Annotated in this window: 53 protein-coding genes and 7 pseudogenes (1 of these 60 only partly in view); 16 read left to right on the top strand and 44 right to left on the bottom strand. The window is 59.6% G+C overall.

What is annotated here, in order from left to right; genetic code table 11:
• A protein-coding gene (gene peaA / locus PSH84_RS16305) for a quinohemoprotein amine dehydrogenase subunit alpha (protein ID WP_305470580.1) crosses the window boundary here: on the bottom strand, positions 1 to 136 show its beginning. It extends 1,445 nt beyond the left edge of the window; 136 of the gene's 1,581 nt are visible here — the first part of the coding sequence; its start codon is at positions 134 to 136; the stop codon falls past the left edge of the window.
• 478 nt (positions 137 to 614) lie between these two features.
• Here peaA and PSH84_RS16300 point away from each other — a divergent pair, with 478 nt between their 5' ends.
• Positions 615 to 2,105, top strand: a complete 1,491-nt coding sequence (locus tag PSH84_RS16300) for an aldehyde dehydrogenase family protein (RefSeq protein ID WP_305470579.1) — start codon at positions 615 to 617, stop codon at positions 2,103 to 2,105.
• A gap of 117 nt (positions 2,106 to 2,222) precedes the next feature.
• On the opposite strand, the gene qhpG is transcribed toward PSH84_RS16300, so the two are convergent.
• The 6 genes from qhpG to PSH84_RS16270 all read right to left on the bottom strand — a co-directional run bounded on the left by qhpG (position 2,223) and on the right by PSH84_RS16270 (position 9,582).
• Positions 2,223 to 3,518, bottom strand: coding sequence for a flavin-dependent monooxygenase QhpG (gene qhpG, locus PSH84_RS16295; RefSeq protein ID WP_305470578.1), 1,296 nt, complete (start codon positions 3,516 to 3,518; stop codon positions 2,223 to 2,225).
• A complete protein-coding gene (qhpE, locus tag PSH84_RS16290; protein ID WP_305470577.1) occupies positions 3,515 to 4,192 on the bottom strand; it encodes a subtilisin-like serine protease QhpE in 678 nt (225 codons plus the stop codon). The genes qhpG and qhpE overlap by 4 nt, the downstream gene beginning before the upstream one ends.
• On the bottom strand, positions 4,182 to 5,900 hold the full coding sequence (locus PSH84_RS16285; RefSeq protein ID WP_305470576.1) for an ABC transporter ATP-binding protein: 1,719 nt from the start codon (positions 5,898 to 5,900) through the stop codon (positions 4,182 to 4,184). Before PSH84_RS16285 ends, qhpE begins: the two co-directional genes overlap by 11 nt.
• Entirely contained in the window at positions 5,900 to 7,804 is a 1,905-nt protein-coding gene (locus PSH84_RS16280; protein ID WP_305470575.1) for a sigma-54-dependent Fis family transcriptional regulator, read from the bottom strand. Before PSH84_RS16280 ends, PSH84_RS16285 begins: the two co-directional genes overlap by 1 nt.
• A 127-nt stretch (positions 7,805 to 7,931) precedes the next feature.
• On the bottom strand, positions 7,932 to 8,561 hold the full coding sequence (locus PSH84_RS16275) for a LysE family translocator (protein WP_305470574.1): 630 nt from the start codon (positions 8,559 to 8,561) through the stop codon (positions 7,932 to 7,934).
• Positions 8,562 to 8,625: 64 nt separating this feature from the next.
• Positions 8,626 to 9,582: an aromatic alcohol reductase gene (locus PSH84_RS16270; RefSeq protein ID WP_305470573.1), complete on the bottom strand. Its 957-nt coding sequence runs from the start codon at positions 9,580 to 9,582 to the stop codon at positions 8,626 to 8,628.
• Positions 9,583 to 9,678: 96 nt separating this feature from the next.
• Between PSH84_RS16270 and PSH84_RS16265 the strand changes: the two genes are divergently transcribed.
• Positions 9,679 to 10,137 carry a winged helix-turn-helix transcriptional regulator gene (locus PSH84_RS16265; protein ID WP_305470572.1) on the top strand — a complete coding sequence of 153 codons (459 nt, stop codon included), beginning with the start codon at positions 9,679 to 9,681 and terminating at the stop codon, positions 10,135 to 10,137.
• A gap of 127 nt (positions 10,138 to 10,264) precedes the next feature.
• Here the strand turns inward: PSH84_RS16265 and PSH84_RS16260 are convergent, their stop codons facing one another.
• Positions 10,265 to 11,431, bottom strand: coding sequence for an MFS transporter (locus PSH84_RS16260; RefSeq protein WP_305470571.1), 1,167 nt, complete (start codon positions 11,429 to 11,431; stop codon positions 10,265 to 10,267).
• Between the two features lie 95 nt (positions 11,432 to 11,526).
• Here PSH84_RS16260 and PSH84_RS16255 point away from each other — a divergent pair.
• Together PSH84_RS16255 and PSH84_RS16250 are read left to right on the top strand one after the other, a co-directional pair.
• Positions 11,527 to 12,422, top strand: a pseudogene (locus PSH84_RS16255) (LysR family transcriptional regulator).
• Between the two features lie 84 nt (positions 12,423 to 12,506).
• Positions 12,507 to 12,824: a hypothetical protein gene (locus tag PSH84_RS16250; protein ID WP_305470569.1), complete on the top strand. Its 318-nt coding sequence runs from the start codon at positions 12,507 to 12,509 to the stop codon at positions 12,822 to 12,824.
• A gap of 99 nt (positions 12,825 to 12,923) precedes the next feature.
• Here the strand turns inward: PSH84_RS16250 and PSH84_RS16245 are convergent, their stop codons facing one another.
• Entirely contained in the window at positions 12,924 to 14,357 is a 1,434-nt protein-coding gene (locus PSH84_RS16245) for an HD domain-containing phosphohydrolase (RefSeq protein ID WP_305470568.1), read from the bottom strand.
• Positions 14,358 to 14,471: 114 nt separating this feature from the next.
• Between PSH84_RS16245 and PSH84_RS16240 the strand changes: the two genes are divergently transcribed.
• The 3 genes from PSH84_RS16240 (at position 14,472) to PSH84_RS16230 (ending at position 16,959) form a co-directional block, all read left to right on the top strand.
• On the top strand, positions 14,472 to 15,233 hold the full coding sequence (locus PSH84_RS16240) for an alpha/beta hydrolase (protein WP_122568297.1): 762 nt from the start codon (positions 14,472 to 14,474) through the stop codon (positions 15,231 to 15,233).
• 165 nt (positions 15,234 to 15,398) lie between these two features.
• On the top strand, positions 15,399 to 16,691 hold the full coding sequence (locus PSH84_RS16235; protein ID WP_305481369.1) for a GMC family oxidoreductase: 1,293 nt from the start codon (positions 15,399 to 15,401) through the stop codon (positions 16,689 to 16,691).
• Positions 16,576 to 16,959: a GMC oxidoreductase gene (locus PSH84_RS16230; RefSeq protein WP_305483176.1), complete on the top strand. Its 384-nt coding sequence runs from the start codon at positions 16,576 to 16,578 to the stop codon at positions 16,957 to 16,959. Before PSH84_RS16235 ends, PSH84_RS16230 begins: the two co-directional genes overlap by 116 nt.
• Positions 16,960 to 17,002: 43 nt before the next feature.
• Here the strand turns inward: PSH84_RS16230 and PSH84_RS16225 are convergent, their stop codons facing one another.
• The gene (locus PSH84_RS16225; RefSeq protein ID WP_305481368.1) at positions 17,003 to 17,926 is read right to left on the bottom strand and encodes a LysR substrate-binding domain-containing protein; all 924 of its coding nucleotides are present in this window, start codon (positions 17,924 to 17,926) and stop codon (positions 17,003 to 17,005) included.
• Positions 17,927 to 18,043: 117 nt separating this feature from the next.
• On the opposite strand from PSH84_RS16225, the gene PSH84_RS16220 reads away from it, so the two are divergent.
• Positions 18,044 to 18,817 (top strand): SDR family oxidoreductase, encoded by a 774-nt coding sequence (locus tag PSH84_RS16220; RefSeq protein ID WP_305470566.1) that lies wholly within the window; start codon positions 18,044 to 18,046, stop codon positions 18,815 to 18,817.
• A 144-nt stretch (positions 18,818 to 18,961) separates the two neighbouring features.
• On the opposite strand, the gene PSH84_RS16215 is transcribed toward PSH84_RS16220, so the two are convergent.
• Entirely contained in the window at positions 18,962 to 19,729 is a 768-nt protein-coding gene (locus PSH84_RS16215; protein WP_305481367.1) for an EAL domain-containing protein, read from the bottom strand.
• A gap of 198 nt (positions 19,730 to 19,927) precedes the next feature.
• On the opposite strand from PSH84_RS16215, the gene PSH84_RS16210 reads away from it, so the two are divergent.
• A complete protein-coding gene (locus PSH84_RS16210; RefSeq protein ID WP_305470565.1) occupies positions 19,928 to 20,668 on the top strand; it encodes an NAD-dependent epimerase/dehydratase family protein in 741 nt (246 codons plus the stop codon).
• A 64-nt stretch (positions 20,669 to 20,732) separates the two neighbouring features.
• On the opposite strand, the pseudogene PSH84_RS16205 reads toward PSH84_RS16210, so the two are convergent.
• Positions 20,733 to 20,864 (bottom strand): annotated as a pseudogene (locus tag PSH84_RS16205) (LysE family translocator); the annotation flags it as partial.
• A gap of 106 nt (positions 20,865 to 20,970) precedes the next feature.
• Positions 20,971 to 21,876 carry a LysR family transcriptional regulator gene (locus PSH84_RS16200; RefSeq protein WP_305481366.1) on the bottom strand — a complete coding sequence of 302 codons (906 nt, stop codon included), beginning with the start codon at positions 21,874 to 21,876 and terminating at the stop codon, positions 20,971 to 20,973.
• A 111-nt stretch (positions 21,877 to 21,987) separates the two neighbouring features.
• Between PSH84_RS16200 and PSH84_RS16195 the strand changes: the two genes are divergently transcribed.
• The gene (locus tag PSH84_RS16195; protein ID WP_305470564.1) at positions 21,988 to 22,839 is read left to right on the top strand and encodes an NmrA family NAD(P)-binding protein; all 852 of its coding nucleotides are present in this window, start codon (positions 21,988 to 21,990) and stop codon (positions 22,837 to 22,839) included.
• Positions 22,840 to 22,983: 144 nt separating this feature from the next.
• Here PSH84_RS16195 and PSH84_RS16190 read toward each other — a convergent pair whose 3' ends face one another.
• The 12 genes and pseudogenes from PSH84_RS16190 to PSH84_RS16135 form a co-directional block, all read right to left on the bottom strand.
• Positions 22,984 to 23,283, bottom strand: coding sequence for a hypothetical protein (locus PSH84_RS16190; RefSeq protein ID WP_122568290.1), 300 nt, complete (start codon positions 23,281 to 23,283; stop codon positions 22,984 to 22,986).
• Positions 23,284 to 23,387: 104 nt separating this feature from the next.
• On the bottom strand, positions 23,388 to 24,608 hold the full coding sequence (arsJ, locus tag PSH84_RS16185) for an organoarsenical effux MFS transporter ArsJ (RefSeq protein ID WP_305470563.1): 1,221 nt from the start codon (positions 24,606 to 24,608) through the stop codon (positions 23,388 to 23,390).
• 9 nt (positions 24,609 to 24,617) lie between these two features.
• Positions 24,618 to 25,622, bottom strand: coding sequence for an ArsJ-associated glyceraldehyde-3-phosphate dehydrogenase (locus PSH84_RS16180; RefSeq protein WP_122568288.1), 1,005 nt, complete (start codon positions 25,620 to 25,622; stop codon positions 24,618 to 24,620).
• Between the two features lie 45 nt (positions 25,623 to 25,667).
• Positions 25,668 to 26,384 (bottom strand): arsenical resistance protein ArsH, encoded by a 717-nt coding sequence (arsH, locus tag PSH84_RS16175; protein ID WP_305470562.1) that lies wholly within the window; start codon positions 26,382 to 26,384, stop codon positions 25,668 to 25,670.
• A 66-nt stretch (positions 26,385 to 26,450) separates the two neighbouring features.
• The gene (locus PSH84_RS16170) at positions 26,451 to 26,921 is read right to left on the bottom strand and encodes an arsenate reductase ArsC (RefSeq protein WP_305470561.1); all 471 of its coding nucleotides are present in this window, start codon (positions 26,919 to 26,921) and stop codon (positions 26,451 to 26,453) included.
• 27 nt (positions 26,922 to 26,948) lie between these two features.
• A complete protein-coding gene (locus PSH84_RS16165) occupies positions 26,949 to 27,320 on the bottom strand; it encodes a metalloregulator ArsR/SmtB family transcription factor (protein ID WP_122568285.1) in 372 nt (123 codons plus the stop codon).
• Between the two features lie 8 nt (positions 27,321 to 27,328).
• Positions 27,329 to 27,418 (bottom strand): annotated as a pseudogene (locus PSH84_RS16160) (arsenate reductase ArsC); the annotation flags it as partial.
• A 329-nt stretch (positions 27,419 to 27,747) separates the two neighbouring features.
• Positions 27,748 to 28,818: a flavin-containing monooxygenase gene (locus PSH84_RS16155; protein WP_305470560.1), complete on the bottom strand. Its 1,071-nt coding sequence runs from the start codon at positions 28,816 to 28,818 to the stop codon at positions 27,748 to 27,750.
• 37 nt (positions 28,819 to 28,855) lie between these two features.
• Positions 28,856 to 29,206, bottom strand: coding sequence for an ArsR/SmtB family transcription factor (locus PSH84_RS16150; protein WP_122568283.1), 351 nt, complete (start codon positions 29,204 to 29,206; stop codon positions 28,856 to 28,858).
• A gap of 223 nt (positions 29,207 to 29,429) precedes the next feature.
• Positions 29,430 to 30,359: a catechol 1,2-dioxygenase gene (gene catA / locus PSH84_RS16145; RefSeq protein ID WP_305470559.1), complete on the bottom strand. Its 930-nt coding sequence runs from the start codon at positions 30,357 to 30,359 to the stop codon at positions 29,430 to 29,432.
• A 41-nt stretch (positions 30,360 to 30,400) separates the two neighbouring features.
• Entirely contained in the window at positions 30,401 to 30,691 is a 291-nt protein-coding gene (catC, locus tag PSH84_RS16140) for a muconolactone Delta-isomerase (protein WP_122568281.1), read from the bottom strand.
• Between the two features lie 12 nt (positions 30,692 to 30,703).
• Positions 30,704 to 31,831: a muconate cycloisomerase family protein gene (locus PSH84_RS16135; RefSeq protein WP_122568280.1), complete on the bottom strand. Its 1,128-nt coding sequence runs from the start codon at positions 31,829 to 31,831 to the stop codon at positions 30,704 to 30,706.
• A gap of 114 nt (positions 31,832 to 31,945) precedes the next feature.
• Between PSH84_RS16135 and PSH84_RS16130 the strand changes: the two genes are divergently transcribed.
• Positions 31,946 to 32,821, top strand: coding sequence for a LysR family transcriptional regulator (locus tag PSH84_RS16130; protein ID WP_122568279.1), 876 nt, complete (start codon positions 31,946 to 31,948; stop codon positions 32,819 to 32,821).
• Between the two features lie 165 nt (positions 32,822 to 32,986).
• Here PSH84_RS16130 and PSH84_RS16125 read toward each other — a convergent pair.
• The 10 genes and pseudogenes from PSH84_RS16125 to PSH84_RS16080 form a co-directional block, all read right to left on the bottom strand.
• A pseudogene (locus PSH84_RS16125) lies at positions 32,987 to 33,449 on the bottom strand (flavin reductase).
• Between the two features lie 46 nt (positions 33,450 to 33,495).
• Complete coding sequence (locus PSH84_RS16120; protein ID WP_122568278.1) at positions 33,496 to 34,455, bottom strand: PDR/VanB family oxidoreductase; 960 nt, start codon at positions 34,453 to 34,455, stop codon at positions 33,496 to 33,498.
• A 51-nt stretch (positions 34,456 to 34,506) separates the two neighbouring features.
• Positions 34,507 to 35,247, bottom strand: coding sequence for an SDR family NAD(P)-dependent oxidoreductase (locus PSH84_RS16115; RefSeq protein WP_122568277.1), 741 nt, complete (start codon positions 35,245 to 35,247; stop codon positions 34,507 to 34,509).
• Positions 35,248 to 35,258: 11 nt separating this feature from the next.
• On the bottom strand, positions 35,259 to 35,735 hold the full coding sequence (locus tag PSH84_RS16110; protein ID WP_122568276.1) for an aromatic-ring-hydroxylating dioxygenase subunit beta: 477 nt from the start codon (positions 35,733 to 35,735) through the stop codon (positions 35,259 to 35,261).
• 15 nt (positions 35,736 to 35,750) lie between these two features.
• On the bottom strand, positions 35,751 to 37,025 hold the full coding sequence (locus tag PSH84_RS16105; protein WP_122568275.1) for an aromatic ring-hydroxylating oxygenase subunit alpha: 1,275 nt from the start codon (positions 37,023 to 37,025) through the stop codon (positions 35,751 to 35,753).
• Positions 37,026 to 37,044: 19 nt separating this feature from the next.
• On the bottom strand, positions 37,045 to 37,407 hold the full coding sequence (locus tag PSH84_RS16100; protein ID WP_122568274.1) for an IacB protein: 363 nt from the start codon (positions 37,405 to 37,407) through the stop codon (positions 37,045 to 37,047).
• A gap of 16 nt (positions 37,408 to 37,423) precedes the next feature.
• Positions 37,424 to 38,597, bottom strand: a pseudogene (gene iacA, locus PSH84_RS16095) (indole-3-acetate monooxygenase).
• Positions 38,598 to 39,073: 476 nt separating this feature from the next.
• Positions 39,074 to 39,697, bottom strand: a complete 624-nt coding sequence (locus PSH84_RS16090) for an NIPSNAP family protein (protein WP_305470558.1) — start codon at positions 39,695 to 39,697, stop codon at positions 39,074 to 39,076.
• A gap of 93 nt (positions 39,698 to 39,790) precedes the next feature.
• A complete protein-coding gene (locus PSH84_RS16085) occupies positions 39,791 to 40,321 on the bottom strand; it encodes a nuclear transport factor 2 family protein (protein ID WP_305471180.1) in 531 nt (176 codons plus the stop codon).
• 7 nt (positions 40,322 to 40,328) lie between these two features.
• Positions 40,329 to 41,453 (bottom strand): amidase, encoded by a 1,125-nt coding sequence (locus PSH84_RS16080; RefSeq protein ID WP_305481365.1) that lies wholly within the window; start codon positions 41,451 to 41,453, stop codon positions 40,329 to 40,331.
• A gap of 204 nt (positions 41,454 to 41,657) precedes the next feature.
• Between PSH84_RS16080 and PSH84_RS16075 the strand changes: the two genes are divergently transcribed.
• Both PSH84_RS16075 and PSH84_RS16070 read left to right on the top strand, forming a co-directional pair.
• Positions 41,658 to 42,134, top strand: a complete 477-nt coding sequence (locus PSH84_RS16075; RefSeq protein ID WP_305470556.1) for a MarR family winged helix-turn-helix transcriptional regulator — start codon at positions 41,658 to 41,660, stop codon at positions 42,132 to 42,134.
• A gap of 139 nt (positions 42,135 to 42,273) precedes the next feature.
• Positions 42,274 to 43,758, top strand: a complete 1,485-nt coding sequence (locus tag PSH84_RS16070; protein ID WP_305470555.1) for an aldehyde dehydrogenase family protein — start codon at positions 42,274 to 42,276, stop codon at positions 43,756 to 43,758.
• 140 nt (positions 43,759 to 43,898) lie between these two features.
• Here PSH84_RS16070 and PSH84_RS16065 read toward each other — a convergent pair whose 3' ends face one another.
• The gene (locus PSH84_RS16065) at positions 43,899 to 44,363 is read right to left on the bottom strand and encodes a nuclear transport factor 2 family protein (protein ID WP_122568268.1); all 465 of its coding nucleotides are present in this window, start codon (positions 44,361 to 44,363) and stop codon (positions 43,899 to 43,901) included.
• 213 nt (positions 44,364 to 44,576) lie between these two features.
• Positions 44,577 to 45,476 (bottom strand): transcriptional regulator FeaR, encoded by a 900-nt coding sequence (gene feaR, locus PSH84_RS16060; protein ID WP_122568267.1) that lies wholly within the window; start codon positions 45,474 to 45,476, stop codon positions 44,577 to 44,579.
• 237 nt (positions 45,477 to 45,713) lie between these two features.
• Here feaR and PSH84_RS29030 point away from each other — a divergent pair.
• The 3 genes and pseudogenes from PSH84_RS29030 to PSH84_RS16050 all read left to right on the top strand — a co-directional run.
• Positions 45,714 to 46,949, top strand: a pseudogene (locus PSH84_RS29030) (methyl-accepting chemotaxis protein); the annotation flags it as partial.
• Between the two features lie 150 nt (positions 46,950 to 47,099).
• Positions 47,100 to 47,855 carry a methyl-accepting chemotaxis protein gene (locus PSH84_RS29025; RefSeq protein WP_439653601.1) on the top strand — a complete coding sequence of 252 codons (756 nt, stop codon included), beginning with the start codon at positions 47,100 to 47,102 and terminating at the stop codon, positions 47,853 to 47,855.
• A 152-nt stretch (positions 47,856 to 48,007) separates the two neighbouring features.
• Positions 48,008 to 48,508, top strand: a complete 501-nt coding sequence (locus PSH84_RS16050) for a hypothetical protein (protein ID WP_305481364.1) — start codon at positions 48,008 to 48,010, stop codon at positions 48,506 to 48,508.
• Between the two features lie 3 nt (positions 48,509 to 48,511).
• Here PSH84_RS16050 and PSH84_RS16045 read toward each other — a convergent pair whose 3' ends face one another.
• From PSH84_RS16045 to PSH84_RS16015, 7 genes and pseudogenes are all read right to left on the bottom strand, one after another.
• A complete protein-coding gene (locus tag PSH84_RS16045; RefSeq protein WP_240998513.1) occupies positions 48,512 to 49,723 on the bottom strand; it encodes an MFS transporter in 1,212 nt (403 codons plus the stop codon).
• 40 nt (positions 49,724 to 49,763) lie between these two features.
• On the bottom strand, positions 49,764 to 51,071 hold the full coding sequence (locus PSH84_RS16040; RefSeq protein ID WP_122568264.1) for an NAD(P)/FAD-dependent oxidoreductase: 1,308 nt from the start codon (positions 51,069 to 51,071) through the stop codon (positions 49,764 to 49,766).
• A 208-nt stretch (positions 51,072 to 51,279) separates the two neighbouring features.
• The gene (locus tag PSH84_RS16035) at positions 51,280 to 52,476 is read right to left on the bottom strand and encodes a multidrug effflux MFS transporter (protein WP_305470553.1); all 1,197 of its coding nucleotides are present in this window, start codon (positions 52,474 to 52,476) and stop codon (positions 51,280 to 51,282) included.
• Positions 52,473 to 52,721 carry an alpha/beta fold hydrolase gene (locus tag PSH84_RS16030; RefSeq protein WP_436278744.1) on the bottom strand — a complete coding sequence of 83 codons (249 nt, stop codon included), beginning with the start codon at positions 52,719 to 52,721 and terminating at the stop codon, positions 52,473 to 52,475. The genes PSH84_RS16035 and PSH84_RS16030 overlap by 4 nt, the downstream gene beginning before the upstream one ends.
• A gap of 31 nt (positions 52,722 to 52,752) precedes the next feature.
• Positions 52,753 to 54,045, bottom strand: coding sequence for an NAD(P)/FAD-dependent oxidoreductase (locus tag PSH84_RS16025; protein WP_122568262.1), 1,293 nt, complete (start codon positions 54,043 to 54,045; stop codon positions 52,753 to 52,755).
• A gap of 58 nt (positions 54,046 to 54,103) precedes the next feature.
• Positions 54,104 to 54,526, bottom strand: coding sequence for a RidA family protein (locus tag PSH84_RS16020; protein ID WP_092169062.1), 423 nt, complete (start codon positions 54,524 to 54,526; stop codon positions 54,104 to 54,106).
• Positions 54,527 to 54,559: 33 nt separating this feature from the next.
• A pseudogene (locus tag PSH84_RS16015) lies at positions 54,560 to 55,701 on the bottom strand (ornithine cyclodeaminase family protein).
• Positions 55,702 to 55,704 lie beyond the last annotated feature (3 nt).

Raw genomic sequence — 55,704 nt, 5'->3', positions numbered from 1 at the left:
TGTGACAGCCCTGACAGGTTTCCTTGAGGATGGTCTGGGCGTCGCGAGCTGCCAGGCTATAAGGCGAGTGCAGCGCCACGCAGGCCGCCACGGCCAGCAGACTGACACTCAGGCCTGATCGGAGTTTTCTCTTCATCAACGTCGAACCTCGCACGGTGCTTTCTTATTGTTGTGGCTTATCGTTTTTATGGTTTCTGCCGTCGGCGGCAACCCGCTGGCGGAGGCAAGAGAAACGTCTGCGATGAGCAATACACGGAGCGTGCCAGCTTAACGGCAACCTTATTAATCAATTAGTTACGGAATTATCCTGGCTTTTCAGCATGTCAGAAGGAGATCGCCTGCGTCTAATATCGCGACAGCTGTTTCAGTCTGAGACAAGCATAGATGCCCCCGGCTGGAACACTCATAGCCAACGACGATGTTTAGGTACAAACGGGCATTGCACGTCGTCTCATGTGGTGTCGCGATTTGCGACAAAACCCTGGGTGCCTACGTTCCCCTTTCATCACTAACCCCCCACCAACAAAGGGCTATCCGCCCGTTCCCGATACTTGGCACAGCCATTGCCAACCTTGGAGAAATCCCCGTTCTCACGCACAACAAGAGGTCTCATCATGCCCCTGCCTTATCTGCTTCCCGCCACCTCGGCCTTTGTCCAGCGCGCCCCACGCATGCTCATCGGCGGCGATTGGGTCGAGGCCGCCGACGGCCAGACCATGCCCCTGCACAATCCGGCCACCGGCGAAGAGCTGTGCGTGGTGCCACGGGCTACACCCGAGGATGTCGACCGCGCAGTGCTCGCCGCCCGTCAGGCCTTCGACGATTCGGCCTGGACCCGCACCCGCCCTCGGGAGCGGCAAAACCTGTTGTGGAAACTCGCCGACCTGATGCAGCGCGACGCCGAACTGCTGGCGCAACTCGAATGCCTGAACAACGGTAAAAGTGCGGCAGTGGCTCAAGTGATGGACGTGCAACTGGCCATCGACTTCCTGCGCTACATGGCCGGTTGGGCCACCAAGATCGAAGGCTCCAGCGTTGACGTGTCGCTGCCGCTGATGCCCAACGATCAATTCCACAGTTTCATTCGCCGTGAAGCGGTGGGCGTGGTGGGGGCCATCGTCGCCTGGAACTTCCCCCTGCTGCTGGCTTGCTGGAAACTCGGCCCGGCCCTGGCCACCGGTTGCACCGTCGTGCTTAAACCTGCCGATGAAACGCCATTGACCGCGCTGAAACTCGCCGAACTGGTGCTGGAAGCCGGGTACCCCGAGGGCGTGTTCAACGTGGTCACCGGCACCGGTATCACGGCGGGCTCCGCCCTGACTCATAACCCGTTGGTGGACAAGTTGACGTTCACCGGTTCCACCGCCGTGGGCAAGCAGATCGGCAAAATCGCCATGGAATCCATGACCCGGGTGACCCTGGAACTGGGCGGCAAATCGCCGACCATCGTCATGGCCGACGCCGACCTGAAGACCGCGGCTGCGGGTGCCGCCAGTGCGATCTTCTTCAACCAAGGCCAGGTCTGTTGCGCCGGCTCCCGGCTGTATGTGCAGCGCAAGCATTTCGACAATGTGGTGGCGGACATCGCTGACATCGCCAATGCCATGAAGCTCGGCAATGGCCTGGACCCGAGTGTCGAAATGGGCCCGTTGATCTCCGCGCGTCAACAGGAACGAGTTTATGGTTACATCGAAAGAGGTCGGGAAAGCGGCGCGACCATCGCCTGCGGCGGTGAGCAATTCGGGCCGGGGTTCTTCGTCAAACCCACGGTGATTGTTGATGTCGACCAGCGGCATTCATTGGTCCAGGAGGAAATCTTCGGCCCGGTGCTGGTGGCGATTCCGTTCGATGACGAGGCCGACGCCTTGCGCATGGCCAATGACAGCCCTTATGGTCTTGGGGCGAGCATCTGGTCGAATGATTTGGCGGCGGTGCACCGGATGATCCCACGGATCAAGTCGGGTTCGGTATGGGTCAACTGCCATAGCGCCTTGGACCCGGCGTTGCCGTTTGGCGGCTACAAGATGTCGGGGGTCGGGCGTGAGATGGGTTACGCGGCGATCGAGCATTACACCGAGTTGAAGTCGGTGTTGATCAAGTTGTGATTGGCGGCGTTCTTTAGACCGCTATCGCGAGCAAGCTCGCTCCCACATTGGAATTGTGCTCGACGCAACTGTGGGAGCGAGCTTGCTCGCGATAGGCCAGCCCAGGCACCCCAAATATCAGGGCTTGAACCCCTGCCCCAATAACCAACCCCGAACCATCCTTCCCTGCTCCACCGTCAGCCCCTCCAACACTCGCTCGGCCGGCTCGCTGCGCAACCGTCGCACCAACGGTGCCAGCTCCACCCCGTGCACATGCCAGATCCCCAGCGGCTGATCCGCCGTGATCACCACCTCGGCCTCATCCACAAATCCGTCCCTGAGCACCGGCGCAGGCTCAATCTTCAGCGCGGAGAAATCCGCCTCGGCGTGGGCGACCTCAGCATCCGGCCACTGCCGCCGCGCCTGCCAGAAAGGCCGATCCGGCCAACGCTGCTCATCGGCATAAAAATCCCGGCCAATACGCGCAAACCGCAAAAACAACTGATCTACCCGCTGCTGATGAAAACGTCGTGCCAGCCACTTTCGCTCGGGTTTGCGCAACAGCGTGTTGATCACCGTTGGCGCCTGCAACGCCGAGGACAATGACTGAAAAATACCATTCCCCGACAGCGGATCCACCGCCATGGCCGCGTCGCCCACCCGAATCCAGTGATCGCCACAGACGCGCGGAGACAAAATCGCCGTGCTGCTGCGGGCATGCAGGTGCAAATTGGTTTGCGGCTCGCTCCCGAAAAATGCCCGGGACAACGCCGAATCCTGGCGGCGCTGACGGCAGTAATCGAGTAACAGCGCCTTACCCGGCAGCTCGGCACTGGCCACGTCCACCGTCCATTGCCAATAGCACTGGCCATCAGCCCGGCGCGCCATCCAGGCCCACCCGTCCTCAAGGCTTTCCACAGCGCTGGCGGTGCTACCCGCCACACCTTGCCAGCGATTGAGCAAACTGACCGTCTCTGGCCCACGAAGGCCTTTACCAAGGGCTGGTGCCTGACGTCCGCGGGCCTCCACCAGAAAATCCGCGACCAGTGCTTGGCGCCCTTGCAGTTCGATTCGATGCCCCGAAGCCTGCGACTGCACCTTCAACACTCGGCCTTCGATCAACTCGACACCGGCCAGGCGCAAATCCTCGCGCAAGCCTCGATCGAAGCTCGGGCGGTCCAGTAAAAATTCGATGTTCTGCGCATGCTGCTGACCGTTCCAGGACACCTGCCGTTGGGAAGGCAGCGCCGCATCCGCCAACGCTTGATGCAGCCCCGCACCACGCAAGGCATCCAGTACCCGCATGGAAACTCCTTCCAACGCCGCGAAGCGCCGCCACTCACTGACCAGCGTTACGGGGTACCCGAGCCGCCGCAGCCCCAGGGCCACCGCCGCCCCCGCAGGCCCCGCGCCAAGAATCACAATTGGTCTCATGCGCCGACACGCCGTTCCGGGCCGTGATAACGGGCGTTTTTTTGCAGCCACTGGACAATCTGGTCGTTGCTGGCCTCGGGATGTTCAATGAGGAAACCCGCAATGTGCCCGCTCAATGCCGCACAGCCGAGGCTCGCGCCGGACTGTGCCGGGTAGGAGCCGTGAACACACGCGGCGAAATCCGCCTGGGCGCTGTTGAGCCACGACCATTGCTGCTCGGTGCAACGGGCATCGCCGGTGACCCTCAGCACCTGCGGATAATTCGCCGGAAACACCCCTTCGCCCTGGGCCGGACTGGACGCACACAGCAGAATGCCTTGCGCCACCGCGGCTGCGCAGGCTTCACGCAACAGGCTGCGATCCTGCCGCACGCCGAGGCTCAGATTGATTAGCCGCACGTCCTGCGCCACCAGCCAATCGATGGCGGTAGCGATCTGCAAGGCGCTGGTGACACCACGTCGATCGAACACTTGGGCGACGCAAAAAACCGCCGTCGGCGCCCGCTGGCCGATGGCCGCGATCACCGCGCTGCCATGGCCCAGCGGATCGTCGCCTAAATCGCTTTCTGCCAGTCCATCTTCCAGCAGCGAGAACCGTCGACCGGCAATCACCTGTGCCCGTTGCGCCGCCGAATGACCACTGTCCACCACCCCAATCCGCGGTTCAGGTTTCATGCTGCACCATTTTTGACGTGAGCACGCCATCCAGCAGTTCGAAGTGCAGATCGGCATCGGCCAGGGTCGAGGGGCGATGGCTGATCAGAATCCGCGTGCGCCCGGCGAACAACCGGTCGATGGCATCGATCACTTCGCGCTCGGTGACTTCGTCGACCGCCGAGGTTGCTTCGTCCAGCACCAGGATCAAGGGATCCTGCAACAGCGCTCTGGCGATGGCGATGCGCTGTTTCTGTCCGCCGGACAACTGCTGGCCACGCTCGCCCAAAGGGCTGTCGAGACCTTCGGGCAGAGACTCGATCAGGCTATCGAGCTGCGCCAACCGCGCTACTTCGGCAATGGCTTGGCGACTGGCGTCCGGCACGGCGTAGGCCAGATTGTCGGCGAGGCTGCCGCGAAACAGCACGATGTCCTGGCTGACCACGGCAATCCGCCGACGCAGCTGGAACAGGTCCAGTTCCCGCAGGTCGACCTCCCCCAGCAATACTCGTCCAGACTGCGGATCGTGGTGCCGCTGCAGCAGGTCGATCAGGGTCGATTTACCGACACCGGAGCCGCCGCTCAGGGCGACTTTCAAACCGTAAGGAATTCGCGCCTCGACGCCACACAGGGTGGTTGGACGACCGGGATGGCTGAAGTGCACGTTGTCGAAACGCAGTTCGCCAGAAGTAGGCATCGGCTGCGGCTTGATTGGGGTGAGTACGGTCGGTTCTTCACCGCGCAGCTCCATGACTCGGCCGAGGCTGACGGTCATCCGCTGAATCGCGACGTAGAGCCCAAGCAGGCTCTGGACCGGGCCGACCGCCATGCCCAGATAAGTCGAAAACGCGATCAGCGCACCCAGTTGCCAGGTCCCTTGCACCACCCAGTAACCGCCAATCAAAAACGCACAAGCCCGCGACAACGACGTCAGTGTGCCGGGCACCGCCTGGGTGAAAAACTCGGTGACTTGCAGGCGCAGAAGCTGGCTCATATACCCCTGGCCCAACGCCTCCAGCCGTCGCGCTTCGCGCTGTTGCTGACCAGCGGACTGGATGAATTTCATCACCGGCAAGGTCTCGACCATGAACGAGGACATGTCCGCCGAACGCTCGCGCAACTGCCGCACATCGCGCTCGACCTTGCGCCGCATCCAGCGTAGCCAGAGCACGTCTAGTGGGATCAGCACCAAGGCCAGCAGTGAGAGTTCCCACGACAGGGTCACCAACATCGCCACGGCGACCACCAGGCCGATCACGCTCGACACCGCAGAGAACAGCGAATCCACGGCAAAACGCTGGATCTCCGCGACATCGCCATCCAGACGCGACATCAAATCGCCGATTCGCCGCTGGCCGTAGAAACCCGGCGAGAGCATCTGCAAATGCCGATAAAGGTCATCGCGCAACGCAAACAGAATCCGTCCGGACAATCGCGTGTGCAGATACCGATTGATGCCTGACAGCGCCGTGCCCAACAACCCGGCGACAATCATCAACCCGGCGATCAGCACCAGCATCGCAAAATTGCGCGCCAACAGGCCGTCGTCAATCAGCAGCTTGGTTAGCCAGGGTTGCACCAATACCAGTGACGAGGCGCAGACCGACAGTCCAAGCAACCCGGCAATCGCCAACCGGTGCGGGCGCACGAAGTTGTAGAGCCAGCGCAACGCCGCTTGCAAGGCCGCGGGGCTCCGGCTGTCGATCAGCCGAACGATCAAGCGCAGCATCACGAGCGCAACTGTTTTAGCTTGCGATACAGGGTCGCGCGGCTGATGCCCAGGGCATCGGCGGCGGCCGAAACGTTACCTTGGTGCGTGTCCAGGGACTGACGAATCAGCTCCAGTTCATGTTCACGAATACTGCCGCTCTGAGGGCGTTCGCCGGCGGTCAGTTCGTCGAGCATACTGTCGGGCAGATGATCGAGGGTGAGCACGGTATCCCCCGGTTCACGCATGGCCAGGGCGGTGCGCAAAACCATTTCCAGTTGGCGAATGTTGCCCGGCCAGTGATAGCCGCCCAGCAAGCGGATCAAATCGTCATGCAAGACTGTCGTCGGCGCGTCGAGTTTGGCCAGCAAACGCTCGACCAGGCCATTGAAATCGTCGCGCTCGCGCAGGGCCGGAAGCATCACGCTGATGCCGTTGACCCGGTAGAACAAATCCTCGCGAAAGTGTTTGTCTTCCACCAGACGCTTGAGGTCGCGGTGCGTGGCACAGATCAGTGCGATGTCGATGTCTTGCTCTTCTCCGGCACCCAGCGGCGCGACTTTGCGGTCCTGCAATACCCGGAGTAAACGGGCCTGCAAGGCCAGCGGCATGTCGCCGATTTCATCGAGAAACAACGTACCGCCATGGGCCTGCTGCAGACGCCCGACCATGCCGCCCCGGCGCGAACCGGTAAAGGCGCCTTCGCGATAGCCAAACAGCTCCGACTCGATCAGGCCTTCGGGGATAGCCGCGCAGTTCACCGCGATGAAAGGTTTGTCGCAGCGCGTTCCAGCCATATGCAGCGCGCGGGCAATGACTTCCTTGCCGGTGCCCGTTTCGCCTAGCAGCAGCACCGGCAATTCATTGGCCAGGCCTTGGCGGGCCATGCGCAGCGCCCGGGCGTAACGGACATTGTTGCCGGCCAGGGACTCAAGATCGGGTTGCGGTTTAGCGGTTTTAGCGGGGGTGCGCGGTGGGAGGCTGACGTTGATCGAGCGCTGCGGCGCGCGCAGGGCTTTGTAGAAAAACTCACCTTTGGCGGTTTGCACACTGCCGATGCCGCCCTGATGCAGACGCGATAGTAGTTGCACGCCATCGACGCCCAAAAACTCTTCACAGCGTCGACCCACCAGCGCCGAACGCTCGGCGTGGAGCAACTGACACGCCTGGGCGTTGGCCGCGAGAACCTGCCCGCCGAGACTCACCGCGAGCAAGCCCTGCCAAGGGGATTCGAGATACTGCCGGCGGCTGTGGAAAGCGAGGACGATCTGATCCGGGTAACAGGTGTTGAACAGGCGACTTTCGATCTGGCTGACGGCCATGGCCAGCAACGCAGTGCTGTCCTGAACCCGGCCGAGCGGACCTTCGCGGGTCAGGTCAAGGACACCAAGGATGTCGCCCTGCGGGCAATAAATCGGCACCGACGTGCAGGAGAAATCGGTCAGGCGATCGAGGTAATGTTCGCCGCAATCAATCATCGTCGGCCGGGCTTCCACCAACGCGGTACCCAGCGCATTGGTGCCGCGCGCCGCTTCGCTCCAGCAAGCGCCCAGTGTGATGTCTTGCAGGTCGCTACCTTTGAAACGGTCGGCGCGCCCTTCGGCTGCCAGGATGGTGGCGTCGGAATTGGCGAGGATGATGAGCCCTTCCTTGCCCTGGCGTTCGGCCAGGTAATCGATGGCCGGCATCGCGGCATCGATCAACAACCGATTACTCTCCAGCAGCACTTCAAGGCTTGCGTTCGATTCCAGCGCCAGCTCTTGCTTGGCATTGAAATGCACGCCATGGCTGAGACTACGCCGCCACGAAGCATCGATTTCCGCGCGCAATACGCCATCGGGGACGGTGCCTTCGAGGTGCAGTTTTTCCCGAGCCAGCCGGGCTTCGCGATGAAGTTTGGGATGAGTTGTTTTTATCAGCGTCATCAAGCGCTCCGAATCGGTCCGCCCTGCGCCCTTCCATGTTCAGCGCCCTGTCGCCATCTTTACGTTAACGTCAGGGGATTGGCAAGTGCCTTACGGCATTTGCGCTTCATCCTTGGCGCGGTGAGGCTCAAGCCGGATTGGAAACCGCCAACTTGAGCCCAAACGCGACAAAAACGCCACCTGTGAGTCGATCCAGCGCCTTCAAGGCTGCCGGGCGCTTCAGGAAATTGCTCAGTGGCACCGTCGCCGCCACCAGAATGCCGAACCAGGCCAGCGTCAACAGCACGTGTAACGCCGCAAGGAAGAAGGAGTAACTGGCCACGCTCACGCCACTGGGGACAAACTGCGGGAGGAACGTGATGTAGAAGACACCTATCTTGGGGTTCAGCAGATTAGTCAATAAACCGCGAACAAAGGCGTCACGCGCAGAGGCAGCCACGTTCTCGCTCCCCTGCCCTTGCAGCGTTGTCCGAGGTCGCAGCAGCAGTTTGACACCCAGCCAGACGAGATAAGCGGCGCCGACAATTTTCAGCGCAAGGTAAGCCCACTCCGAAGCTTGCAACAGGGCACCGAGCCCCAGTGACACCGCGGCGCCCCACACCAGACACCCGAGCACGATACCGATAGACGCCATCGCCGCCGAACGTCGCCCCCCGGTCGCTGTAGCGCGAAGCACCATGGCGGTGTCCACGCCGGGAGTAACCGTGAGCACTGACGCAGCAGCGATGAAGGCAAGCAGCAGGGAGAAGTCGCTCATGTGGATGTCCATGGCAGTCGGCAGCCGTACGGTTATCCACTCTAGTGAGCCACTTGGCGTTTGGTCAAACGTTCTGCGTAGCCCGTCGGCCGAGGTTATTCCGAGCCCACTGCTCGGCGGTGGTGACTTGAATCGACTGCCGCTCGTTGAACGTGCCAACTTTCGGCCACGCCACGCCTCTGCCTTGGGCGAACACAGCGCGGTACTTTTTGATGTGATGAGTGGGGTCTTTTTCCAGCTCCTGGATCAGGTACGGAACAGTCCACACGTTACGTTTGAATGGACGCCCCAAAACACGTTCAAGGAGGCCCGCAACCTGCCCATACGTCACAGTGTCGCCAGAAAGGTAGACGATTTGATTGCGCAAGCGAGGTTCGAAAAAAACGATTTCCGCCGTCAGCGTACCGATGTCGTCGGGTGTCGTGAGCGTCACGCTGTTCTCAAGACTGCCCAGGGCGTTCACTGTGTCGTTTTCGAAGTCAACCACCTCAAATACCGGCTCGAACAGGAAGCTGGTGAACATACCCGTCGAAATGATGACCCATTCAGTTTTGTCTTGGGCGCGAAGCAGCTCGCGCACATCGAGCTGGGCATCGAACAGATCCTGGGGACTGCCCCGACCAATCACCTCGAAATCGACGCCAAACTGCCATGGGAAGTAGCGCTTCACACCGGACTTGAGCGCTGCCGTAGCCAACTTCATCGGGGTTTCTCGCCCCGCAACCATGCCTGCGCAGCCTATTACGGTATCGAATCGCGAGAAGACCTCAGCGAGCTGATCGATTGAATCACTCACCAGGTCTGCCGCGACCATGTGGATGCCCAGGCTACGAAGCTCATCGATTTCTGCCTTTTTCTCAGGCACCTGAGTGTTAATGGTCGAATCCCTGAGCAGGACGCTGATTTTGGAGCCGGGCGCACGCGTTGCCACCCGCGCAAGATTGCGCAAGACAGGAAGGCCAAGTTCACCGGCGCCTAGAACGAGAATGGATTGGGGGGAAAGCTGGGTCACTTCGGTCATGATGTCTCCTGAGACCTGTTACCTGTAGGATGAGCAAATGCTTGCACGATTCAGCAGCGCTCGTAAGAAGGCACACGTGTGATACCAGGGGGAGAAATGACCGATCATGAAACTCTTAGTCAGGCAGAAGCCATCTGCCAAACGCTTAGAGAAGATGATGATGGCGTCAGACGGGAAGTCCTCGCTCACGCGGGTAGCCGCTGGTCATTGGGCATTCTTCATGCCTTGGGCGTGTACGGTAAGATGCGCCATGCCGAGATAAAAAGGCAGATGACGGGTGTGACTCAGCGAATGTTGACGAAGACGCTACGGTCCCTGGAGCGTGATGGTCTCCTGATTCGGCGAGAGTTTGGTGAAATTCCGCCCCGCGTTGAATACGAGCTGACGCCACTGGGCATGGAGTTGTTGATCCGTATGTCCCCTATTTGGACCTGGGTCGTCGAAAACGTCGACGACTTCCGCAAGGCGCGATGCACTTTCGACAGTCAGGAGGGTAAAAAACCTTCATGGCAAATCCCCACGTCAATGCCAAGAGATCCAGAAGCGCCTGATTAATCGTTAGCGGTACAAGAGCGTCTTGAAGCGTCCGTCCAGCTCACCGTGCGTCAGTCAGGCCCGCATCCATTGATGCGGGCGCAGTCGATCAACCTCATTCGCAGCCCCACTTGCATTCGCGCCACCGTCACAACGCCGCAGCCACAACCACTCTGGAACGCCAGGCAAAAGCCAGCACCATCAGCAACCCCAAGCCAGCCATTGCCGCTCCGGCCAGGGCAATCGCCGGGTAACCCAACCCCGCGTTGATCACCGCGCCGCCCAGCGCCGCGCCAATCGCGTTGCCAAAGTTGAAGGCCCCTATGTTCACTGCCGAGGCCAGATTAGGCGCGTCCTTGGCGGCTTCCATCACGCGCATTTGCAATGGAGGTACCAAGGCAAAACTGGCGATCCCCCAGATCAAGATGGCCACCGCAGCCGGTAGCGGCCAGCGCATCAATACGGTGAACGCCAGCAAGACGAGAATCAACACGCTCAGCGAAACGATCAGGGTGTGGTCTATCGAGCGATCCGCCGCCTTGCCGCCCCACATATTGCCCAGCGTCAGCCCCACCCCGAACAGCACCAGCATGGCCGTGATGAAAGTGGCGGAGGCATGCGTCTCACTGCTCAGGATCGGGACGATATAAGTGAAAACGGTGAACATCGCACCTGAGCCGACGACGGTCAGGGCCAGCGCCCCCAACACCGGTCCACGGCCCAGTACCCGAATTTCGGCCAACACACCGATGCTTTGCGGCGTCGGCACGTTGGGCAGGGCGAACCACAACGCGGCCATGGCCACTACCCCCAGGCCGGTAATCCCCCAGAATGCGCTGCGCCAGCCGAACAGTTCGCCAAACCAGGCGGCCAGCGGCACGCCGCCGATGGTCGCCAGGGTCAGGCCCATGAACATGGCCGCGACCGCCCCGGCCCGTTTCTGCGGGGCGACCACGCTGGCGGCGACGATGGCGCCAACGCCAAAGAACGCACCGTGATTCAGTGAGGTCACCACCCTGGCGACCATAAGGCTGTAGTAATCGGTCGCCAGCGCTGACATCAGATTACCCAGTGTGAAAATCGCCATGAGTCCGATCAACAGATAGCGCCGGGGAATCCTGCCGGTGGTCAGGGTCATCAGCGGCGCGCCGAGCAGTACGCCAAGAGCGTAAGCACTGACCAACAGGCCTGCGGCTGGAATGGAAACGCCGAGATCCGCAGCGATGCCCGGCAACATGCCCATGGGGGCGAACTCGGTGACGCCGATGCCAAAGGCACCCATGGCGAGTGCGACAAGTGGTGGATTGATACGCATTGGAAGGCTCCTTATCTATGCCGCAGATGCTACGATCCAGCCTTTCCTGGCGGTAGATAGCATTTCTGGCAATCACCTTTGCGCAAGGAGCACAAATGGACTTCAACGGCAGATCCGGTGAAATGACTATGTTCGCCACGGTAGCGCAGGAAGGCAGCTTGTCGGCCGCCGCGCGTGCACTGGGGCTGACCCCCTCGGCGGTCAGTCGGGTCATCGCGCGTACCGAACAACGTCTTGGCACCCGCCTGCTGTTGCGTACCACTCGATCGATCACCCTCACCGCCGAGGGCGAGGCTTACCTTCGCGGCGCCCGGCGTATCCTGGCTGACATGGCCGAGGTCGAAGAAGCTGTCGCCGACCAGGGCGTGCCCAAGGGCCGGTTGCGGGTCAGTGCCGCCCCTTGGTCATGGGCGGCAGACCATCGTTCCTCTGGTGGCCGCCTTCAGCGCCCGTTACCCGAACATTGTCGTCGACCTCACCCTCGGCGACGAAGTCGTCGACATTCTCGGCGGCCAGGCCGACGTGGCGGTACGCTTTGGCCATTTGCCCGACAGCCCACTGACCGCGCGCAGGATTGGCGACACCGGCCAGGTGGTGGTGGCCTCGCCCGAGTATCTAGAGCGCCATGGCACACCCCCTGGAACCGGAAGACCTGCTACGGCACAACTGCCTGCGCTTCAATTTCCGTCGCGCCGAACCCAACTGGCCGTTCACTCGCGACGGCAGAGCGTTTTCCCTGAAGGTCAGCGGCAACATCGAATGCAGCAGTGGTGAGGCGCTGGCACAACTCGCACGGGTAGGCGCGGGCATCGCGCGTATCGGCGATTTCACCGTCGCCGAGGACCTGCAGCGCGGCGACCTGATACCGCTGCTGGAAGAATGGAACCCCGGAGACCGGGAGCCGATTCATGCGGTGTTCGTAGGTGGCTCGGCGATGCCGGCGCGGGTGCGAGTGTTCGTGGACTTTCTGCTGGAGCAGCATCGGATGTGAGGGTTGTTAGCCGAGCGTGGCTTCAGACTATAAAACCGCGGCTAACTATCGTGGACTTAAGCACAGGAAACCGGGAAACATTCAATGGACACTTCCACGCTGCAATCACTCAAGCTTGGAATCATTTCAGCCACCGGCCTCTCGAGGGATGCTTTGCATATCTATGTAGGTCTGGCATTGCTGATCGCTGCCAGCTACACCACTCGAAAATCCCTGGGTGCCTTCAGCAGTTGGCTGGTGGTATTGGCGGGGGCGAGCCTCATCGAGCTATCTGATCTGATGGATGATAAGGCAAGCCTGGGATATTGGCGGTGGGGCGCGAGTCTCCATGACATTGCAAATACACTGTTCTGGCCAACGGTGCTGGTCGTGGTCTATCGCTTCAGGTTGATTAAATTCTGACCAGCCCGCTAGTCCACAAGCTCGATGTAATTGGATTCGCCACCTCCCACCGCGCCCGACAACCATGCCTGGGCGCCAAAAAACTTATTCGACTCAACCTCAAATCAACCCCAGCGTCAGGGCTTTGAGGGTCGCCGCCGCACGGGTGGTGCATTGAAGTTTTCGGAACACGTTCTCCACATGGGTGCGGACCGTGCTCGGACTGATGCCTAGCTGACGCGCCACTTCCTTGTTGCTTCCTCCTGTGCTGATACACCGTAGAATTTCGGTTTCACGCTCGGAAAGCAGACCACCGCTTGGCCTGCAGGCAGTTGTCATCGTGTCCCCGCGCGCCGCCGCGATGACCGCCTGACAGGCTCGTCGATCAAAGCGCCCCTGGTCCGCCTCGTCCAGTAACAAGCGGGCGGCATCGTCCTGACTGAAGGCTGGCCGCCACGGCCGCTCGCTCAGCAACGCTTGCCAAGCCAGGGCCGCGGCCAGCAAGCGATGTTCGCTTTGCAGCGCGTCACCATGGAGACTGCGGAAGTAACCACTGCCATCCAGTCGCTCGTAGGCATGGGCCGCTATCTGGCCCGACACTGCCAGCGCCGGTATCTGGCTACAGGCCCGCGACGTCCAGTAAGGCACCAACCGCACTTGCTCAAGATCGCCTTCCAATAACGCACCCGGGGCATTCCAGACTCGATTGGGCACTGCTGCGCGGCCAAGGCCATGGATCAGCGCCGCTTGGCCGAGATGGTCTACGGATGCCTCTGGCAACCCCGAAAGCCTGGCGGCCTCTTGGACTAATTCCGAAGAACGTCGCGAATACCCCGACAGCCATGGCAGCTTGAGATCGATCACATCGCTGACAAGGGTCAGTGGCACCGATGGTGCGGTGTGCCGCGACGCAGCAACATGTGGCGTGCGCAGTTGAGCGAGCCAATCTTCGGCGTGTTGCAGCATTTGGGCGGCGAGCGCTGCTGGATAGCGTCGATCACGCTTGCTGGCGATCCATTGCAATGCCACTTCCAGACCGTGACTGCGGGACAGGATTTCCAGATCACCGGCGAGCAACACTTGGTAAACCACTTCCGGCACCTGCGGATGACGCAGGCCGGACGGCCGTCCCTCGCCGTCGTATTGCTCAAACACATGACGCAGCCCGTGTTCGACTTCGGTGCTCAAGCCCAAGGTATGAGCGATATCACCGGACACCTCACAATGAATCTGCGCCAGCGGCGTGGACCTGCGCATCGCTCGCTGGCCCGCCGCGCTAAGGGTTTGCGTCAGCATCGCGTTGCGGCCCTCGACGTCATCGCCCAGCAGTCGGGTGAAGCCCTCGGCATTGGCGGTGCAGCCTGACCAGCGCAACAAGGCCACCTGGCGTCCGATCTCGGTGTGCTCGCCAGCGCCATTGCACGCCTGCGCGAGCATCTGCACCAATCGGGCGGTGCGGCGCGACTGATCGAACGGCTGGCCCATGCTCAGGTCGCCCACCATGGACAACGCCAGGATGGCGTCTTCCAATTCGATACAGTCACCTGCTGACATGTCGTTTCCTCCGGGTATCCGATTGAACATTGTTGATGGCCTCGGATAAATGACCGATACCTCAGCCGCCGAGTATCGCTGAAACTGCGCTCACCCCATACAGGAGATCGCATCATGTTCAAACCCAAGGCCCTTGCCCTCACACTCGCCATGACCTGTTCATTGTTCGGCGGCGCGGTCCATGCCGCAGCGCAGCAACCCTCTGTTGTCATCGTCCATGGCGCTTTCGCCGACGGATCCGACTGGGGCAAGGTCGTCCCGCTGCTGCAGGCGGAAGGCATCAAGGTCACCGTGGTGCAAAATCCGTTGACCTCGCTGGCGGACGATGTCGCCGCCACGCAGCGTGTGCTGAACAACCAGGAGAACGACGTCGTATTGGTCGGCCACTCCTGGGGCGGTACTGTCATCAGCGAGGCTGGCACCGACAAGAAAGTACGCAGCCTGGTGTACGTCGCCGCGTTCGCTCCGGATGCCGGTCAAGCCAGTAAAGACTTGGGCAAGGACTACCCTGCCCCGTCCGGCGTGAAAGACATCGCCGCCGACAAAAACGGTTTCCTGTACATGACCACCGAGGGCATGGCCACCGGTTTTGCCCAGGATCTTTCCCCAGAGCAAACCGCGGTAATGGCGGCGACGCAAGGGCCGATCCGGGCCTCGGCCTTCGATGACAAAACCAGCGTCGCCGCCTGGAAAGGCAAGCCAACCTGGTACGTTGTGGCCAAGGAAGACCGGATGATCCAGCCTGATCTGCAGCGCGCTTTTGCCAAGAAGATCGGTGCCAAGGTCACCGAAATCGAAGCCAGCCACGTGCCACAACAATCTCGTCCGGCAGATGTCGCAAAAGTCATCATCCAGGCGGTCCAGAAGAGCCAGTGATTCCAGGCCCCTTCTGCGCCGGGATCGAGGGAAGCGCTGCTGCATCTGAATGGATTGCCACCGGTTTCAGGACAGGGTGGCCGGAAGCTCGGATGCAACGCACTTCCCTCGCAGCAGTCATCGCATCAGGCGAGCAATACCACACCGTCCAAGGAAACCCGCTCAATGCCCATGAATTCCGAGCAGCAAAAGCACCATTATGATTTTATCGTCTGTGGAGCAGGCACCGCCGGCTCCGTCGTGGCGGGACGGCTGGCCGAAAATCCCGAGGTTGAAGTATTACTCATCGAGGCCGGAGGCAGCGATGATCACCCCCACGTGCTGGAGCCGGGGAACTGGCCCCTGAACCTTGGCACCGAGCGCGATTGGAACTTCGTGGGTGCCGCAAACCCTCATCTCAACGACAGGAAAATCCCGCTGAATATGGGCCGCGGATTGGGCGGTGGGTCCAGCGTCAATGTCATGTTGTGGGCCCGCGGCCATAAAAACGATTGGGAAGATTTCGCAGCGCTCAGTGGTGATCCTGCGTGGAACTACGCGTCGGTCCTGAAGATTTATCAACGCGTGGAAGACTATCGGGGCACCGGCGATCCGGTGCGTCGCGGCAGGGGCGGACCGGTTCATGTCGCGCCTGTGCGAGACGCCCAACCGATTGCCAACGCCATGATCAGTGCGGCTGCCGGCATGGGTATACCGGCTTTCGAGAACCCGAACGGCGCCATGATGGAAGGCCGCGGAGGTGCGGCCTTGAACGACCTCATCGTCAAGGACGGCCGGCGTAATTCCATTTACCGCGCCTACGTCGCTCCACGCTCTGGTCAGCCCAACCTCACGGTCCTGACTGATACGCTTGTCAGTCGCGTGCTCTTCAGGGACCAACGCGCCATCGGCGTACAAACCATAAAAAATGGGCAGATCGAGTGCTTTTACGCCGATCACGAAGTCATTCTTTCGTTGGGGGCGGTCAACACGCCCAAGGTCCTGATGCAATCAGGCGTGGGACCGGAGGAGGAATTGCAGCGCCATGGTATTCCGGTCCTCCAGCATCTCCCCGGCGTCGGCGCCAATCATCAAGATCACGTGTCCTTTGCGGTTATTTTCGAATACGCGACGCCACAACCGGTGGGTTACGGCGGCTCGGAGGCGACGCTGTACTGGAGCAGCGAAAGTGCTTTGCATCTCCCGGACATGTTCCACTGCCAGGTCGAATTTCCAGTACCCAGCGCAGAGACCGCCTCACTTGGCGTGCCTGCACATGGCTGGACAATGTTCGCCGGCCTTGCCCACCCGGAAAGTCGCGGATGGGTCAAGCTCAGCGGCCCGAATGTGACGGATGCCCCCCATCATTCAACCCAACACGCTGTCGCATCCCACCGACCGGCGCAACGCGCTGGAGAACATCCGTTTTGTCCAGGAACTGGGCGCGCAGGCCCCCTTCAAGGGCTTGGTGAAACGTGAAAGCCTGCCTGGAAACCTGGACACCCAGTCGCTCGAACACTACGCGCGCAACGCTGCCGTCACTTACTGGCACCAATGCGGTACGGCAAAAATGGGCCAGGACGCGATGTCCGTGGTTGATGGTCAATTGCGCGTCCACGGAATCCAGGGCCTGCGCATTGCCGATGCGTCCATCATGCCCCATGTCACGAGCGGCAATACGATGGCCCCGTGCGTCGTGATCGGCGAGCGGGCCGTGGAGGCTATACGGGCCACTTACGACCTATGAGCTTCATGCATGCGCCCGTGACTCCGTTCGTGCGAACAAGCTGCTAAGGGCTGTTTCCTGCTGCCAAGGGTTGAATGTTGGCACGGGCCAAGTCGGTAAACGCCTTGAGCGCCGCCGAAGGGTTACGCCGGTTCGGGTAATACAAACACAAGTTGTCTCGAGCGGGTGTCCAATCCTCCAGCACCCGCTCAAACTCTCCGTTCTCGATTTCGGCTTGAACGTCCTGTTCCATGAAAAAACCGAGGGCCACGGCGGCCCCAACTACCGCCTTGGCAAGGCCAGGCTCGTCCAGCGTGAATTGCCCGTTAACATCCAGCCTGATGACCTCCCCGTCGCGTTCCAGATGCCAAGGAAAAATGGCACCGTTGGGCAGGCGGATCCGCAAGCAGTGATGAGTGAGTAGATCGGCTGGCGTCCGAGGTTGGCCGTGCACCTCGAAGTACGCTGGCGAGCCCACGATGGCATAACGTTGCGGTCGGCCCAGCGGGACGACAATCATGTCGCTGGGTACCAGATTGGCAGACCGCACACCGAGGTCGAAGCCGTCAGCGACGATATCCACCAAGCGCCCTTCGGTAACCAGATCGATGTGCACCTTAGGGTAACGCCGCGAAAACTCCAGAATCAGCGGCATCAGGGTCGTACGCGCGGCACTGGCAAAGGCATTGATGCGCAAGACTCCCGAAGGTCCGACATTCTGCGAGCGCACCGCCTCGAGCGCCGCGCGAACATCCTGTAGCGCCGGCCCGACTTGCTCCATGTACAGCCTGCCGGCCTCGGTGAGCGACACGCTGCGTGTGGTGCGGTTGAACAGCCGCGTTTCAAGGTTCGACTCCACCTTGGCGATGGTATTGCTCAACGCAGTCGTCGAAACACTCAAGTCGATAGCGGCTTGTCGAAACGAGGCCCGGCGCGCCACGGCCGTCACCGCCTCCAACTCGTTAAGCCCTACACGAAGATCCGGCATTTGATTGTCCTGATTATCGGGATTAGTCATTACGTTTATGCCAGTTGAGCAAACTATCCCGTGGACGGCAAGATCATTGGGTGTCATCAACTCACCGTCAGAGATGGAAATTACGCCATGAATCTTGATTTGAAAGGCAAGCGCATTCTGGTTACCGGCGGCACCAAGGGTGTCGGCAAAGCGGTGGTTGAGCTGCTGCTCGACGAAGGCGCAAAAGTGCTGACCTCGGCTCGCCAGGCAAACATCGAAATGCCGCCAGACTTATGCATTCCGGCTGACCTGTCGACTCGGGAAGGTTGTGAGACCTTGGTGGCCGCGACCAAGCGAATATTGGGCGACGTCGACATCATCATCCACGTACTGGGTGGCTCATCGGCGCCGGGTGGCGGCTTTGCTGCACTGGACGAGGAGCACTGGCAACGCGAGCTCGATCTGAACCTGTTTCCAGCCGTGCGCATCGACCGTGCCTTGTTGCCGAACATGCTCGAACGCAACGAGGGCGTCATCATCCACGTGACATCCATTCAGAACCGGCTGCCGCTGCCTGAAGCAACGACCGCTTACGCGGCTGCCAAGGCCGCGCTTTCGACCTACAGCAAAAGCCTGTCGAAGGAGGTCTCGCCAAAAGGCGTGCGTGTTATTCGAGTATCGCCGGGCTGGGTTGAAACCGAGGCGTCGGTTGCCTTCGCCGAGCGCCTGGCGAAAGAAGCAGGCACCGACTACGAAGGCGGCAAGCAGATGATCATGAACGCGTTAGGCGGTATTCCACTCGGCCGCCCTTCGAAACCTGCAGAAGTGGCGAACCTCATTGCCTTCCTGGCTTCGCCTCGCGCAGCATCCATCACGGGCAGCGAATTTGTTATTGATGGCGGCACCATTCCAACGGCTTGATGAGAGGTGTGGGGCGTTTCGGCTGTCCGCCCCAAAAGCCCCGATAACACCATCGTCGTTTACGTTTTCATTTACTGGGGCGTCCATCTAATCAATCCACCCATCAGGAAACATGATTGAAAGGCTTGGACACATCAACCCAAGTCAAAACACCCCAGCTGGGAGATGACCAACCTCGGGCCTTGCATACAAATACCCCTGCATCAGCTCGATCCCCATGCCTAGAAGCGTCGAGCTTTCTTCACGGGTCTCGACACCTTCGGCGATGACCAGGATACCCAAGCGCCTGGCGACCAGGATGATGCCTTCGACGATCGCTTGTTTGACCGTGTCTCGATCGATGCCTCGGGTCAGTGCCATGTCAATCTTCAGTACCTGGGGTTGGAACATGGCCAGCAGGTTAAGACCCGAATAGCCCGCGCCAAAGTCGTCGACGGCGGTAACGAAACCCTGGCGCTCGTACTCCACGAAAATCGATTTGAGGTGTTCAGGGTCGACCACCTTCTCGCCTTCGGTCACTTCGAACATGAGCCTTTCTGGCGGGAAATGGGTCAAGCGCGCCGCTTCCAGGGTGGCCCGGATGCACGTCTCTGGCCGGTATACGGCGTTGGGCAGGAAATTAATGCTCAGCAAGCAATCGGGAATATCCAGCAGGCCCAGCCTTGCGGCTTCCTCGATGGCTTTCACCCGGCAGGCCTGGTCGAATCGGTAGCGGTTGCTGTCGTTCACGAGCCCCAGGATGTAGCCCGCCGACTCGCCATTGATACCTCTGACCAACGCCTCATAAGCAAACGCAGCGTGTGTCCGAACGTTGAAAATAGGCTGGAAGGCCATGGTGAATTCAAACCCCAGCGCATCATGGTTGCGGCATTCGGCGCAGCCGAGCGATTGGAACGGAGGGCGTTTCGTCATGAGCAATATTCCGTGGCGGTGGTGATACATTCCTGCGGTTACAAGGAACTGTAGCCGACACCACCTGAGTCGGCACAGGCCGAAGTTTTTGAAGCGTTATCGGCCGGTCCCCCACCGTTCACCTTGATCGGTGCGACATGTATCGGGCACTGCTGATCTCAAATGCTCAATGCAGCTTAACGGTAAGGACACATACACATGAGCGCACGAAAAATTTTAGTCACAGGTGCGGCGGGTCGGATTGGCACCGCTTTTTGGACAGCGCAAGCCGATAGATTGGATTTGCGTCTTGCTGATATAGATGTGCAGACATTTCCGAAATCCGCACAAAGTTTCTCTCTCGATGTCAGGGATCAGTCAAGCTGCCTTGAGGCCTGCGAAGGCATCGATACCGTGATTCATCTAGCTGCCGACCCGAGTCCAGACGCTAACTTCATGAGTTCTCTCCTGCCTGTAAATATCGTTGGCACCTACAACATGTTGTTCGCCGCGAAGGCACAAGGTTGCAGGCGGTTCATATTTGCGAGCAGTGCCCAAGCCATTGAGGGTTACCCGAAGGACGTCCAAGTACATGAACATATGTTGCCCAGGCCAGGAAATCTTTATGGGGTTAGCAAAGCATTTGGGGAGGCTCTCGCATCGATGTATGCGAACGATGGTCAAATGACAACCCTTGCAGTGCGCATTGCAAACGTAGCCCAGTTTCAGCAGGGAGAGACCCACAGCCACAGGGATGTAGCTGCGTTTATCAGCATGAGGGATGTCGTAGCGCTACTTAGAAGTTGCGTGGATGCAGAGCTGAGCGGGTTCCATGTGATTCATGGCGTATCAGACAATAGATACAAGCGCCTTTCCATCGATAAGACCCGAGAAGTTGTTGGTTACGCACCCACTGACGACGGGTTTGAGATTTTAGAGGGACATGCTCTCCCTGATTGATTGGCACTCGTTTGCTGCGGCCCATTTGTAGTCAGAACTCATTCTGATGAGCAAAGGCGTGCTTTCAGGTATGGACAGGCAGAGCCAACCCGAAAAGTACAAAAAAACCACCGCAGACTTTATTGAATCGCCGCCCGGTTCGGGCTAACCAAGGCCTGACCTGGTGCGCAGCGCTGGTCACCAGTGAAAGCACGACAGCAAAGCCGAGCATAATTTACGTCGTAGTAATTCAACCGGCGCTGGGGGAGATGACCGGGTGAAAAGCCGGATCGAAGACTATGTTGAGTATTTTGAAGGCTTTCTCATCGACTAAGAGCTGCTACAAACTCAAGAAATGCCCGCACCTTGGCTGGCGGCAAATGCCGTGAGGGGTACAACGCGTAGAGAGGAAAATATTCATCGGGCCAATCCGCAAAGAGCTCAATGAGCCGTCCCTCACGCAACGCGGCCTCTACACCTAACTCCAATACCTGGGCCACAGCCTGCCCTTCCTCGCAGATTCGGTGCATCGTGCCTACGTCATTGACCATTAGCCTTCCGTGCGTTTTGACGCTCACACGCTCGTGGCCTCGATGGAATTCCCAAATGAACGGTTTGCCCGTCTGAGGATCTCGAAAATCGACACACACATGCTCCGAGCTCTCAAGCTCTGAGGGATGCAGTGGACGACCGTGTTTTTTCAGATAAGCCGGAGAAGCAACAGTGAGCACGCGTGTTTGCAGCAACTGTCTGCCAATTAGCGAGGAAGAAGGTTGCTCGCCAAAGCGCACAGCAAGATCAACTCCGTCGGCCACCAGGTCCCCCATCTGTTCTCGAGTCACGAGATCCAGCTCAATAGCGGGGTAGGCCGCCATGAAACTTCCGAGGGCCGGGGCCAAGATCAGTCTGGAAAAAAACGGGTCAACATTAACGCGAAGCCGTCCCCGCACTGCGGTTGCACTGCCAGATGCCATCGTTGCTGCTTCCTCCAATGCGGCGAGTAGTGGCGCTATTTCTTCATACAGTCGACGCCCTTCATCTGTGAGCTTTACCGATCGAGTGGTTCGGTCAAATAAACGGATCCCCAACCTCGTTTCGAGACGAGCGACAGCCCTACTGACCCCGGACTGGGTCATGTCCAGCGCATTGGCAGCTTTAACGAAACTCCCGCTATCAACTACGGCAGAGAGCACACCCATACCGTTGACCAAACGCCCGTCGAAACTCATTAATGATTCTCCGTCATTGAATCAATGACACTCATGATATCGAAGAAAACTCGCAAGCAACGCAATAATTCGCCCATAGCGACAACGGGTCGCTCTTAAAGAAGAACTCATATGTATACGGTAATGGGTGTTACAGGTCAGGTAGGTGCAGAAGTGGCTCGCAATCTGCTGGCTGCCAATAAGCGCGTCAGAGTCGTGGTACGTGACGCTGAAAAAGGCAAAGCATGGGCTGCCAAAGGGTGCGAGGTTGCGGTTGCAGACGCTAATGATGTGAGTCCGCTGGCTGCCGCGTTCAGTGACAGCACCGGCGTATTCATTCTGCTGCCTCCCAACTTCGATCCTTCCGAAGGTTTTCCAGAAGCACGCTACATCATCGAGAACCTGCGCGCCGCGCTGGAAACAGCGAAACCTGAGAAAGTGGTGTGCATCTCCACGATTGGCGCTCAAGCACATCAGCCTAACTTGCTGAACCAGCTTCAAATCCTAGAACAGCGTTTTGACACGCTGGACCTGCCGATCACGTTTTTGCGTCCAGCCTGGTTCATGGAAAACAGTCTTTGGGACATTGAGCCCGCCAAGAGCAATGGCGTGATCCCAAGCTTCCTTCAGCCATTGGACAAGCCAGTTCCTATGATCGCGACGGCTGACGTCGGCAAAGTAAGCGCTGAATTGCTGCAGGAAAGCTGGCACGGCAAGCGAATCGTGGAGCTGGAATCCGAGCAACAGGTTACGCCCAATGACATCGCGGCGACGTTGTCAGAGCTGCTGGACAAGTCGGTGAAAATGGAAGCGGTACCCAGCGATACCTGGGAAGCGCTGTTCCGCTCTCAAGGCATGAAAAACCCTCATCCGCGCATTCAGATGCTCCATGGTTTCAATGAAGGCTGGATTCGCTTTGAAGGCATCCCACGCAAGGGACGTGTTGAATTGAAAGAGGTTCTGGCGGCGCTTCTGTCCCGCTGATAGCTTTTGGGTGCGACGCGATGTTGCCTCGTACCCAATGCCATCCTGGAAAACATGAGCCAGGAGCTGGCCTTGCCGCTTGCGTAACGGGCGGCAAGTTAATCCAGAGTCCAATATATGACTCCTATCAGAGCCGCAGAGCGACTATTGATGAGTGTCTGCCTCTTCAGCCGGATAAAACTCGCCCTCCTTTCCCATCTTTTTCAGCCGTTCGCGCGCGATCAGCTCAACGCTGGCCACTGCGGCCTGATCGTCAGGGTCGACCAACTGCAAGCACAGGCGTCGGACATTCTGATCGTGGGTGCCCTCGCTGAGCATTTCGTGGGTGAAGACTTGTTCGCCACGCCATAGGCATAGCTGGGTATGAGTCCCGCCGAGCCATATCTCGTTGATTGATCTAAGGTCAGTGGTAGCCAATTGATCCACGGTGATTGTCTTATCCATTGCGCTGTACCTTAACAATGACTAGATACAGGTAGACTTACAGGCACAGCGGGCGTTCCCAGGCCGCCAACGTTTTTCCTTGCCGCTGCCCCATCAGAATGCCTTCAAATCGCCTGGGCATGCCTTGGTAATGCGATGGAAATCAGGGCGGCCAGCAATACGAACACGCTCGAGATCCACAAGCATGCCTCCAGACCGTACAGCTGATAAACCCAGCCGGAGAGCACGGTGCCGATCAGTCGTCCCATGGCGTTGGACATGTAGTAGAAACCCACGTCCAGGGATACGCCGTCTTCGTTGGCATAGGACACGATCAGGTAGCTGTGCAGGGACGAATTCACTGCGAACAACGCGCCAAAGACCATGAGGCCGCCTAGCAGTACCGTCTGTGGTGACCACCCGCTGTCGAGCCCAAGCGCAATCAAGGCTGGTAGGCCCGCCAGGGCAAGTGCCCACACAAAAGCTGCACGACCATCCGGTACAGGCCCCCTTTTCTTGCCGGTGATATTGGGTGCGAAGGACTGCACAATACCGTAGCCAATCACCCAGGCCGCCAGGAAGCCGCCCACCTTCCAGAAATCCCAGCCGAACACGCTGCTCAGGTACACCGGCAAGGCCACCACGAACCAGACATCCCGGGCGCCGAACAGGAACATTCGCGCCGCCGAAAGGATGTTGACTGCCCGGCTTTTGGACAAGATATCGCGAAACTTGGGTTTGGCTTTTGCCTTGCCCAGGTCCTTCTTCAACAAAATCACGCTGCTGATCCAGATCAGCGCCAGGACGCCCGCCATGGCCAGCAAGGCGCCTTTGAAGCCGATCAGGGCCAGCAAGGCTCCACCCAGAAAGAAGCCGACGCCCTTGAGTGCGTTCTTCGAGCCGGTGAGGACAGCCACCCACTGATAGAGCGTGCCTTGCTGCCCATTGGGCACCAGCAGCTTGATCGAGCTTTTGGCGCTCATTTTGTTCAGGTCTTTGGCAATCCCAGAGAGCGCCTGGGCGCCCATTACCCAGGGGATGGTCAGCCAGGCAACCGGAACCGTGAGCATCAGCAGCGCTGCGACCTGGATGCCCAGCCCGATGTTCATGGTCCGGTTAAGACCCAGTCGAGCGCCGAGATAACCACCCACCAGGTTGGTGATCACCCCAAAGATTTCGTAGAACAGAAACAACGCGGCGATTTGCAGTGGGCTGTAGCCCAAGGCGTGAAAGTGCAGCACCACCAACATGCGCAGGGCGCCGTCGGTGAGGGTGAAGGCCCAGTAGTTGCCCGTCACGAGCAGGTACTGCCGAACTTCCGGTGCGAGGGCTGACAAGGCTTTCATGACCGCTCCTCAGACTGCCAGACCGACCAGCCTGGCCAATTCGACGGCGCGGTTGGCATAACCCCATTCGTTGTCGTACCAGGCATAGAGTTTGACCTGGGTGCCATTGATGACCATGGTCGACAGCGCATCGATGATCGATGAGCGCGGGTCGGTACGGTAATCGATGGACACCAACGGACGCTCCTCAAAACCGAGGATATCTTTCAGCTCGTTCTCGGAAGCGTCCTTGAGGAACTGATTCACTTCTTCGACAGTGGTGGCCCGCTCGACTTCGAAGACACAGTCGGTCAGCGAAGCGTTGGCCAGCGGCACGCGCACGGCGTGACCATTCAGGCGTCCACGCAGCTCCGGGAAGATTTCGGCGATGGCAGTGGCCGAGCCCGTGCTGGTCGGAATCAGGCTCATACCCGAAGCACGTGCACGACGTAGATCCTTGTGCGGCTGATCGAGGATGCTCTGGGTGTTGGTCAGGTCATGGATGGTGGTGATCGAGCCGTGACGAATGCCCAGCTTTTCGTGGATGACTTTCACAACGGGGGCCAAACAGTTGGTGGTGCACGAAGCCGCGGTAACGATACGGTGCTGCGCAGGATCGAACAGGTGCTGGTTGACGCCCATGACAACGTTCAACGCGCCCGGCTCTTTCACCGGAGCGCAGACCACTACACGCCTGACGCCCTGATCCAGGTAGGCCTGCAACACCGCCACGGTTTTCATCTTGCCGCTGGCCTCGATCACCAGATCGCAGCCCGACCAATCTGTCTCGGCAATCGCCTTGTTGGCCGTTACTTTGATCCGTTTACCGTCGATGACGACGTTGTCGCCGTCAGCGCTGGCTTCGTTGTTCCAACGGCCATGCACCGAGTCGAAGTTGATCAAGTGCGCATGGGTCAACGCGTCGCCCGCCGGGTCGTTGATCTGCACGAATTCGAACTCAGGCCAATTCCAGGCTGCCCGCAGAGCAAGGCGACCGATCCGACCAAAACCATTGATGCCAATTTTAATAGTCATGTTGTTGTGCTCTGTCTCTGTTGTCAGTGGGCGTTCGATTGGGTGTCAAATCGACCGCTGGTTAACACGCTTCATCAGTTCTTCTGCCGACTCCTTGCGCTCGGAATAACGATCCACCAGATAGTCCTGACGGTCGCGAAGCAATAGCGTGAATTTCACCAACTCTTCCATCACATCCACGACACGGTCGTAGAACGCCGAAGGTTTCATCCGCCCGTTATCGTCGAATTCCATATAGGCCTTCGGCACGGACGATTGGTTGGGGATGGTGAACATACGCATCCAACGTCCCAGCACTCGCAACTGATTGACCACGTTGAACGACTGCGAGCCGCCGCACACTTGCATCACCGCAAGGGTCTTGCCCTGAGTGGGTCGAACCGCGCCCATGGCCAGTGGCACCCAGTCGATCTGCGCCTTGAACACAGCGCTGATGTTTCCGTGACGCTCTGGAGAGCACCAGACCTGTCCCTCGGACCACAGCACCCAGTCACGCAGCTCCTTCACGCGAGGATGGTCGTCGGGTGCGTCATCTGGCAGTGGCAAACCTGACGGATTGAAAATCCGCGTCTCGGCGCCGAAGTGCTCCAGCAGTCGAGCGGCCTCCTCCACCAACAGACGACTGAAGGAGCGCTCACGAGTGGACCCGTACAGCAGCAAAATGCGTGGCTTGTGGATGGAGATTTTTTCGATGCCGAGCTTGTCTGTCGACGGTAGATCGATCAGCTCAGTATTGAGTTGGGGGATGTGGTTATCGTACATAGTCATTGTCCTGCGCAATGGCGCTCTTGGAGTCTTCGAACCAGCGGCGTTTCATTGCTCCTGTTGTTACAGCGTGCCAATGAGAGCCAGCTCTGCCTTGAGCTGCTCGGAACTCAGTTGAGAAAGCGGTAGAGCCAGGAAGGCTTGGATGCGGGTTCTGATTTGTTCCAGGGTGACTTCAAACGCCGCCTCTATCTCTTCTTGAGTTCCGTGGTATTGCGAAGGATCAGCCAACCCCCAATGGGCCTTGGTGGCTGGCCCGAAAAATACAGGACATGCCTCCCCGGCGGCCTTGTCGCACACCGTGATGACGAAATCAGGTGCCAAGCTCATATGGGCATCACTGGGCTTGCTGAACAGCCCGAGCGTCGAGATACCGGCCTTTTCCAAGGTTTTGAGACTCAGCGGATGCACTTCGCCTTTGGGTTGACTGCCTGCGCTGTAGGCTTTCATGCCGTCAGCTGCCAAGTGATTGAAGACCGCTTCACAAAGGATGCTGCGGCAGCTGTTGGCAGTGCAGAGAAAAAGGATTTTCATCGAGCGGTCTCGTAGTCGAGGACGGAATCAAGCGACCTTGTTTTCACAGCACACGGCTGCACGTTCAGGACGGTCACCCATTGCATCAAGGCGTTTGGCATCAGGGCTTAACCAATGCTTGTTGCTTTCGAACGTAGTGGTCAGCACTTGATGAACCCAATCGGGGAGATTGGGGTGCAGCCGGTAATAAACCCATTGGCCTTGCCGACGATCCGAAAGCAGACCGCATGTGCGCAACTGCGCCAGGTGCCTGGAGATTTTTGGCTGACTCTCGTTCAACGCGCAGGTCAGTTCGCAAACACAAAGCTCCCCTTCTCGAGTGATGAGCAGCATGGTGCGGACACGGGTTTCATCAGCCAGGCATTTAAAAACAGTGGTGGGTGTCAGATGGTCAGCCATGTCGATTCTCAGCGTTTGGTTCTCACCAAGACGAACATCTTGATGCGCTCATGAATTTCATGAGGCGTGTGGCGAAATGCGTCGGGCTTGGACTGCGTGCGGTCAGCGTTGACGGTACAAACGAACAGAACTCGGGTTTTGCTGGTCATCGTGAAGATCTCAGCTCACATATGGTTTTCCGAATATATGTTTTTATGCATACATGGTAAAGCCCTGCGACAAAGAAAACGCTGTAAAAATCGACTCCTGCCAATAACGCCACTCTTAAGCCCAGTACTTACGGGGCTAACAGAATATTTATCAGCAGAAAGCCCCATGCGCATCTGGATAGTCGAATATATGAATTTTGTAATAAGTATGTCATACACTTGAGGGTAGCCTCGGCTCCGATCCAACCAACCTGGAGCTTGAAAATCGATAACCGGCATCAAGCGAACACCGGGGCCGATGCATTGTCGATAAAGCGCATCAAGCCAGGAATGATGTGAGAAGCATCGGGTCCGACACCTCTAAGGGTGGCCGAGGCGAAGTTACGCTGCTTCGGTAATCCCACAAAATACAAACCCGGCACGTGCTCCGCCTGCCCGTTACGTTGTCTCAAGCGTTCATTGCCCGCCACGTGCAGACCCGCCAAAAAACCAAGGGTCGGACGAAATCCGGTCGCGAAAACCAGACTGTCCACTTCGGTGTGCTGCCCATCAGCCCAGATCACCCCCGTTGACGTTACCTCCGTGAACATCGGTTTACGCTCAAAAAGCCCATGCTTCATGGCTCGACGATAGGTGCCGTCATCCAGCACAGGGGTACTTTGATCATTCAGCCAACGAGTCTTCTCAAGTCCTGTCCACTTGAGCCAAGCATGAAAATCCATACCGAGGACCTTTTGCGGAAAAAACCGAATCGATTCCCGTGTCGCCAATACAACGCGACTGACTTGAGCCAACTCATGGGCAATTTGTACGGCAGAGTTGGCCGCACCGATGACCACGACGCGTTGATCACTGAAGCCCTCGGCATTTCGGTAATCCGCACTGTGTAAACGTTGCCCGCGAAAACTCTCCAGCCCTGGAATGTCAGGGGTGAACGGCTGATTGAATCCGCCCGTGCAAACGATCAATGCTTTTGAGCGCAAACACTGGCCATCAGATGCCTGAAGCAAAAACAGCCCATCGTCTCTACGCACGTTCTGGACGCGCGTGTTCTGGCGAATGGGTAGCTGGAAAGCGTTCGCGTACTGCTCCAGATAACGTACGACTTCATCGCGTAACGGGTAATGCTTGGCTTGCGCCGGAAAAGGCATTCCAGGTAACGATGAGTAAGCAGCAGGGGAAAAAAGTCTCAAGCTGTCGTAATAATTGCGCCAGTTTCCACCTGGCTGGCTCTCGGCATCCAGAATAAGAAACCTGAGATTCTGCTGCCGCAGATGCCAACCGCACGCGAGCCCAGCCTGGCCCGCACCAATAACGATGACATCCATGGACTCGTTAATTATGTTCATATATGCACATCCATACATATATACAGATAAATAAAAACTACTTTGGTGCACCAGGGCAGCAAAATGGAGTCAGACTTTTCATGTGCTGGAGAATGGCTTCGAGCCGTGTCACCACTGCCGGTCCATCCACCTCGTAGAACATTTGCCGACTGACCTTGGTGGCACGGACGATGCCCGCCTCTAATAGCACTTGTAGATGTCGGGACACCACTGAACGTTCTTGAGGCAGCCCTTCTGCAATCTCGGCGATATCCGCTCGCCCCAGTTGCATGACTCGCTTGAGCACAGCTACCCGCGACGGCTCGCACAGAGCTTTGAAAAAGGATCCATCGAGCGAGTCGATAGCAGCATCAATTGCACGGGTACGTGCGGAGGTTGGGTTTGTCATACGGAGGACTATATGTGCAGACTCATGCACACGTCAACTTGTTGGTCTCCCGTCGGTACGCCCTCCACCAGGCCGGCCAAGGCCCCCCTGGCCAGGCCCAAGGCGCTCGATTGCTGCCGAGCTGCAGGCGATGCTGTACTCGGTCCAAGCGTGAGCACAACACAAATCAAGCGGGCTTGCTCGCGATTGCGAGCAAGCCCGTGCACACATTTGTTTATCGCGTTCAATCCTGGAGTGCGCGAACGCGCTGCATGCGTTGCTGCTCTGCCGGCGCAGCGGCCACCTGCAGTTCAAAGTCAAAATCAATCTGCGCAAACCGCCCCTCCACGCCAAACTCCCGCGCCAGTTGCTGATCGTCACTGAAGCGGATCTCTGCAATCAACTCATCGCGCGTCGCATAGGCAAAGTCATCGTGCAGATACGGGTCGTCCGATAGATTGATTTGCGTGGTCAGGTGCCGATAACCCGGTGCCGAAATGAAGAAGTGAATATGCGCCGGCCGTTGCCCATGGCGCCCCAATTGGTCGAGCAACTGCTGGGTCGGCCCGGTCGGTGGGCAGCCATATCCCGACGGTACAATGCTGCGAAAGCGGTAGTTGCCCTGGGCATCGGTCTCGATGCGCCGACGCAGGTTGAACTCCGATTGCGTTGTATCGAACCAGGAATAGGTACCGGCGGTATTGGCCTGCCACACATCGACGATCGCCCCCGCCACGGGTTTACCATCGGTGTCGCGTACCTGGCCGCGCATGAACAGCGGTACCGCAGGATCCAAGCCATCATCCAGGCGTGCTTCGTGCTTGGACAACGGCGCACCGGCCACGTACAACGGACCTTCGATGGTGCGCGGCGTGCCGCCGGTCTTGCCCGCTTCTTCGTCGGCGGCGTCCATCAGCATATCCAGGTAATGCTCAAGGCCCAGGCCGGCGACGAGCAAGCCAGCCTCCTGGTTCTTGCCCAGCTCGTTCAGGTAGTTGACTGCCTTCCAGAACTCCACCGGGGTTACGTCCAGGTCTTCGATAATGTTCACGGTGTCGCGCAGGATCCGGTAGATCAAGGCCTTGGTGCGCGGGTTACCGCCGTCGTTGAGATTGCCGCTGACTTCTTCGAGAAAATGCTGGGCGTGGGCAGTCTGGGAAATTCGAACGGGCATGGTGTACTCCTCATCTTGTCGTTATTAGGTAGAAAGCAGGCTTAGCTGTCGTCTTCATGGATCGACGACGGATGCCGACACAGGGCGTTCACTTCGATGGCCATGTAGGGAAAAAGCGGCAGCTGCATTAGCAAGTCATGCAGATCCTGAACGCTATCGACATCGAACACGCTGTAGTTGGCATAGTGCCCGGCAATGCGCCACAGGTGACGCCATTTGCCCTCTTGCTGCAGCCGTTGCGCCAAGGCTTTTTCTTCGGCCTTGAGGCTGGCGGCACGTTCGGGGTTCATGTCGACGGGCAGGTTCACGGTCATTTTTACGTGAAACAACATGGCAGGCGCCTCTTAGTGTTTGTCACGACGAAAGAACGCCAGGCGCTCTTCATCGATGGCCAGGCCCAGGCCCGGAGCGGTGGAGACATGCAGCTGAAAATCGCGATACACCAACGGCTCGCTGAGAATGTCTTCGGTGAGCAACAGCGGGCCGAACAGTTCGGTGTCCCAGGCCAGCTTGTTCAGGGTGAGGAACGCATGGGCGGAGGCCAGGGTGCCGATACCACCTTCAAGCATGGTGCCGCCGTACAAAGCGATGCCGGCTGCTTCGGCGATCGCCGCCGTGCGCAATACCGCTCGCGGGCCGCCGTTCTTGGCAATCTTGAGGGCAAACACCGAAGCCGCACCTTCGCGCGCCAGGTTGAAAGCGTCCTCGACACATTCGATGGATTCATCCGCCATGATCGGCGCCGGACTCGACAGGTTCAGCCGCGCCATACCGCCACGGTTGTTGCGCGAGATCGGTTGCTCGATCAGGTCGATACCGTTGTCGCCCAGCACCTTGCACGCTCGCAGCGCCACGGCCTCATCCCAGGCCTGATTGACGTCAACGCGCACACTGGCGCGCTCACCCAACGCCTTTTTGATCGCGATCACATGGGCCAGGTCGCGCCCAACATCACCGGCACCGATCTTCAATTTGAAAATTCGGTGCCGGCGCAGGTCGAGCATCTTCTCGGCCTCGGCGATATCTTGCTCTGTGTTGCCGCTGGCCAAGGTCCAGGCCACCGGCAAGGCGTCACGCACACGGCCGCCGAGCAGTTCGCTGACCGGCAGGCCCAGGCGCTTGCCCTGCGCATCGAGCAAGGCGCTTTCGATACCGGACTTGGCAAAGGTATTGCCGCGAACGCTGCGCTCCAAGCGCAACATGGCCGCGTTGATATTGCTGGCGTCCTGGCCGATCAACAGCGGCGCGAAGTGGCGGTCGATGTTGATCTTGATACTGTCGGGGCTCTCGTTGCCGTAGCTCAGGCCGCCGATGGTGGTGGACTCACCGATGCCCTCGATGCCGTCGGCGCAACGCACGCGGATGATCACCAGGGTCTGGTTTTGCATCGTGTGCATCGCCAGCTTGTGCGGGCGAATGGTGGGAAGGTCGACGATAATCGTCTCGATCGACTCGATGGCGCAAATCGGCATGGTAATACCCGTTGGGTTCTTTATAGGTTTTAACCGATTCTGCGCCGCCTCTTTCCAGGCTTCCAATATAGAATTAGTCTTGATTAATACTCTGTAGGTATGAATGGAGCCATCATGGAACTGCGTCATCTGCGTTATTTCCAGGTGCTGGGCGAAACCCTCAACTTCACCCGCGCCGCCGAACGCCTGCACATCGCCCAGCCCCCGTTGAGCCGGCAGATCCAGCAATTGGAAGAGGAACTGGGGGTGATCCTGCTGGAACGTGGCCGGCCGCTGCGCCTGACCGAAGCCGGGCGGTACTTCTATGAACACGCCAATGTGTTGCTCGAACAGTTGAACAAGGTCTGTGACAGCACGCGGCGCATCGGCCAGGGCGAAAAAACCTGGCTGGGCATCGGCTTCGCCCCATCGACCTTGTATGGCGTGCTGCCGGAACTGATCCGACGGCTGCGCACCCATGAGGCGCTCGAACTGGAATTGGGCCTGTCGGAGATGACCACCTTGCAGCAGGTCCAAGCGTTGAAGGCCGGGCGCATCGATGTGGGCTTCGGGCGCATTCGCATCGACGACCCGGCGATCGTCCAGCGCGTACTGGTGGAGGATCGGCTGGTGGCGGTATTGCCCGCCGGTCACCCGTTGCTCGCTGCGCCCGCCACCCTCGCCCAACTCGCCGCCGAGCCGTTTGTGCTGTACCCCGGCAACCCACGCCCCAGTTATGCCGACCATGTGATCGCGTTGTTCGACGCTCACGGTTTGAGCCTCAAGGTGGCGCAGTGGACCAACGAGTTGCAGACCGCTATCGGCCTGGTCGGCGCTGGAATGGGCGTGACGCTGGTGCCGGCCTCCGTGCAACTGCTGCATCGCGCGGACATCGGCTATACGCCAGTTGTGGAAGCCACTGCGACCTCGCCGATTATTCTCAGCCGAAGGGTAAATGATAAGTCGCCGGGGCTCAGTCATTGTTTGCAGTTGGTGGAGGAATTGATCTGAATTCTTGTAGCCGACGTACAGTTGCGCCAGACGATTCCACACCGGCCCTGTCACACAACTCAAAACGGGCCGATGGGGAATCCGTCCGCCAGCACGCTGAGCGAGAGCTGGCCGCCGACGCACCGAAGAAGCAGCCGCCCGTCCGGGCAGCACACGTAGTGAGACTCAGCAAGCCTTCGATGCTTCGCCCAGACGATGGTAGGCCCGGTTGAAGTACACCAGGCCCTCGTCCGCGCCGCTCTGGCGAATGGTCTGGATCTCGCAGTAAAAAATACTGTGGGAGCCCACCTCGTGGACCTGCACGATGCGGCAGTCGAAATTCACCAGCGCATCAAGCATCACCGGGCGCGCCACTTTCCAGGGTGGTCCACTCTGTGACGGCGAAGCGTTCATCCATCGTCAGCGTGCGGTCGGCGAAAGCGCCGGAGAGTTGCTGATGATCACCGCACAGCGTGTTCACGCACACCGCGCCGTTACGCTTGAAATGCTCGTTGGAATGGGAAGAACGGTTCATGCACACCAACAACGTGGGCGGCGAATCGGTCACGCTGCATACCGCTGAGGCGGTGAAACCGAACCGGCCCGCCACACCATCGGTGGTGATGACCGACACGGCGCCGCCGAGCATGGCCATTGCATTGCGAAAATTGCTTACGTCTACCATGGTCGACTCCTCAGATATCCAACACGAGTTTTTTGGATTTTGCGCGCGAGCAACACACCAGGATCTGGTCGTTGCCGGCCTTCTCATCGTCAGTGAGGTACACATCGCGATGGTCCGGTTCGCCTTCGAGCACATCGCACAGGCAGGTCCCGCACACACCCTGCTCGCAGGAAATCTCGATCTTGATCCCCACCTGTGCCAGCGCGGCGAGAATGCTCTGCCCTTCGGCCACCTGCACGGTCTTGCCACTGCGCGCGGCGACCACTTCAAAGCTGCCGCCTGAGCTGTCCACCTCCACCTGGAAATACTCCTTGTGGATATGCGCCTCGGTGTAGCCGCGATCACGTGCCCCCTGGATCACCCAGTCCATGAAACCGGCGGGACCGCAGGTATACAGATGCACGCCCGCCTCGCCCTGGCCCAGCACCTTGTCCAGATCAAGCCGCTGTTCGGCACCTTCGTTGTCGAAATGGGTGAACACATTCGCCGCAAACGGCGCGCCGGCCAGCTCAGCGAGAAACGCACTTCGACCTCGTTCACGCCCGCAGTAATGCAGTTCGAAGGCCTTGCCTGCCGCGTGCAGGCTGTAGGCCATGGCGATCATCGGCGTGATGCCGATGCCGCCGCCCAGCAGCAGCGAACGGTACGCATCGGCGGCCAGTGGGAACAGATTTCGCGGTGCACTGATCTGCAACTGGCGACCTTCGAGCAGGTACTCATGCACACCCACCGAACCGCCGCGCGAGGCCGGGTCCTTGAGTACGCCGAGGCGGTACATACGCGGGTCGGCCGGGTTGCCGCACAGCGAGTACTGTCGCACCAGCCCCGGGCCGATGTGGAGATCGACGTGCGCGCCGGCATCGAATACCGGCAGCGGCGCACCGTCACGACGGATCAGGTCGAGGACGACCACGCCGTCCCCTTGCAGCTCGCGCTTGCGCACGACTACGTCCAACAGTTCTTCAATCATGGCCGTTATTCCATGGAATTCGCAAAGGCCGCCGTGGCGGCTCGGTAATAGTCAGCGCATGAACAGGCCGCCATTCACGTCCCAGGTCGCCCCGGTGGTGAAATAGGCCTCGGGCCGCGCCAGTTGCACAATCAAGTCAGCCAGAAAATCCGCATCGCCCAGGCGCTGCACCGGAATATTCGCCAGCAGCCCCGCCAGACGCTCCGGCGGTATCGCCGCACGCACCGCCGTCGAATCGATCGGCCCTGGGGCGATGGCGTTCACCGTCACCCCGTGTGCGGCAAATTCCTTGGCGAAGATTTTGGTCAGCGTCACGATGCCGCCCTTGCTCGCGGCGTAATGCGCGCCGGTTGCGGTGCCGCCGTTCTGCCCGGCCAGGGACGCCATGTTGATGATGCGCCCGTAGCCGGTTTCGGCCATGTACGCACCCAGCACCTGGCAGCCCAAGAACACGCTGCGCAGGTTCAGGCCCACCACGGCGTCGAACTCCTCGGGGCTGATCTGCATCAGCGGCGTGGTCTTGGTCACCGCGGCGTTATTGACCACCACGTGCAGCGCGCCGAAGCGCTCCAGCACCTGGGCCAGACCGTTTTCGAAATCAGCCTTGCAGCCTGCGTCCAGTTGCAGCGCGAGGGTGTGCTCACCACCGGGGTCCAACTGAGTGGCGCAGGCCTGGGCGGCCTCAAGCTTGATGTCGGTGACCACCACCCGATACCCGGCCCGCAGCAGGCCGGCACAGAAATGCTGCCCCAGGCCCTGCCCTGCCCCCGTTACCAATGCGATCTGGCTCATGTCGGCGCTCCTTAAAGGATGTAGCCGATACCGGCGAGGGCATCGTCACTGTTGATCAGGCTGACCACTTTGCGGTGGATCTTGAAACCGCGCTCACAACGGATCAGGTCGTAGGTCAAGTCGGCGCTGTAGAACTTCAGGCTTTCCTTGCGGAACTCACGCACGTTCTGCGCACAGCGCACGGTGACGTAATGACCGTCATCGCTCAGCACCCGGAAGCGCGACTGCATGCGCACCGTGCGCGGTTGCGGGCTGGTGGAGATCGACTCGCCACCGATCAAACGCTGTACCCGCAGCTCACGCATATGATGGTCGTCGTAGGCGTAATTGAGGGTGTTCTCAAAGTCGGTTTCCCTGGGGTCGATGGGAATGATGTAGGTGCCTTTTTCGGTCCACATCTTCAACCAGCTGTCGTATTCACCGTGGTCGAGCATGTCGCCTTCCTGCCAGATGAAAGCGGTCACTTCTTGCAGCAATTGCAGGTTCATAAGGTTCTCCACGGGTCAGGCCGACATCATCTTCTTCCACTGCTGGTAGCCGGCGCGCATGCCGGTTTCGGCACTCACATCGGATACCAGCCCGTCTTCACTCGCCTGCTCGCCGGGCAAGCCCCGGTTGAGCATGATCCACAGGTCTTCACCGGCGCTGGCACCCTTCTGCACACGCTCCCAGGCCTCGGAATCATCCGGGGTGCCGAAGCCCATCGGGCCCTGGAAGTGCTCATGCAAGCGCAGGCGATAACGGTTGGCCACGGCCGGACCGCCGTCCATGGTGATCACCGAATGGTGGATTTCGGTCTCGGTCACCGAGATCGGTTGCAGCACCCGGAAGAACGCCATCGAGCACGCTACATTGGGAAACAGATTGAGGTTGAAGCCGGTACCGCCTACCGCGCGCACAATGCGGCGCACCTGTTGCTCCTCGATGCCTTCGTCGCGCAATTCGGCCGCCAACTCCTGGAAGCGCTCGGGGATCGGCTTGTCCAGGTCGGCTTCGAGGTCGATCAGGTCAGGAATCATCACCATCACGCTGTGGCCGTTGCCCAGGTCCTCGACGTAGCCAGGGCCCTTGACGAAGTCGAAGAGCTCCATGGTCTGCTCATCCACCGACGACAGGAAACTCTTGTGCACCAACGGGAAGTGGTAGGCGTCGGTGGTGTTTTCCAGCTGGATCTTCCAGTTACCGGGGAAGCGGAAACGATGTTCCCCCGGAACCTTGATGCCATAGCCGGCGCCCTGCTTCATGAACAGGTCCATCCACTTCTTCGCCGCGCCGAGGTAATCCTCCAACGGCTCGATGTCGTCCTTGAAGGTGGCGAAGATCATGCCGGCGTAGCTTTCAGTACGCAGGCTGACCAGCGGCAGCTCGGCCTTGTCGATGCAGTCGCCATAGCTTTCCGGGTGCGGAATGCCGCGCAGCGAGCCGTCCAACGCGTAGCCCCAGCCGTGGTATGGGCAAACAAAACTGTTGGTCTTGCCTTTCTTGTGTTCGCACACAGTGGCGCCACGATGGCGGCAACGGTTGAGCAGCACGTGCACGTCTTTCTTGCGATCACGCACCACAATCACCGGCTGCTTGCCGATGTAGGTGGTCTTGTAGCTGCCGTTATCGGGGATCTCGCTGGCGTGGGCCACCCAGATCCAAGTGCTGTAGAAAATTTTCTCCAGCTCGGCGTCGAACAGTTGCGCGTCGGTGTACATCGACGTGTGGACGCGGTCGGCCTGCACCAGGTCGGCGGGATCGACGGCGAGGTTTACAGCGGGAATCAGCTTGGTCATGGGAGTGTCCTCGTCGGCATCAAGTACGCTGAATGATCAGCTCGCGCCCAACCCGGGCTTCAACCTTGGTGTAGCGCCAGAGCTTGTAAGGACCGTCGCCCACCGGCGTGCTGCGAAACAGATTGCACGCGGCATGCACGGTCTCGATGTCCGGCACGTCGGCCAGCAGATAGGTGGTCCACGGAAAGCCATCGGACGGCCCGACCATGCTCTGGTCGTCATCCATGTTGCCCAGCACCTTGACCCCGGCGAGGTCGTGAATGCCGTTCCACATAGCGCTGAACGCCGCCCACACCTGCAATTGTTCATCGCGCGGGGCATCGAAAAAATTCTGGTTGATGCCCATGCAGAACAGCACGCGCAACATCTTTTTATCGCTCATTTTTCTTTCTCGACGGTTAGAGATAGCCAGGCAGAGGCTGTTTGCCGAAGAACATGGCTCCGGCGTTCTGGTAGGTGATATCGCCCATGAATGCGTGCTGGGTCACCACCTGTGCATCGTTGACGCAGCGCGCCAGTGGGCTGTCGTTGTACACGCCGCTCATGCCTGAGAGCATCTGCGCGGTCCGCGCCACATCCGCGGCTACTCGGGTGGCATGGGTCGATGAGAGGCGAAGCAGGTTGATCGCGGCCGCGGGCACCGCATCGCCGGCCAGTACGTAGTCCCAGGCGCGGTCGATGGACTCGTAGAAAAATGCCCGCGCGGCCCGTAGTCCGGCTTCCGCCCGGGCGATGTCGACCTGGGCCAAGGGCCGATCGGCAATCGCCGGTGCCCCGGTGACCGAGACACGTCCGCTGGCCATATCGGCCAGGGCGTCGAGTGCCGCGCGAGCTACGCCAAGGCCGACCACCGAAAGCACCTGAGTGGCGAATGACAGCGATGGGTAGCGGAAGAACGGCTCGTCCAGGTTCGGCAGGCCGCCGCGCACGAACGTCCACTCTTCGGCGACCCGTACATTTTCGGCCACCAGATCATGGCTGCCGGTGCCGAGCAAACCGACGGTGTCCCAGGTTTCTTCGATGCGGATCTCACTGCGCGGCATCACGGCGATACGTGGCAGGCCGAAGGTATCGCCGTTTTTCGGGGCGATGCCGACACCGACGATGTCCGCGCCCAGGGAACCGCTGGAGTACTTCCAGCGACCGTTGACCACAAAACCGCCATCGACTACTTCAGCCGGTTGCGGCGGAAAGATGCCGCCGGCGAACACCAGGTCGGGACCGTCGGCATACACCTTGGCGATGCTCTCAAGCGGCAGTGCCGCCAGGTAGACCGGGCTCATGCCGAAACTGGCGACCCAGCCGGGCGGAACCGTCGGCCTGGGAGATGCGCTCGATCACCTGACAGAACTCCGCGGGCGAACACTCCAGGCCACCAAAGCGCTTGGGCACCAGCGCCCGGTAAATGCCGTGCTGCTTGAAGGCTTCGATTACATCCTGCGAGATGTAGCGCTGACGGTCGAACTCACCAGCACGGGCACGCTCACGCACCTCGTCAAGCAACACCTCAAAAGTGGGGCCACTGGCAAGCGAACTCACAACATCTACCGCTGGTTTTTTTAGCGAATGCATAGATTTACTCCGTCGACAGGAACGGTATGGGGCTGAGCTGAAAGTCAGTGCCGCGCTCGGATGGAAAAGCGGGCAGATCGAATGAGCGGTGCTGACGCAGTTGACGAGCCTTGGGTCTGAAGGACGACTGCGCGGGCAGAGCGAGCGGGATGAATCGGCATGGTGGTTACCTTTGTTTTTGTGGGTGCCGTTGAGGCGAATCTGAGCCAATTTACGTGAATTGTCAATTGATTTATCACACTTAAAAACACCAAAAATCACGTATAAATAGACAAGAAAAAAAACACAAAAACTAGACTATCTTATTGTTTTATATAGATAACTACTACTTTCACCTAGTAAGAAAACAGCCTCATGATAAAAAAATATTTGTATTTTTTAGCTATCCTTATCGCAAAATCGAAAGACGACTGACACTCCGCTATCACAGGCAAGCCCGCTCCCACACTGGATATACAGGCGAGCCACAGATGCCTTCAGCGCAACGGCGAGAACGGCGCCGGCAGGTAGACCGTGGAGTGCATCTGCAAGAGCTGCGGCGCGGAGTTTTCCGGCGGCCAGGCGCCGTCGGCCACGGCGCGGGTGCGCACTTCAAGACGCTGTTCCAGCGAGCTGTAGGGCCAGATGTGCAGGTAGCGAGGAATCTGCCCGCTGGTGGCATAGAGCGCGGCATACACCGGGGAATAATCCGCCCCGGTGCGACGCGCTACGGCCTTGCCCCAACCCTGCAGCGTTGGCGCGAGCCCACTGGGTACGAGGTTGTATTCACGCAACTCGTAGAACGGGCCATGAACCCCGGGCGGCAACGGTTCGATAAAGGCAAAGGCGCTGTAATCATCGACTTGCTGGCCCAACACAAATGCACCAATCCCGAAGCCATCGGCCGCTAGCAGATACCGCTCGCGCTCGCGTTCGCGAGACTCGGCATCGTCGAACCCACGCAGGACCGCGATACGATTCTGCGAACCGATTTCCGACACCCAACAGCCCATCAAATGAACGCCCTCGCCCGCCTCTTGCAAACTCTGCTCAAGACGCGGCAAGGCTTCGGGCACGGTTCGTACACGCAAGGTAAAGGTCAATAGTTCGAACAGTTTCACGGCGGTCTCCAGAGATCATGCGCACGGCGCGACCGCCGTTATCGGCAGTCGCGAGACAATGGAAGGTGGGGGGTTGTCAGTGAGCGCGTCGGGTCACTGTGCAGCAGGCTGGGGCACCGGCAGCTCGGCGTCGCTGTTCCATGCCTGTACCGGGCGGCCGAACAGGTTCTCGGTCTGGAAATGCGCCATTCGCCACTGCCCATCTTCTTCGGCGAAGCGCACCGTCAGGCGTGCCGCATTGAGATGGGAGGCGCCGCTGGCGAAGGTGGACGTCTGCAACATCACCCAACTACCAACGACGGCGCCGTCCTGCACCTCGATCAGCTCGCTGGTGAGGAAGTGCACGTTGAGGGCAAAGTGCGCCGGCGTTTTCATGTAGCCGGCAAACATCGCCGCAATGGCTTCGCGCCCGCGGTAACCGCCGAAACTCTTGGTGTACTTGGCGCCCTTGCCCTCCCATATCGCATCCTGGGTGAACAGACCAGCCAGCTCATCGAGCGGCGTGTGGGCGTCGAGTGCATCACACAGTACCATGTAGCGGTTCATGCAGGCGCGGGCGCTGTCCTGGATTTCAAAACGGCGCAGGCGTTGTTCCAGGTCTGCGCGTGGGATCACCGTGCTCATGCTCATCTCACCCCTCGTGGCTGGCGTACAGGCGTTCAAGCAAACGGCCGGCAATGGCCAGCAGCTGTTCATCGGCGTCCTTGGCCCCCACCAGTTGCAGGCCCACCGGCAAGCCCTCGGCGCTGGCCAGCGGGATGCTCAACGCCGGGTGCCCCGACAGGTTGAACGGTCGCACGAAGGCCGTCATGCCCAACACCGCCTGGGTGTCGGCTGCGTCGGCGAGGGTCAAGGGCAAGTCCGGCATGGTCGGCAGCACCAGCACATCGACCTGCTGCAATGCGGCGTCGACTTCGGCGCTGAACTGCACGCGCACCTGCTCGGCCTGAGCCAGCGCCGCGGCCGTGGTGTTGCCGGCAGCGGCCAGGCGAGCGGCGATGTCGGCGCCCACTTTGCCGGTTTCCAGCAAGTGCCCACAGGCATCGAAGGTCTCGCGGTTAATCACCACCATGCCGGCGTCATAGGCCGCCTTGAGGCTGGGCAATGCAAGGGTTTCGCTGGGCAGTCGACTGCCGGCGATGGCCGCATCGATCACACGCTGTACCGCTGCGCTGGCCTGCACCGTCACGATGCCCAGGCGCGGCGTATTGGGTACCGACACAGGCTTGAAGGTTGGGTCGATCGCCAGCATGGCTGTGACCAGCATCGGCAGGCTCGCAGCAAACGGGCCAACGCAATCGAGGCTACTGTGCGTCGGCATCACCCCGCGACGGCTGACCCGACCGAACGTCGGCTTAAAGCCGAACACTCCGCAGCAACACGCCGGGATGCGCACCGAGCCCCCCGTGTCGGTCCCCAGGGAAAAATCCGCCAGCCCAGCCGCCACGGCCGCCGCCGAACCGCTGGAGGAACCCCCTGGAATACGCCCGGGAAAACGCGGGTTCGGCGCGGTACCGGTCCAGTGATTGATCCCCGTGGTGCCGAACGCCAGTTCATGCAGGCTGGTCTTCGCCACCAGGCGGCAGCCCTTGTCCAGCAGGGCCTGCACCACATCGGCATGGACCGTGGCCGGTGCGGCGTCAGCCAACGCCTGGCTGGATGCACGGGTTGGCAGGCCGGCAATATCGATGGTGTCCTTGACCATCACGGTCGGCCCATCGCCGCCAAGGGAAAGCTGTTCAATCACCAGGGTCATGTCACGTCACCTTCAGTGCCAAATGCGGAATCAAGACGCCCGATGCGCCGTTCCCTTTTTCACACTCACCGAATATCACGTGAATTGTCAATCAAATTTCAGCCCTACCATGCGACCTTCACCCGCACCCTCAATGCCTGAATAATCGCGCCGAAATCACAAGAAAAGTCTATTATTGGCCGCCTCCCCTGAGCTGAGCACACCATGACTTCTGCAAAAAAAACCGCAAATCGCTACGACCCCGGCAGCGAAAACTTTCACAAGGAAGACTTCCCGTACTACTGGCTGGCCATGGTGCATGGCCGCTACAGCCAGTACATGGAAAAGGCGTTGAAGAAAATCGGCCTGGATATCCCGCGTTGGCGCGTGCTGCTGATCCTCAAGGAGAACGGCCAGTCGAGCATTTCCGAGATCTCCACCCACGCGATCGCCAAGCTGTCGACCATCACCAGGACGGTCTATCGCATGAAGGAAGACGGCCTGGTGGATACCGCGCCCTGCGAGGGCGACGGCCGGGTCACCCAGGTCCGGATCACCACCGAGGGCCGCGCGGCGATCGAACGCATCCAGGTGGCGACCAGTGACGTGTTCAAACGCAGCTTCACCGGCATGACTGAAGCGCAGATCCAACGCCTGAGCCGCTTGCTCAAAACGATGTTCGATAACCTCGGCGAACCTTGAGCCAGGCGCTGGCAGGGACTGTCAGGCATATCCAAGTTCCAGGCAGACTCGCACAAGCAGGCAAACGTGCATCCGCTTTTAATGCAGAGGTCTTTCGAGCGCCCTTCGGGCGCGACAACCCCCTCATTGGAGCGCCGCCATGCACATTGCCTTATTGCCTTCAGTCGCTGCCTTCCTGGCCCGCGACCATTCCAACTTCATCGACGGCGCGGTGCGCACCAGCGCATCCACCCAGCGCATCGGCGTCATCGACCCCGGCACCGGCGAGACGGTCGCCCATCTGCGTGACGCCCAAGCCGAGGATGTAAACCTGGCCGTCGACAGCGCAGGCATTGCCTTCAAGGGCGCCTGGGCGCGCGTCACACCTTACCAGCGCGGTGTCCTGCTCAATCGCCTGGCCGACCTGATCGAAACCCATGGCGAAGAACTGGCGCAATTGGAAACCATGAGTTCTGGCAAGTCGATCAACTTGTCGCGCCATATCGAAGTGGGCCAGAGCGCGGTGTTCCTGCGTTACTTCGCCGGCTGGGCGACCAAGATCGGCGGCCAGACCATGAGCCCGTCGTTTCCCTCCATGGACGGCGAGCAATACAGCGCCTATACCCTGCGCGAACCCGTGGGTGTGGTGGCGGCCATCGTGCCGTGGAACTTCTCGTTGATGATCGGCGTATGGAAACTGGGCGCCGCACTGACCACCGGCTGCACCGTGGTGCTCAAACCCAGCGAATACACCCCCCTGTCCTTGCTGCGCCTGGCGGAGCTGGCAATCGAGGCCGGAATTCCGGCTGGCGTGATCAACGTGGTCAACGGCCGTGGCCAGGTCGGCCAGCAGTTGATCGAACACCCTGGCGTGCGCAAGGTGTCGTTCACCGGTTCAGTGCCCACCGGCATAGCCGTGGGCAAGGCCGCCATGGCCGCCGACCTGACCCGAGTTACCCTGGAACTGGGCGGCAAGAACGCCGCTGCGCTGCTGGCCGACGCCAATGTCGATGACGCCGTGGCGCGCTTCGTGCAGTCGGCCTATGTGCACCAGGGCCAGGTGTGCGCATCGCCCGAGCGCTTGTTCGTGCACCGCTCCATCGTCGAGCAAGTGACGCAGAAGATTTCAGCAATGCTGTCGCAGATGGTCATCGGTTCGCCCCTGGATGAACACGCCCAGTTCGGCCCGCTGTCAAACAAACCGCACTTCGACAAAATCCTCGGCTTTTTCGACCGCGCCCTGCAGGGCAACCAGGTGGTGTGCGGCGCACGCGCCGTGGACCGCGCCGGTTACTACGTGGAACCGACACTGATCGTAGCCACTGGCAAGGACGATCCGCTGCTGCACGAGGAAACCTTCGGCCCGGTGGTGTGCGTGCTGGCGTTCGACGATGAAGAAGAACTGGTCACACTGATGAACGACAGCCCGTTCGGCCTCACGGCGAGTCTCTGGACCAACGACCTGTCCAAGGCCTTGCGCTTGATCCCACGGATCGAGGCGGGCACGGTGTGGGTCAACATGCACACGTTCGTCGACCCTAGCGTGCCGTTTGGCGGGATGAAGGCTTCGGGCATTGGTCGTGAATTCGGCAGTGCATTTATCGACGATTACACCGAACTGAAATCCGTGATCATTCGCTACTAAACAACATCGATAGCGACGCCGTTCGCAAAGCGCGGACTGACAAGATCAGAACCTGGTCGAGATCAGTACCGCGCTATACACATTGAGCTTGTCACCACCTAACTGCTTTCGGACGGTTGTGCGCGCCAGTACACTTTCTGTTACTGAGCGATTGCACCGTTGGCGAACATGTCCGCGACGATGAACCAATTGCCATGCTCTTTTTTCCAGACAAACAGGCTCTTCATCTTGAAGGGAGATTCGTTGCCCACTGGCGTCACGTCCCAGGTCACCCAGGTGTAGGCTGACTCATCGTTGAGTTGTACCAACCGGTTGAGATGGATGACGGTACTCTTCGACCCCTCCATCAGATGCTGAACCAGACCGGTAAGCTGTGCCCTACCCTGATAGAGTTCCGGGACACCTTCGCCGGTGATCTGGGTCTGCTCGGTGTAGACCTGCTCGACAACTGCCTTGGCATCTTTCTTCGGCCAGCTGGCGGCAATGCCGTCGAGTTTGCTCTCGATGATTGTGTGCAGCGGTGTGGGCGACTGCGCATGTGCGCGAGGAAAACCACAGGCCAGAGCAGCCAGAAGCACAAGGGAGGACGACACTTTTTTGTTCATGGGGCACCCGTTTCAAGATTGAATGGCTCAGATCGCTGTAGGCCAGGTTGTAACTGGCACACAGAAATCCTGAAGCAGATGGGCGCCGATTGATTGGTCGTGCTGGACGGCATTTTGCAAATCATTGCCAGTCGCGCTCAAATCGCGGCCAACAAAAAGCCGTGCGGATGCGACACAAAGACAATCACATCGCACGGCTCGCTGAACCCAAGGTCAGTGCCCCAGGCTTCTGTAGGTACTCGGTGTAAGGCCCATCTGCTTCTTGAAGGTCTTGGAAAAATGCGCCGAGTCGGCGAACCCCCAATAGCTGCCGATATCGGTGATTGAGCGATGCGCGCAAACGGGGTCACGAAGATCCTGCGCTGCTTTCAAAAGCCTCTCGCGCAGGATGTAACGGCAAACACTATCGCCACTCGCCTCGAACAGCCTGTAGAGCTGGCGGCTGGAAATACCCAGCTCTTCGGACAGCGACGCTGGCGACAGCCGCGGTGAGTCAAGCCTTTGCTGGATGACCGATTGCACTTCATGCAACTGCCATCCCGGCGAATGGTCGCTCGCCCGGTACTCCAGCACCGACTCAAGCAAGGCCACCAACGCCCCCTGCACGCCCTCGCCATCCTGCGGGCAAGACCAGTGAGCCAGCTCGCCTCCAGCGACCTGACGCACCAGCGTGCCAAGCAGTTGGCCACAGACACCCGTGGTCGACAGCTTGCCGAAACGGGTACGGTCCAGGCCTTTGAACAACTCACGCGGCAGAGGAATCGACACATGGGAAAACAACCCTTGGGGTGTCATTTTCACCGAGTCGGAAAAATCGAGCAAAGCGAGGTCACCTGCTCGCAGGTCAACGACCCGATCCCCCAGCTCAATGGCCATCGAGCCTTGTTGTTGTAACACAAGGAAACACCTATCCGACGAATCGCGCGCACCTACCCGAACTGATTTGGCAATCACATTGGCATTGCTACGAATGTGGGCGACAGCCGTGCTGCCTACCTGCGTGTGTTTGATTTCCCCAATGAAAAGGCTCTGGCAATGGTCATAGCGCGTTTCGAAACGGCCGCAGGCCGCGCGTACACTTTCGTTCCATGCCGACAACGCTTGACCACTCATAGATATTTTCTCCGGGGCTTGCCCAAACTTAGTGCGATTTTCACGTGATTTCGGTAACAAAAAACAGCATTTTAAAGGAGCAAGCACAGAGCGCGCCAACTCGTGAATAAAACAATTGAAGGGGCATTATTTGTCTGTCAACGCCAAGCCTTTGTGCCAGGGTGCCAGCCCATTTGGTTTGCAACCCAAGCCCGCTAGCCTGTGGTGTCAATCACGCGCCGCGGAATCGAACACACTATGAGCCTCGCATTGAGCATTCAAAACAAGATCGCCCTGCTGGCCAGCGTCTGCCTGGCTACAGTGGTGGCACTGGTCGTGGGGCTGTCCCTTGGGCAACGCCAGACCAGTGAGGACTTGATCGTCGACGCATCCGGCCAACTGTTGCTTACGGCGGCCCAGAACAACTTGCAGGCCCAAGGTCAGTCTCAGGCCCTGGCTATTCAACAAGGGTTCAGCCGGGCCTACGAGTTCGGTCAAGGTCTCAGTCGCCAGGTGATGCATCTGCGCGACCGCGCCGACAAGGACCCAGCAGCGTCCCGCGCCTTGAGGCAGGACCTGGCGCAGGTGCTGCATCAGGCAATTACCGAGCGCCCTGAATTGCTGGGCCTGTTCGTTGTCTTCGAACCCGATGCATTGGATGGGCGCGATGCAGAGTTCATCGGTCAGCAAGCGCTGGCCAGCAACGACAGCGGGCGCTTCTCGATGTACTGGCTACAGCCCTCGTCCGGAAAACTGGAAATGGTCCCGGGCGATGAAAAGCTCCTGGCCGATACCTCTCCAGGCCCCAGCGGCGCGCCGTTCAATACGTTCTACACCTGCGCCCGCGACCACGCCAAAGCCTGCCTGCTCGACCCCTACGTCGACAATTCGAGCGCACCGGCGCGGCTGGTCACCACGATTGCCTTGCCACTGATTGAAAACGGCAAAGTCGTGGCGGTAATGGGTCTGGACATCAGCCTGGAGACTCTGCAACGGGATGCTCAAAAAGCGAGCGCCACTCTCTATGACGGCCAGGGCGGCATTTCGATTATCAGTGCGGCAGGCTTGGTGGCCGGTGACAGCCTTCACCCGGAGCAACTGGGCAAGCCATTGCAGGCAACGCTTCCCGCCCAGGCCACGGATGTGCTCAAGACCATGCACGAGGCACAGGTTCGAACCCTTGAAAACGACCAACGAATCAGCGTGATCGTGCCGATTCGTCCCTTTGCCGATGCAACACCGTGGGGCGTGGTGGTCACCGTTGCAAAAGAGGTGCTGGCCGCCCCGGTGGTCACCTTGAAGGACCGGATGTACGCGCAGCGGGTAAGCAGCCTGCTGCTTGAACTCGCCCTGGGCATTGCCGCGGCAATACTGGGCGTCGCCATGATGTGGCTGACGGCCCGCAGCGTAACCCGCCCCCTGCTGCGGGTGGCTCGACTGCTCGAGGATATCGCCGATGGCGAAGGTGACCTCACGCGACGTCTGGCGTACCCGGCCAAGGATGAGCTGGGCCGACTGTGCAACGCCTTCGATCGGTTTCTGGATCAATTGCAACCGGTGATCGCCACAGTGCAGGGAGCCGTACACAACGCTCGCGAGACGGCCAATCAGTCGGCCCAGGTCGCCAGCCTCACACATGCCGGCATGCAGCAGCAGATTCGCGAGTTCGAACAAATGGCAACCGCTCTGCACGAGATGTCAGCGACTTCGCAGGATGCCGCCCAGAGCGCCGCGCAGGCAGCGGATGCCGCGCGGCATGCCGACCAGGCCACCAGCAATGGGGTGCGCGTGATCGAAAACACCGCCCAAGGCATCCAGTCGCTGGCCACAGGCATGAGCAACGGCATGGTGCGTCTGCAAGCGTTATCGTCGAGCAGTCAACAGATCGGCACAGTCATGGAGGTCATCCTCTCGATTGCCCGACAGACCAATCTGCTCGCCCTCAATGCCGCCATTGAAGCCGCGCGGGCCGGTGATGCCGGTCGTGGCTTTGCGGTAGTGGCCGATGAAGTCCGTAGCCTGGCCCAGCGCACTCAGGCGTCAGTCGAAGAGATCGGTGCCGTGGTCGAAAACCTGCACAGCGGTACCCACGATGTGACGGCGGCGATGCAGCAGAGCCATGACCTGGCCCAGCGTAACGCCGTCGAGGCGCGCCTGGCCCTTGAAGCGCTGGAACAGATTCGCCAGGCGGTCAGCGTCATCACCGACATGAACGTGCAGATCGCCTGCGCCACGGAAGAACAGAGCAGCGTCGCCGAAGAGATCAACCGCAACGTCGTAGCGGTGCGTGATGTCACGGCCTCGCTGTCGACCCAGGCCGAACGCTCCGCGAGCATCAGTCAGCAACTGAACGAACTGGCCACTGAGCAACAGGCACTGGTGCAGAAGTTCAAGACCTGAGCGCAGACCAAGCAGAAGCTTTCACTCATTCAGGTGCTGTACGCGTACGCACTGGCAGCTGCCTTTTTCTATCCACCCAGGATGCACCTATGTTCAAGACCGCTTTGCTGACGTTATCGCTGACGTGCACACCTGTACTTGCCGAGACAAATATGAATTCAGATGTCGATGAAAACGCCTTTGTGGCACTGATGCAGAAGGAAATCACCAACCGAGCCACGGCGCGCTACGCCATCGGGGCCATTCTGGGGCGGGATCAGCCACAAGCGGCCGTACAGTTCTGGAGCAGCTATCAAGCACTGGAGGCGTTGAACGAGGAAGTCTATGCAGCGCCGACCGCACAATTGGGTGTGGAACCGAACCGTTTCAGCGCGTGGCTCAAAGGCCATTCAGCGGCGTTGTACTACTGGCTGGCACCCAAGCGCATGATCACGACCATGGCGCAGGCAACCGGGGAGTACTATCAGGAGCTACGTGCCGATGCCGCGCAGGTACCTGCACGGCATGAGGATTTCTATCAGTACGTATTACGCCAGGAGAAGGTTCAGGTTGAAGCCTTCACCCTGGCCGACAAGGATGATTACGCCACCGCCAGCGAACGCCTGGCGGCGTTCGTCGAGGCTCAGCGCAACACCCTGGTGCGCGCTGAGTAGCGCTTACAGTCGGGAAAGGACTGCGGTGTCTGAACCCTGGGTGCGCTTGAACGCAAGCTGTACTCTCAACACCGCAACACCGTAGATGGCCAGGACCGCCACCGAACAGGCGCCGGAGAACACCAATACTGCAGAGTAGCCGAATTCCTCGATCAGGAACCCGCCAATGGCCGGCCCGAATGCCGCACCGAGGGACAGGCACAGCGCGCCCAGTGCGACCAGCTTGCCCGACAGGTCGAACTCAGCCATGACGCCAAAGGTATAAGCCAGCACGAAGCTGATCGAAAAGAGAAAGCAGATAACCCCAGCAACGTACGTAGCAAGAGAAGAGAACTGCGCCAGGGCCACCAGGCCCAGCAGCTCCGCCAGGATGATCACGGCCACCGGCATGAAGCGCCCCACCTTCAGGCCAATCGCCGACGCGATGAAACCACCGCCGGCATTGATCAAAAAGCCCAATGCCAGCACCATCCCGATGGTATCGGAGGTCAGTCCGGTCTTTTTCCCCATGAGTTCAAGGAACGCCCACACAGACATGATGCCGGTCAGGAACACCAGGCTGGCAACCAGACTCAACCATACGATGGCTCGACTCTCGGCGCTGGCAATCAGCACGGAGGCATCGGACGCATCCAGTTGTCGCTCGCTGCGGCGTGGCACCCAGGGCAGCGGCAAGATGCCCATCACCACCATGGCAATGGCGATGGTGATCAACATGCCTTCAAAGCCCCAGACGGGCGCCACCGCCACCGGCAGCACGATGAGCAGAAAGGCACCCGGCACGGTCTCGATACCCAGCTTGAAACCAAACGCACGTTCAGGCTGAGAACTGTCACCGAAGATCGTCATGGCCAGGGCATACAAAGCACCTGTCCCGGCGCCGGCCAGGGCCATGATTACCAGCAGCATTTCATAGGAAGGGGCACGCAAAACAGACAACACCGCGCCCACCACTACAGCCGACGACAGTGCCGAAATAACCCGCCAACTGAGCTGGTGAATCCACAGCAAGGAGGCCAGCCCGAACGCCCCAAACCCCAGGTTCATGGCCATGGCGAGATTGCCCAGTTGATGCTCGCCAAGGCCGAAACGCTCCGCAAGCGCTCCAAACAGCACGGGAAGCACGTTCAATAACAGCGCGCCTGCGCCCGAGACCAGCCCTGCACACAGATAAACGGATACTTTATCGATCGGATTTTTTTTTGTAGTTTTCATTTTAAGTGTCCTGGCTTGATAAACAGAGGCTCAAGTTTGCTTAACGGCGGCCTACACGGTAGGCATTGAGTTGGCGAGAAACCTTGCCCAGGGAGCACAGCACAGCCCTGAAACGGTCCTTGCCGAAAATACGCTTGCGCGGAATCGAGCTCATCGCATCCCATGCTGGCGAGCCACCGCTCATGCCATCGGCGATAACCCTGGCGATCACCTGACTGGGTGTGACCCCGAACCCGGAGTAACCCTGCACATAGAACACATTCGGATGCCCTTCCAGCGTGCCGACCTGTGGAAACAGGTTCATCGTGCAGTCCATCGGGCCGCCCCATGCCAGATCGATCTTGGTATTGGCAAGGTAGGGAAACAACCTCAACATCTTTTTGTGGGTCCAGACCTTTAGGTCCAGAGGGACATACTCAAGCAGCATGCCGGCAGTGCCGTACATCAGGCGGTTATCCGAGGTGATCCGGTAATAATCGATGATCGGCGTGATATCGCTGAAGGCGCCACGGATCGGGCTGATACGCTCGACCATTTCGTCGGTCAGCGGCTCGGTGACCGTATTGAACGCATACACGTTGATGGTGGAACGGTCGAGTGAACGGTCCAGCTTGTTGAGGAAGGCCCCGCAGGCAAACAGCAGCTTGTCAGCCTTGACCGAACCTTTTGCCGTCCTCACGGTGACCTGGGGCCCGTAGTTCACCTCAAGCACGGGAGATTGCTCGAAAACTCTAGCGCCATGGATTTCAGTCAATGCCTGAGCCTGCCCAAGCAGCAGGTTCAGCGAATGAATATGCCCATTGCCCATATGCTTGAGCGCGCAGGTATAGACGTCGGACCCGACAATACTGCGTACCTGTGAACCTTCCAGGTAAGTGATTTCCTGATCTGGGTTCAGACTCTGGAAGTCTTTGGCCCAGGCCTGCAACAGCTTGCCCTGACGCTTGTTGAAGCCAAGGTAACCGTAACCATGCCGAAAATCCGCCTGGATGTCGTACCGCTCGATGCGTTGCTTGATCAGGCTCGCACCCAGGTCGCTGATTTCGAAGATCGCCTTGAGCCCCTCGGGGCCGACATCCTTTTCGATCGTCTCCAGATCATGGCCGATGCCCGCCATCACGTGGCCGCCATTGCGCCCCGAACCGCCGAAGCCCAGGTAATTGGCTTCCAGCACCACCACATTGGTAATACCCCGCTCGGCCAGCTCCAGTGCCGTGTTGATACCCGAAAACCCTCCCCCGATGATCACGACCTCAGCCTCGATATCATCTTCGAGGTCCCGATAATGCAGGTCGTACTTACGGGTCATGGTGTAGTACGAAGAAGGGTTTTCCAGAGACAACGACATGCCAGCCTACCTTTTTATTATCAGGGCCATACAGCGACGATAGCCTCCCTGGATGCATCGATAGCCAACATTGCATTGGCCGCGTAATGCGCATCCGAACGACACCGCTCTGCTTATCACGCCTATAGTGTGTAGCGGATTGGCTGGGCTGGCATGTCCAATATTGCCGGATTTTTGGTTAAGGCTGACAACTCATCCGCCAGTTGGCTCAAGCCTGCACTGCTACCGAGCGGGCAGGCGTACGGAGGGTGAAAACATAGGCTGCGAGGCAACCCAGCCCGCAACACCCCACCACCAGGCACATGGGCCACGACGTGCCGTCGGCCAAATGGCTCACCCACAGACTGGCCAGCGCTCCGGTAGCGAATTGCACCGAGATTCCCAGTGCGACGCTCGCCCCGGCCTGGCGTGGAAACAGCGCCATCAGGCAGGCCGTGCAATTGGCCCCGAGCAAACCGGTCACGCCCATGTAGAGCACCATGCAACACACGATGCTCGCCAGCCCGCCCCATTCGGTAAACCCTACGAGCAACAGCATCAGCCCAGCCCCGCCCGCCAGCACGGCGCCCACGCCCAGCATGCGTTGCGGCCCGTAACGGCCCACCCGGCGGGCATTGATGAAGGTCACCAGGATGATGCCGAGGATGTTCAGGGCGAACAATCCACTGAACACCCGTGGCGACACCCCGAAGTAAACGACATAAACAAAGGGCGAAGCAGTGATAAAGGCGAACATGCCGCCAAACGCCAGAGACATGCACAGGATCAACGCCACCGCCCTCGGCTGGCGGGCAATGGCAAGGTAGGCCGCAAAGGCCGCCTTAACCGACGCGCCACGCTCCTGCACCGGCAAGCTCTCCTTCAAGCCCAGCGCGACCATCAACAGGCACAGGCTGGACAGGATGAACAACGCGGCGAAGATCGTACGCCAGCCCTGGATCAGCACCAGCCAGGTACCAATCATCGGCGCGACCAGCGTCGCCATCATGGTCAACAGGTGCATCCACGACAGTACCTTGGCCGCCTGCACCAGGCCCACCAAATCCCTGGCGACAGCGCGGGCCAGCACCAATGCGCCCGCCCCGCCCAGCGCCTGAAGAAAGCGCCAGGCAATCAGTTGCTCGACACTGCCGGCAAACAGGCACCCCAGGGTTGCTACCACGTAGACCATCAGGCTGCCCAATAGCAGGGGACGACGACCATAACGATCGGACAGCGGACCGTAGAACAACATGCCCAGGCACAACCCGGCGAGAAAAGCACTGATGGTATGTTGCACCTGCGCAGTGCTGCTCGACAGGTCCTGGGCGATTTGCGGAAGACTGGGCAAGTAAGTGTCGATCGAAAACGGCACGAAGGCCGTCAGCGATGACAGCAATGCAATCAGCCGCGCACGTGCGTTCATCGGCCCGGCCTCTCGAGGCGTTCAAGAAACGCGACGACCAGCCGATTGAAGACCTCACCTTGATCGTCATACACAGAGTGGCTGGCGTCCGCGACTTCGGCCATGCACGCCTGCCCATTGCTGTCGCGCATGGCTTGCAGCGTCGCCGCCGGCAGAACATCCGAGCGTGCACCACGAATGAGCAAGGTCGGCCAATCCAGGGCACGCACCGCCGGATTGATGAAAAAACGGCTGTCCGGGGACATCGTTTTGCTCCGTGAGTGCAGGACCTGCGACTTAGAAACGATCAAAGCGATATGGGCTTGGATCGATGATCGGCGTATGCCCGCTGACGAGATCGGCTGCCAGGTGACCAGCCGCCGGCGAAGTACCGAAGCCGTGTCCGGAAAAACCGGTGGCCACGGTCAGGCCGGGAATTTGCGCGACCGGCCCTATCACCGGATTCGAATCCGGAGTCACATCGATGGTACCCGCCCAGGCCTGGGCTATCTTCGCTTGCTCGAACACCGGCCAGGCAGCCTTGAGGTTATTCATTGCATCATTATTGAGCCGCGGGTTGGCGGCCGGATCCTGCACGCGTACGCGTTCGAACGGGCTGACGCTGTCGGCTGACCAGCGCCGGGACAGCGCCAGGTCGTTGAAAAAATACTTGCCCAGCGACACGTTCAACACGCTGCGCTGTGCTCGGAACTGCGGCATGTATTGCTTGGCAAGTAACAGGTGGTCGAGCGTCAAAAAGGCGTCCAGCTTGCCGCGCTGGGTAATGATGAAGCCGCCGTCCTTGTGTTTGCGAAACGAAAAGTCCGGCGCCCCCACGGCAATTTCGGTGGGCCCTTGCATCGGATGGGTACGCAGCACCGAACAGGTCAAGGCCAGCGTCGGCAACGACACGCCGAGATTGCCCAGAAAACGCCGCGACCACATCCCGCCTGCAAGCAATACCTGGTCGCAGCGGATCTCGCCTTTCTCTGTGACCACCCCACTGACCTTGCCGGCGGACATTTGCAGCGTCCGCACCGCACACTGCTCGATGATCACCACGCCCAGGGCCATGGCGGCCTTGGCAATCGCGCTGCTGGCCAACGTCGGTTCCGCGCGAGCATCGGACGGCGTGTAGATCCCGCCGGCCCAGTCATCCTTGCCGCCCGGCACGAGCTGCGCGATCTCGCGCTTGCTGAGCAATCGTGAATCAAGGGAGAGGTGCTCGACCGATTTGAGCCAGCCTTCATGCATCGCCATCTGCGCTTCGTTGCGCGCGACGAACATGATGCCCTCTTGCCGGTAGCCCACATCCGCGCCAACGCGCTCAGGCATTTGTGCCCACAAGCGGTCCGCGGCCAGAGCCAGCGGAATATCGCCGGCATGGCGACTGGTCTTGCGCACCCAGCCCAGGTTTCGTGAGGACTGCTCGCCGGCAATACGGCCTTTTTCCAGCACCACTACGGCAATATTGCGCTCGGCCAGGGTCAGCGCAGCCGTCAAGCCGATGATTCCACCGCCGATGATGACGACAGAGGTCGCGGTGGGAAACACGGTAGACGTATTCACGGGCGCAATAGTCGGGGCCATGATCAAGACTCGATAAGCAATGGAGGTTGGCCGCGCAAGCGCACGGCCGTGTAATGGTTTACTGCGACAGACGAATGACTTCGACTTGCGCCTTGGAGGCGTTGCGATAGGCAGTCACTTCCAGTTCCACCTTGTAGACCGTCGAACCCAACGGCGGGCACGTGACCGTACTGGCCGGGTCGACGCCGCGAAACTTCTCGCCGATCAGGGTCATGACTGCCGGCACATCCTTGGGGTCCTGGATGAACACCCGCGAGCACACCACATCGGCCAGGCTTGCATCGACGGCGGCCAGGGCGGTTTCGATGTTGGCGAAGACCTGGTGCGTCTGCTCGAGGATGTCCTCCGGGATCAGTTTGGTTTGCGGATTGCGGCCAGCGGTATTGGACACATAGATCCAGTTGTCCACCACCACCAGGCGCGAATAGCTGGCCTGGTCTTCAAATGGGGAACCGGTCTTGAGCTTGATGATTTTTGTCATGTCGAAGGTCTCGTCAGTTGGGTCAGGAATGGCTCAGCGCAGCACCGGGGTTTCCCACAGATTCAGTTTCACGCCGATGCCTTTTTCGATGGCATTGCGGTACACCACGGTGCCCCAGGCCACGTCTTCCCACGGGCATGCCGCCCACCGACATGATGATGATCTCTTCATCGTTGCGACGGCCTTGGGCTTCGCCGGCGACGATCTTGCCGATGTCTTCGAGCTCGTCCGCCCGCATCTTGCCTTCGGCGATCATGTCCATGAAACGCACGCCGATCACCGGTACGCAGTGGTGCGCAGGCTTGGGCAACTCTTCGAACCAGGCTTCATAGAGACCGGTGTTATCCAGCACCTTGCGCACGTCGACACGCTCCATCCCTTCATCCAGGGAGCAGGACGCCGGCATCGCCATGAAGGCCCCCGGTTTGACCCACTCGCGTTTGACGATTGGGTAGTTTGAGGGGTCGCCCACCCTCACCAGAGCTACAATAAGTAACAAGGTCGGAGTCACGTACCACCTCTTCGAGGCTGTCGACCACTTGTATCGTGGTGACCTGTGGGTAGGTTTCCTTAACCCAGGCAATAAAATCATTCAGGCTTTTCTCGCCACGGCCCTTGATCTTCAAGGTATCGATTTGCGGGCATACGGCGATGAATGCGGCGAGCGTGGTCTTGCCCATCACACCCGGACCGAGCAGACCGACCACTTTCGAGTCCTTGCGGGCCAGGTGGCGCGCGCCGACGCCGGGAATCGCACCGGTGCGATACGCCGACAGCAGGTTGGCGGACATATGCGCCAGCGGTGCGCCCGTGTCGGGGTCATTGAGGGTAAACATCAGAATCGAGCGTGGCAGGCCTTTTTCGCGGTTGGCGATATTGGAGCCGTACCATTTGACGCCCGCGGTGCAAAAGTTGCCGCCCAGGTAGGCCGGCATTGCCATCATGCGCCGGTCAGCGGTGGGCTTGGGCATGTTCGGGAACGGCGAATCCTTGGGAAAAACCACCATCGCGCCATGGGAATCATTGTTCGGGCCTGCCATGCGGTAATCACCGATGTACAACAGGCCGAACATCTCCTCCATGGTGTTCACACAGGCCAGCATGTCGGTCACGCCAGCGCGGATCATGTCCTGCTCGGACAGGTAGATGAAGTCTATTTTTGTAGTAGTTGACATAGT

It is taken from the genome of Pseudomonas beijingensis (assembly GCF_030687295.1).
GTDB lineage: Bacteria > Pseudomonadota > Gammaproteobacteria > Pseudomonadales > Pseudomonadaceae > Aquipseudomonas > Aquipseudomonas beijingensis.
The sequence above is the reverse complement of the archived record's forward strand: the minus strand, read 5'-3'. Positions and strand labels throughout refer to the sequence as shown.

Excerpts from the sequence above, each read along its gene's own strand:
- PSH84_RS16070 (WP_305470555.1), top strand. The coding sequence starts at position 42,274 with ATGCACATTGCCTTATTGCCTTCAGTCGCTGCCTTCCTGGCCCGCGAC.
- PSH84_RS16250 (WP_305470569.1), top strand. The coding sequence starts at position 12,507 with ATGGACACTTCCACGCTGCAATCACTCAAGCTTGGAATCATTTCAGCC.
- catC (WP_122568281.1), bottom strand. The coding sequence starts at position 30,691 with ATGTTGTTTCACGTAAAAATGACCGTGAACCTGCCCGTCGACATGAAC.
- PSH84_RS16225 (WP_305481368.1), bottom strand. The coding sequence starts at position 17,926 with ATGCCGGATCTTCGTGTAGGGCTTAACGAGTTGGAGGCGGTGACGGCC.
- PSH84_RS16135 (WP_122568280.1), bottom strand. The coding sequence starts at position 31,831 with ATGCCGATTTGCGCCATCGAGTCGATCGAGACGATTATCGTCGACCTT.
- PSH84_RS16220 (WP_305470566.1), top strand. The coding sequence starts at position 18,044 with ATGAATCTTGATTTGAAAGGCAAGCGCATTCTGGTTACCGGCGGCACC.
- arsJ (WP_305470563.1), bottom strand. The coding sequence starts at position 24,608 with ATGAAAGCCTTGTCAGCCCTCGCACCGGAAGTTCGGCAGTACCTGCTC.
- PSH84_RS16195 (WP_305470564.1), top strand. The coding sequence starts at position 21,988 with ATGTATACGGTAATGGGTGTTACAGGTCAGGTAGGTGCAGAAGTGGCT.
- PSH84_RS16025 (WP_122568262.1), bottom strand. The coding sequence starts at position 54,045 with ATGGCCCCGACTATTGCGCCCGTGAATACGTCTACCGTGTTTCCCACC.
- PSH84_RS16065 (WP_122568268.1), bottom strand. The coding sequence starts at position 44,363 with ATGAACAAAAAAGTGTCGTCCTCCCTTGTGCTTCTGGCTGCTCTGGCC.
- PSH84_RS16115 (WP_122568277.1), bottom strand. The coding sequence starts at position 35,247 with ATGAGCCAGATCGCATTGGTAACGGGGGCAGGGCAGGGCCTGGGGCAG.
- feaR (WP_122568267.1), bottom strand. The coding sequence starts at position 45,476 with ATGAGTGGTCAAGCGTTGTCGGCATGGAACGAAAGTGTACGCGCGGCC.
- PSH84_RS16190 (WP_122568290.1), bottom strand. The coding sequence starts at position 23,283 with ATGGATAAGACAATCACCGTGGATCAATTGGCTACCACTGACCTTAGA.
- PSH84_RS16110 (WP_122568276.1), bottom strand. The coding sequence starts at position 35,735 with ATGAACCTGCAATTGCTGCAAGAAGTGACCGCTTTCATCTGGCAGGAA.
- arsH (WP_305470562.1), bottom strand. The coding sequence starts at position 26,384 with ATGTACGATAACCACATCCCCCAACTCAATACTGAGCTGATCGATCTA.
- PSH84_RS16150 (WP_122568283.1), bottom strand. The coding sequence starts at position 29,206 with ATGACAAACCCAACCTCCGCACGTACCCGTGCAATTGATGCTGCTATC.
- PSH84_RS16300 (WP_305470579.1), top strand. The coding sequence starts at position 615 with ATGCCCCTGCCTTATCTGCTTCCCGCCACCTCGGCCTTTGTCCAGCGC.
- PSH84_RS16050 (WP_305481364.1), top strand. The coding sequence starts at position 48,008 with ATGAATTCAGATGTCGATGAAAACGCCTTTGTGGCACTGATGCAGAAG.
- qhpE (WP_305470577.1), bottom strand. The coding sequence starts at position 4,192 with ATGAAACCTGAACCGCGGATTGGGGTGGTGGACAGTGGTCATTCGGCG.
- PSH84_RS16260 (WP_305470571.1), bottom strand. The coding sequence starts at position 11,431 with ATGCGTATCAATCCACCACTTGTCGCACTCGCCATGGGTGCCTTTGGC.
- PSH84_RS29025 (WP_439653601.1), top strand. The coding sequence starts at position 47,100 with ATGCAGCAGCAGATTCGCGAGTTCGAACAAATGGCAACCGCTCTGCAC.
- PSH84_RS16035 (WP_305470553.1), bottom strand. The coding sequence starts at position 52,476 with ATGAACGCACGTGCGCGGCTGATTGCATTGCTGTCATCGCTGACGGCC.
- PSH84_RS16245 (WP_305470568.1), bottom strand. The coding sequence starts at position 14,357 with ATGTCAGCAGGTGACTGTATCGAATTGGAAGACGCCATCCTGGCGTTG.
- PSH84_RS16280 (WP_305470575.1), bottom strand. The coding sequence starts at position 7,804 with ATGACGCTGATAAAAACAACTCATCCCAAACTTCATCGCGAAGCCCGG.
- PSH84_RS16080 (WP_305481365.1), bottom strand. The coding sequence starts at position 41,453 with ATGACCCTGGTGATTGAACAGCTTTCCCTTGGCGGCGATGGGCCGACC.
- PSH84_RS16200 (WP_305481366.1), bottom strand. The coding sequence starts at position 21,876 with ATGAGTTTCGACGGGCGTTTGGTCAACGGTATGGGTGTGCTCTCTGCC.
- PSH84_RS16020 (WP_092169062.1), bottom strand. The coding sequence starts at position 54,526 with ATGACAAAAATCATCAAGCTCAAGACCGGTTCCCCATTTGAAGACCAG.
- PSH84_RS16215 (WP_305481367.1), bottom strand. The coding sequence starts at position 19,729 with ATGACGAAACGCCCTCCGTTCCAATCGCTCGGCTGCGCCGAATGCCGC.
- PSH84_RS16105 (WP_122568275.1), bottom strand. The coding sequence starts at position 37,025 with ATGACCAAGCTGATTCCCGCTGTAAACCTCGCCGTCGATCCCGCCGAC.
- PSH84_RS16265 (WP_305470572.1), top strand. The coding sequence starts at position 9,679 with ATGACCGATCATGAAACTCTTAGTCAGGCAGAAGCCATCTGCCAAACG.
- PSH84_RS16155 (WP_305470560.1), bottom strand. The coding sequence starts at position 28,818 with ATGAACATAATTAACGAGTCCATGGATGTCATCGTTATTGGTGCGGGC.
- PSH84_RS16120 (WP_122568278.1), bottom strand. The coding sequence starts at position 34,455 with ATGATTGAAGAACTGTTGGACGTAGTCGTGCGCAAGCGCGAGCTGCAA.
- PSH84_RS16180 (WP_122568288.1), bottom strand. The coding sequence starts at position 25,622 with ATGACTATTAAAATTGGCATCAATGGTTTTGGTCGGATCGGTCGCCTT.
- PSH84_RS16275 (WP_305470574.1), bottom strand. The coding sequence starts at position 8,561 with ATGAGCGACTTCTCCCTGCTGCTTGCCTTCATCGCTGCTGCGTCAGTG.
- PSH84_RS16130 (WP_122568279.1), top strand. The coding sequence starts at position 31,946 with ATGGAACTGCGTCATCTGCGTTATTTCCAGGTGCTGGGCGAAACCCTC.
- PSH84_RS16170 (WP_305470561.1), bottom strand. The coding sequence starts at position 26,921 with ATGAAAATCCTTTTTCTCTGCACTGCCAACAGCTGCCGCAGCATCCTT.
- PSH84_RS16100 (WP_122568274.1), bottom strand. The coding sequence starts at position 37,407 with ATGAGCGATAAAAAGATGTTGCGCGTGCTGTTCTGCATGGGCATCAAC.
- PSH84_RS16270 (WP_305470573.1), bottom strand. The coding sequence starts at position 9,582 with ATGACCGAAGTGACCCAGCTTTCCCCCCAATCCATTCTCGTTCTAGGC.
- qhpG (WP_305470578.1), bottom strand. The coding sequence starts at position 3,518 with ATGAGACCAATTGTGATTCTTGGCGCGGGGCCTGCGGGGGCGGCGGTG.
- PSH84_RS16075 (WP_305470556.1), top strand. The coding sequence starts at position 41,658 with ATGACTTCTGCAAAAAAAACCGCAAATCGCTACGACCCCGGCAGCGAA.
- PSH84_RS16240 (WP_122568297.1), top strand. The coding sequence starts at position 14,472 with ATGTTCAAACCCAAGGCCCTTGCCCTCACACTCGCCATGACCTGTTCA.
- PSH84_RS16045 (WP_240998513.1), bottom strand. The coding sequence starts at position 49,723 with ATGAAAACTACAAAAAAAAATCCGATCGATAAAGTATCCGTTTATCTG.
- PSH84_RS16085 (WP_305471180.1), bottom strand. The coding sequence starts at position 40,321 with ATGAGCACGGTGATCCCACGCGCAGACCTGGAACAACGCCTGCGCCGT.
- PSH84_RS16030 (WP_436278744.1), bottom strand. The coding sequence starts at position 52,721 with ATGTCCCCGGACAGCCGTTTTTTCATCAATCCGGCGGTGCGTGCCCTG.
- PSH84_RS16210 (WP_305470565.1), top strand. The coding sequence starts at position 19,928 with ATGAGCGCACGAAAAATTTTAGTCACAGGTGCGGCGGGTCGGATTGGC.
- PSH84_RS16285 (WP_305470576.1), bottom strand. The coding sequence starts at position 5,900 with ATGCTGCGCTTGATCGTTCGGCTGATCGACAGCCGGAGCCCCGCGGCC.
- catA (WP_305470559.1), bottom strand. The coding sequence starts at position 30,359 with ATGCCCGTTCGAATTTCCCAGACTGCCCACGCCCAGCATTTTCTCGAA.
- PSH84_RS16165 (WP_122568285.1), bottom strand. The coding sequence starts at position 27,320 with ATGGCTGACCATCTGACACCCACCACTGTTTTTAAATGCCTGGCTGAT.
- PSH84_RS16040 (WP_122568264.1), bottom strand. The coding sequence starts at position 51,071 with ATGTCGTTGTCTCTGGAAAACCCTTCTTCGTACTACACCATGACCCGT.
- PSH84_RS16235 (WP_305481369.1), top strand. The coding sequence starts at position 15,399 with ATGCCCATGAATTCCGAGCAGCAAAAGCACCATTATGATTTTATCGTC.